Below are 56,658 nucleotides of genomic sequence, written 5' to 3' on the forward strand. Positions count from 1 at the left end.
AGTCTGTTTTTCACCACCGCGCTGTTATACATCCCGCTGGCCGAGGCCACGGCGGTCAACTTTCTCGCGCCGGTGCTGGTGACGGCGCTGTCGGTGCCGTTGCTCAAGGAACGGGTGACGCGCGGGCAGTGGATTGCGGTGATCTGTGGATTCATCGGCGTGCTGATCATCGTTCACCCGGGCGGTGAATTGTTCACCCCGGCGGTGCTGCTGCCGTTCTGCTCGGCGTTGTTTTTCTGCTTCTATCAACTGCTGACGCGCAAGCTCAGTGAGGTCGACAGTCCGACCACCAGCAATTTTTTCGCCGGTCTGTGCAACACGCTGGTGATGAGTGCGCTGGTGCCGTTCTTCTGGCAAGTGCCGACCTGGTCACACGCCGTGTTGATGCTGGCGCTGGGCAGCTGCGGGATGACCGCGCACCTGTTTCTGACCCAGGCGTTCCGCCACGCAGCACCAGCGTTGCTGGCGCCATTCGGCTACTGCCAGATCGTGTTTGCCGGGCTGTTGGGGTGGGTGGTGTTCAATCACACGCCGAGTCTGTTGACGGTGATCGGCATTGCGGTGATCTGTTGCAGCGGCCTGGCGGCGGCGTGGCAGCAAAGCCGCAGATGATAGAGATAAATAACCCTGTGGGAGCGGGCTTGCTCGCGAAGGCGGTGTTTCAGTCGACAGCTTCAGTGACTGACTGGACGCTTTCGCGAGCAAGCCTGCTCCCACAGGGGGGAGGGGGTGCAGGCCGGTTATTCGGTGACGTCTGGAATCTTGCGCGGGGCCATGAAGTACATCCAGGTCAGCGCCAGGAAGTACATCGCCGGAATCAGCGTGAACAGCACCGTGTAGTTGTTATTGGTGACGGTCAGGATGTGGCCGACGATCTGGGTCATGAACATCCCGCCGATCGCGGCGCACATACCGCCGAAGCCGAACACAGTACTCATCATGTGCTTGGGCGTGTAGTCCATCACCAGGCTCCAGATGTTCGCGGTCCAGGCCTGATGCGCGCCGATCGCCAGGGAGATCGCCGCGACAGCGACCCACAGATTGCTTGAGCCGGCGGCCATGATCACGCCGATGATGCAGCAGGCGAACAGGAACATCGACAGCAGCCGCGCCTTGATCGGGTTCATGCCGCGACCGATCAGGAACGAAGACAGAATGCCGCCGCCGACACTGCCGAAGTCGGCCGTCACGTAGATGATGATCAGCGGAATACCCATCTGGGTGACGTTGATGCCCAGGTTGTATTGCTGATTGAGAAACGGCGGCAGCCAATACAGGTAGAACCAGAACACCGGCGCGGTCAGCGAATAGGCGAGGGCGAACGCCCAGGTGCCGCGCATGCGCAGGATGCGTGAAAACGGTACGCGGGCCTGTTCCGGTTCGACTTCCTGCTGGATGTAGTCGAGTTCGGATTTTTTCACCCGTGGATGGTCTTCCGGGTTGAAGTATTTCAGGCCCCAGAACAGCAGCCAGATCCCGCCCAGTGCGGACATGCACAGGAACGCCGCCTGCCAGCCCCACACGTGGAGAATCAGCGGCAGCAGCATCGGCGTGAACATGGCGCCGACGTTGGTCCCGGCGTTGAAGATGCCGGTGGCCACTGCGCGTTCACCGGCGGGGAACCACAGGCGCGTGGTTTTCACGCAGGCCGGGTAGTTGGCCGCTTCGGTCAGGCCGAGGATGAACCGGCAGACCATGAAGCCGACGGCCGACGTCGCCAGACCGTGAGCGCCGGTGGCCAGGCTCCAGAGCAGCACTGCGCAGAAGAACACGCGCTTGACGCCGACGCGGTCGATCAAGCGTCCCTGCAGGACGAAACCGATCGCATAGCCGACCTGAAACCAGAAGTTGATGTTGGCGTAATCCATCGCCGTCCAGCTCATTTCCTTGGCGAGGATCGGCTGCATGACGCCGAGGGCTGCGCGGTCGATGTAGTTCAGGGTCGTGGCGAAAAACACCAGCGCCAGCATGCCCCAACGGGTCTTGCCGACAGCCATGGCGCCGCGGATCTTGTCGCCGATGCCACCCGTGGCAGTGCTCATGGCCGGGGCCATGCGGGAAGTCTGTGAAGGAATCATTGTTCCACCCGTTTTTGAATTTGTTATGTGGTGTTGTTTGCACGCACTGCGACCGAAGGTTCATTTCCGGACTCAATGTGACGTCGATGGTGGGCAGTGGACGAAAAATCGTCAATTCGCCGAAACGCCATAGTGTTCGATAATCGCACGCAAAACTAACCGGCTGGTACACTTTAAATTGCTGCTGAAGACGATGCAGCCAATAATTTCCTCACGATAAAAAACGTACCTCTGTAGGAGCTGCCGAAGGCTGCGATCTTTGTTTGTGAAGATCAAAAGATCGCAGCCTTCGGCAGCTCCTACAGGGACGCGTGACAAGACGATCCCCATCGGGAGTAGAAACATGCAGCGTTCCATTGCCACCGTTTCCCTGAGCGGCACCCTGCCGGAAAAGCTTGAAGCCATTGCCGCCGCCGGGTTCGACGGCGTCGAGATCTTCGAGAACGATCTTCTGTATTACGACGGCAGTCCGCGGGAAATCAGGCAGATGTGCGCTGACCTGGGGATCGCCATCACCCTGTTCCAGCCGTTCCGCGATTTTGAAGGCTGCCGCCGAGATCGGCTGGCGCGCAATCTGGAGCGGGCCGAGCGCAAGTTCGACCTGATGCAGGAGCTGGGCACCGATCTGGTGCTGGTCTGCAGCAACGCTTCGGCGGACAGCGTCGGCGACCGGCAGATTCTCGTCGATGACCTGCGGCTGCTGGCCGAACGTGCCGGCGCTCGCGGGTTGCGTATCGGCTATGAAGCGCTGGCCTGGGGCCGTCACGTCAATACTTATCAACAGGTCTGGGACATCGTGCGCCAGGCCGATCACCCGGCGCTCGGCGTGCTGCTCGACAGCTTTCACACCTTGTCGTTGAAAGGCGATCCAAGCGCGATTGCCGACATTCCCGGCGACAAGATCTTCTTTGTGCAAATGGCCGACGCGCCGATACTCGCCATGGACGTCTTGGAGTGGAGCCGGCATTTCCGCTGTTTCCCGGGGCAGGGCGAATTCGATCTGCCGGGGTTCCTCGCGCCGATCATCCAGAGCGGTTACACCGGGCCGTTGTCGCTGGAGATCTTCAACGATGGTTTCCGCGCCGCGCCGCCACGGGCGAATGCCGCCGATGGTCTGCGTTCGCTGCTGTATCTGGAAGAGAAAACCCGTCAGCGTCTGGAACAGCAAACAACGCCGGTGGCCAGCCGCGACATCCTCTTCGAAACGCCGCAGGCCAGCGAGTACAACGGCATCGAGTTTCTTGAGTTCGCCGTCGACGAAAGCCTCGGCGCCAAACTGAGCAACTGGCTGGAACGCTTGGGTTTCGTCAAGGCCGGACAGCATCGCTCCAAGAGTGTGAGTCTGTTGCGCCAGGGCGATATCAACCTGATCCTCAACGCCGAACCGTATTCGTTCGGCCACAGTTTTTTCGAGGCCCACGGCCCGTCGCTGTGCGCCACCGCCGTGCGGGTCAAGGACAGCGCCAGCGCCCTGGCCCGTGCCGTTGCCTACAAGGGCCAGCCCTATCGCGGCCTGGTCGGCCCCAACGAACTGGAACTGGCCGCGGTGCGTGCGCCGGACGGCAGCCTGATTTATCTGGTGGATGAGGCGGCGGACGTCTATGGCACCGATTTCAATCTGCTGCCGAACGCACAGGCCCGTGGTGGCCTCAAGCGCATCGATCACATGGCCATGGCGTTGCCGGCCGACAGCCTCGACAGTTGGGTGCTGTTCTACAAGAGCCTGCTGGATTTCGAGGCCGACGATGAAGTGGTGTTGCCTGATCCTTACGGTCTGGTGAAAAGCCGGGCGCTGAGAAGTCGCGACAGTTCGATCCGCCTGCCGCTGAATATCTCGGAGAACCGCAACACCGCGATTTCTCACGCGCTGTCGAGTTATCGCGGTTCCGGTGTGCATCACATCGCCTTCGATTGTGAGGACATCTTCGCCGAAGTCAGCCGCGCCAAAGAAGCTGGGGTGCCGCTGCTGGATATCCCGCTCAACTATTACGACGACCTCGCTGCGCGCTTCGATTTCGATGACGAATTCCTCAGCGAGCTGGCGTACTACAACGTGCTCTACGATCGTGACGCGCAGGGCGGTGAGCTGTTCCACGTGTACACCGAGCCGTTCGAGGGACGCTTTTTCTTCGAGATCATCCAGCGTAAAAACGGCTATGCCGGTTATGGTGCAGCGAACGTCGCGGTACGTCTGGCGGCGATGGCCAAATCACGCAGCGGTGCCGTGCGTCAGGCCAAGTTGTAGGAATTTCGTAAACGCGGGATTAAACACGAGCCGCGTGGCTTCCTTCACTGTGCAGCGCGGCCCATAATCGCCAACCTGTGCAGTGATGGCCGTGAGCCCGCAATGACAATGACTTCAGAACTCCCCGCCGCTCCCGTCGCATCTGGCATCGAGCCGCGCAAGAGTCGCAAGAACAACCCGGAAAAGACCCGCGAGAATATCCTGCAGGAGGCGATCGTCGAGTTCGTCCAGCAGGGTTTGTCGGGTGCTCGCGTCGATGCGATCGCCGAGCGTATCCATACCTCCAAACGCATGATCTATTACTACTTCGGCAGTAAGGAACAGCTGTACGTCGAAGTGCTGGAGAAGCTTTACGGCGACATCCGCACCACCGAAAACCGCCTGCACCTTGCCGAGCTGCCGCCGATGGTGGCGATCCGTCGACTGGTGGAGTTCACCTTTGATCACCACGACCGCAACGTCGATTTCGTGCGCATTGTCTGTATCGAAAATATCCACAACGCCGAGTTCGTGAAGCGTTCGGACACGATCAAGGCGATGAACAATACGATCCTCGATTCACTGGGCGAGATTTTGCGTCGCGGTGCCGAGGAGGGTGTGTTCCGCGCCGGGCTGGACGCGCTGGATGTGCACTTGCTGATCAGCTCGTTCTGTTTCTACCGCGTCTCGAATCGCCATACGTTCGGTGAGATTTTTCAGATCGACCTGCCGGATGAAAGCATCAAGCAGCGTCATCGCGAGATGATCTGCGAATCGGTGTTGCGCTACTTGCAGCCGTGACACCTACCCATTGTGGGAGCGGGCTTGCTCGCGAAGGCGGCGTGTCAGCCTATACATCTGGCGCCTGACAGCGCTTTCGCGAGCAAGCCCGCTCCCACAGGTTCCTTTTGAGCTTCAGCCATTCATGCTTTGAAAATGCGCGAGCATGCGCTGCGCATCCGGCACCACGCCGCTGAACAATTCAAACGCCTTCACCGCTTGAAACACTGCCATGTTGCCGCCGTCCAGCGTGCGGCAACCGAGGGCGCGGGCGTTGCGCAGCAGTTCGGTTTCCAGCGGGAAGTAAACGATCTCTGCGACCCACAATTCCTTGCGCAGCAGTTCCACTGGCACCGGCATGCCCGGCAGTTTGGCCATGCCCATCGGCGTGGTGTTCACCAGACCATCGGCCTGGTTCAGCGAGCCCGGCAGATCGCGCCCGGCGACCGCTCGGCCTGAGCCGAAATGCTGGTTGAGGTTGTTCGCCAGACTCTCGGCGCGCTCGCGGTCGACATCGAAAATACTCAGCTGCTGTACGCCTTCGCTCAACAACGCGTGGGCCACTGCCGCTCCCGCACCGCCGGCCCCCATTTGGACTACTCGCTCACGGGCGACATCCTGCAAGCCGCGACGAAAACCTTCGGCAAAACCCAGGCAATCGGTGTTGTGGCCGACGCGCTTGCCGTCCTTGAGCACCACGGTGTTGACCGCGCCGATGCCTCGGGCTTCCGGCGACAGCTCATCGAGCAGCGGGATGATAGCCTGCTTGCACGGGAAAGTGATGTTCAGGCCGGTGTAGTTCATCCGCTCGGCCGCCTGCAGCAAGTCGGGCAGGGCGTTGCTGTCCAGATGCAACTGATCGAGGTCGATCAGCCGATACAGGTAACGCAGGCCTTGGGCATCGCCTTCGTGTTCATGCAGTGCCGGCGTGCGCGAGGCCTGAATGCCGGCGCCGATCAGGCCAGCCAGTATTACCGGTTTACGGGTCATGCTGCGCGCCCCTTCAGTCGCTGACTGAAATGTTCCAGGGCCAGGCGATAGCCATGACTGCCGAAGCCGCACATCACTGCCGTGGCGATGGCCGAGACGAACGAGTGATGGCGGAACGGCTCACGCGCATGCACGTTGGACAGGTGCACTTCGATCACCGGCAATTCACTGGCCACCAGCGCGTCGCGGATCGCCACCGAGGTGTGCGTCCACGCCGCCGGGTTGATCACGATCCCGGCGCAACGACCGCGTGCCGCGTGAATCCAGTCGAGCAATTCGCCTTCGTGATTGGTCTGGCGAAACTCCACGGCCAGGCCGAATTCTTCGGCGGCGCGGCCGCACAGAGCAGAAATATCAGCCAAGGTTTCGTGACCGTAGGTTGCCGGTTCACGGGTGCCGAGCAGGTTCAGGTTCGGGCCGTTGAGCACCAGAACGATAGGGGGCATGGGGGCAAACTCCACTTATTGTTTTTGGCTTGGGCCGAGGGTTTCAGCCTGTGGAGGTAAAATGTACCAGATGGTTACCATGGTCAATTGAACTGTCTGGACCTTTGGCTTTTATGTTCGGTGATCGCACACAAGCCATTTTCATTTCAGATTTATTCGAATTGTATCGACAGCTTTGCTTACGTTTTTTCTCGAAGATTCAACGCCTCCTCACCCATGCCGACGCTAGCCTCAAAGTTGGTGAAAACCATCGGGTGCTGTGCAGCACCGGCGGTCGGATTTGAAAGGAAAATCGAATCCTGAAACTTATGAACCTAACGGATGGGTTAGCATGAAAGTATGTAAATACAAGGGATTGTCGATAAGCATCATGTTGCGAGATGAGCATTGCCCACCCCACGCACATGTTGACGCGGGCGCCTGGAATGCCCGATTCCAGTTCAGCTTCTGGCACAACGACATTGATCTGTGGGACGTCGTGCCGCTTTCTCGCCGACCGCCGCTGGCGGTGCTGGAAGGATTGTGTCGATCACTGGGGCAACCTGCTCATTTGCGTCGCGCACGAGGGGTCTGGTGGTCAGGTTTGCAAACAGTCTGTCTCGACAATCAGGTGTGGGACTGCGAGTCCAATGAAGTACCTGTTATGAAAACGGTTACTGCTACGACATACAGGATCAGTTCGGCGCGCTATGAGCCAGAAGCAGACAAAACCCTTCTGACATTACTCGGCAAACTGGAAGGAGTTGAAATCGATTTATGAAAGTCATCAAGGCAAAGCCGTCCGTACATCGTCCACTGACGGAAGAAATGCTCGATGCCGCGATAAAACGTGGCGAAGCGCGCCAAGCTAGCAGCTTGCAGGCTGTTTCTGTGACCTTTGAAAGCCCGTCTCTGGTCATTCGTTTTGAAGACGGCAGCGGTGTGTTGCTACCGGTGAGCCAGTACTCGGAGTTCGACGGGTTTGATTCAGACGATTATGCGAACCTGACAGTCGGTTTTGCAGGCACCGCGCTTTGCCACAAGGGCAAAGACCTCGACGTTTCCATCTCCGGAATGATTTCGGCGAGCCCGTCTCTCATGAGGATGGCGGCCTCGGTGGTTGCGTCGCGCAACGGTCGTCAAAGCAGTGCGGCAAAATCCGAAGCCGCACGAGCGAATGGCAAGAAGGGCGGGCGTCCACGTAAAACCGACACCGCACAGTAAGCAGGAACAAAAAAGCCGTCATCAACGACGGCTTTTTTGTATTCGGCATTCGCCATCAACGCCGGGTCAGCAACACCCCGGACTCCATGTGATGCGTCCACGGGAACTGGTCGAACATCGCGCAGCGGGTGATGCGGTGCGTGTCGTGCAGTTGGGCGATGTTGGCCGCGAGGGTTTCCGGGTTGCAGGAGATGTACAGGATATTGTCGAAGCGCCGCGTCAGCTCGCAGGTGTCCGGGTCCATGCCGGCGCGCGGCGGGTCGACGAATACGCTACCGAACTCGTAGCTCTTCAGGTCGATGCCTTGCAGGCGACGGAACGGGCGCACTTCGTTAAGCGCTTCGGTCAGCTCTTCGGCGGACAGACGCACCAGCGTGACGTTATCCACAGCGTTTTCGCTGAGGTTGCTCAGTGCGGCGTTGACCGAGGTCTTGCTGATCTCGGTGGCCAGCACTTTGCGCACGCGGGTGGCGAGCGGCAGGGTGAAGTTGCCGTTGCCGCAGTACAGCTCCAGCAGGTCGTCAGTGCGATCACCCAATGCTTCATATGCCCAGTTGAGCATTTTCTGGTTCACCGTGCCGTTGGGCTGGGTGAACGCGCCTTCCGGCTGACGGTAGCTGAAGGTGCGACCGCCGACGTCGAGTTTCTCCACCACGTAATCGTGGCCGATGACTTCGCGCTTGCCCTTGGAACGTCCGATGACGCTGACGTTGAGATCAGCCGCCAACTTCGACGCGGCCGCATGCCAGTGCTCGTCCAGCGGACGGTGATAGCACAGGGTGATCATCGCATCGCCGGCCAGGGTGGTGAGAAATTCCACCTGGAACAGCTTGTGGCTCAGCGCCGAGCTGGCCTGCCATGCCGCCTTGAGCTGCGGCATCAACTGGTTGATGCGCAGGCTGGCAATCGGAAACTCTTCGATCAGGATCGGCGTGCGTTTGTCGTCCTGGGAGAACATCGCGTAGTGCCGCTCACCGGCCTCGCGCCACAGGCGAAATTCCGCGCGCAGGCGGAAGTTCTGCAGCGGCGAGTCGAACACGGTCGGCTCTGGTGCATCGAACGGGGCCAGCAGGTCACGCAAACGCGTGACCTTGTCTTCGAGCTGAGTGGCGTAGGCCTGGGAATCAAAAGTCATGCGTTGAACCAACCCAACTTGATCACGAACAGAATCGACAGGATCACCAGCGCCGGGTTCAGCTCACGGGCGCGGCCCGACAGCAGCTTGATCACGGTCCAGGAGATGAAACCGAAAGCGATGCCGTTGGCGATCGAGTAAGTGAACGGCATCGCCAGCGCGGTGACCACGACCGGTGCGGCAACGGTGATGTCTTCCCAGTCTATTTCCGCCAGGCCCGACGTCATCAGCACGGCGACGAACAGCAGCGCCGGAGCGGTGGCGAACGCCGGGACGCTGGCCGCCAGTGGCGAGAAGAACAGCGCCAGCAGGAACAGGATCGCCACGACGATCGCCGTCAGACCGGTACGGCCGCCAGCGCTCACGCCGGCCGCGGATTCGATGTAGCTGGTGGTGGTCGAAGTACCCAGCAGCGAGCCGGCCATCGCCGCGGTGCTGTCGGCGATCAGTGCCCGACCCATTTTCGGCATGTGGCCGTCCTTGCCCATCAGGCCGGCGCGCTTGGCGACGCCGATCAGGGTGCCGGAGTTGTCGAACAAGTCGACGAACAGGAAGGCGAAGATCACGCTGACCAGACCGATGTCCAGCGCGCCCTTGATGTCCAGTTGCATGAAGGTCGGGGCCAGCGACGGTGGCATCGAGGTCACGCCGCCGAACGGGGTGAAGCCCATGGCGATGGAAATGATGGTCACTGCCAGAATGCCGATCAGCACTGCGCCGCGCACTTTCAGCGCTTCGAGGGCGACGATCAGGGCGAAGCCGAGGGTGGCGAGAATCGGCGCCGGGGCTTTCAGGTCACCGAGGCCGACCATGGTCGCCGGGTTGCTGACCACGATGCCCGCGTTGTGCAGGGCGATCAGCGCCAGGAACAGGCCGATACCGGCGGCAATCGCCGAGCGCAGCGGCAGCGGGATGCTGTTGATGATCCATTCGCGGATGCGGAAGATCGACAGCAGGAAGAAGCACACCGCCGAGATGAACACCGCGCCCAGCGCCACTTGCCAGGTGTGGCCCATGTGCAAGACCACGGTGTAAGTGAAGAAGGCGTTCAGGCCCATGCCCGGGGCGAGGGCAATCGGGTAGTTGGCGATCAGGCCCATGATGGTCGAGCCGATGGCGGCTGCCAGACAGGTGGCGACGAACACCGCGCCCTTGTCCATGCCGGTCTCGCCGAGAATGCTCGGGTTGACGAACAGAATGTAGGCCATGGCCAGGAAGGTCGTGACGCCCGCCAGAATCTCGGTACGCACGTTGGTGTTGTGTGCCTTGAGTTGAAACAGCCTTTCCAGCATGTCTGCTCCCCGTGGCGCGCGCGGCGCCGTGAATGTATCGACCTCAACAGCAAAGCACAGACCGTCGCAAGCGCCTGGGAATTTGTGGTGGGCCGGAAAAAGCCGCGCATCATACCAGCAGCGTGAGGAATATGGCGGTTGTTGGTGCCGAACGTCGTCGAAGTTTTGCCACAAGGCCAACTGCGCCATACTGCGCGCTGAATTTTTCGGGGAAACGCGATCACATGGGCAAGCGCTGGATGAAGGCTTTCTGGGGAATGGCAGGGCTGATGGCCGGGTCGACGGCGGCGCTGGCAGCCTCCGCACCACCGTTGACGCAGGTGAAAGTGATCAAGGTTCAGTCGCCCGCCTGCGGGCTGGAAGACATCGGTGACGGACAGACCCAGACTCAATGCAATCACGCCGGGCCTAGCATCAAGGTGTACGTACTGGAAGTCGGCTATGGGCAGAACCAGCCGCACGCCACGCTGGACGGCTTTGAAGTCAACGGCACCCGGGCGCCGGTGTGCGCTTTTGATAACGGCAATCTGACTGAGTGCAAGCCCGGCAGCAACACCGTCGGCTCGCTGTATACCTTCGATCTGGCGGGCAAGCAGGAAGGCACCTTCACCTTCAGTAACACCTCGATCAACGCGCCACGCAACACGATGTCGACCCAGCTTTACATCAAGTAACGGCTGTCACCGAACGGGGCAGGGCAAAGCTGACTACGCTTGAAAGATCACTTAGCGGATGGCGCCCATGACCTTTAGAGCCCTGATTACCCTCGCCGAGGGCATCGATGATCTGCAAAGCGTGACCCTGGTCGATGTGCTGCGCCGCGCCGGCGTCGAAGTCGTGGCGGCCAGCATCGAAGGCCGGCGCATGCTGACCTGCGCCCGCGGCACACGCCTGACGGCGGACGGCATGTTGATTGATGTGCTGGCGCAGACCTTCGATCTGATTGTCCTGCCCGGTGGTGCCATCGGCGCCCAGCACCTCGCGGCGCATCAGCCGTTGCAACAATTGCTCAAGGACCAGGCCAGCGCCGGTCGCCTGTTCGCCGCCATCGCCGAAGCCCCAGCCATCGCCCTGCAAGCCTCCGGCGTATTACGCCAACGGCGCATGACCTGCCTGCCGAGTGCCAGCCATCAACTGTCAGGCTGTACGTTTGTTGATCAACCGGTGGTGGTCGACGGCAACTGCATCACCGCCCAAGGCTCCGGTGGCGCACTGGCGTTTGCCCTGACGCTGGTGGAGCAGCTTGGTGGCAAGGCGTTGCGGGCGAAAGTGGCGGGGGAGATGTTGGTGTGATGGCTTCAGGCGTGGGCAGCGATAGGCGTAATGGCTGGTTGCTCCCGATGCTCTGCTTGCCACAGATCGTAATCGGTTTGAACGCCTAGCCACACACGCGCCTTGCCAATGCCTGCTCGCTCCAGCCGTACTGCCAGATCCGGGCTGATCGGTGCATGGCCGTGCAATACGCGGGAAAGGTGAGGGCGGGCGAAGCCCAGATGTCTGGCCAATTCACTCACACTGATGCCTAACTCTGGCAAGACATCCGTGAGCAGGGTTTCACCGGGGTGCGGCGGGTTGTGCATGGTCATGAGCCTGCCTCCTGTCAGTGGTAGTCCAGATAATCGACCAATTCGATGTCCGAACCGACAAAACGAAAGATAACCCGCCAGTTGCCTGAAACACTGAGCGACCAATATTCGGACAGTTCACCCTTCAGTGGATGCAGGCGCCAACCCGGCAGATCAAGATCTGCGGGAAGTGCTGCGCGATCCATGAACTGCAGCATACGCGCCAGACGTTTTGCGTGATCGGCGCGAATTCCGCGGGTCGAACCTGTTTCATAGAAGCCACGAAGGCCTTTGTGCTGAAAGGATTTGATCATGGCGGCGAGTGTAAGGCGATACGTTACACTCTGTGCGGTATCTATGTACCGCACCTTTTCAATCAATTTGTGCCTGGCCTGTTGATTTCACTGATGTGACCTAGACCTTCGCCTCTTCCACCGGCACATGCATCCGGTCGCGGTTGGCCAGGGTCGGGAACAGTTTGATCCAGGTCCCGGTGACCACCAGCGTGCCGATTCCGCCCATCACCACCGCCGGGACGGTGCCGAACCAGTGCGCGGTGAGGCCGGATTCGAATTCGCCCAACTGGTTCGAGGCGCCGATGAACAGGCCGTTCACCGCGCTGACCCGGCCACGCATTTCGTCCGGGGTTTCCAGTTGCACGAAGGACGCGCGGATCACCATGCTGATCATGTCCGCCGCGCCGAGCACCACCAGCACCGCCAGCGAGAACCAGAACGAGGTCGACAGGCCGAAGGCGATGGTTGCCACGCCGAATACGCCGACCGCCGTGAACATCACCCGGCCAACATTGCGCTCGACGGCAAATCGCGCGAGGAACAGCGACATCCCCAGTGCGCCGACCGCCGGTGCCGAACGCAGTAGGCCCAGGCCCCACGGCCCGGTGAGCAGGATGTCCTTGGCGAACACCGGCAGCAACGCGGTGGCGCCACCGAGCAACACCGCGAACAGATCCAGCGAGATCGCTCCGAGAATGTCCGGCCGGCTGCGAATGAAGCGGATGCCTGCCAGCAACGAGTCCAGCGTGGCTTTGCCTTTGTTCAGCGGCGTTTGTCGGGCGGGCAGGTTGAGCATCAAGGTGCAGGCGATGACGTAGAGCAGGACCGTCGGGCCATAGACCCAGACGCTGCCGAACGCGTAAAGCAAGCCACCGAGGGCCGGGGCGACAATGGTGGCTGACTGTTGAGCCGATTGCGCTGCAGCGACCGCCCGTGGAAACAGGGCGCTGGGCACGATGCTCGGCAGCAGCGCCTGGGTCGTTGGCATTTCGAAGGAGCGCGCCGCGCCGAGCAGGAAGGCGAGGATAAAGATCATTTCCCGGGTGACGTGGTCGGTCGCACTGCCGATGGCCAGCGCCAGGGCGATCAACGCCTGCAACGACTGACAGATCGCGGCGACACGGCGCCGGTCATAACGGTCGGCGACATGCCCGGTGTGCAGCATGAACAGCACCCGTGGCGCGAACTCGACCAGCCCGACCAGGCCCAGATCGAGCACGTTGCCGGTCAACTGGTACAGATTCCAGCCGATCGCCACCGTGAGCATCTGAAAGCCGCTGGCGGTGAAGATCCGGGCGAACCAGAACGCGAGAAACGGACGATGGTGACGTAACAGCAGGGGCTCTTGGCTGGGCATCTGAAGGCAGGTCTGGCTCGAAGGGGAACGGCGAGATTATCACCAGTCTGTAACAGGAAGTTGCTATGACAGAAAATTTAGTTAGCCAGACATCTATCGCTCCCCGGCACACCTCATCCCAATGTGGTGAGGGGATTTATCCCCGATCGGCTGCGCAGCAGTCGTAAAAAATTGACGACGCTACGAAACATATGGGGCTGCTTCGCCGCCCATCGGGGATGAATCCCCTCACAACAGGACGTGCAGCGCGGGGAGCGTGTTTCAGAGCATTGCCCAGGCAATGAGGCAACTTGTCACGCGGCAAACGACCACGCCGTTCTTCGTCGGAAATGGGACTACTCTTTTAACGTTGCTTGATCCAGATCAAGACCCTCCCGGGCCATGCTCTGGTGGCCCGTTGGCCAGACTCCCTGCGTTGCGATGGCTGTTAAAAAAGAACGAATCAGAATTCGCCGCACTCCATATCCGTGGGGGCAGTAGGCAGGGGCCACAAGCCCCGATGCCGGTATTACCTGACAGAGGAAGACTTATGTTCGGTTTAGAGGCACTCGATCTCGCCCGAATTCAGTTCGCGTTCACCATCTCGTTCCACATCCTGTTCCCGGCCATCACCATTGGTCTGGCGAGTTACCTGGCGGTGCTTGAAGGGTTGTGGTTGAAAACCCATAACGACACTTACCGGGATCTTTACCACTTCTGGTCGAAGATCTTTGCCGTCAACTTCGGCATGGGTGTGGTCTCCGGCCTGGTCATGGCCTACCAGTTCGGCACCAACTGGAGCCGTTTCTCGGACTTCGCCGGTTCCGTCACCGGGCCGTTGCTGACCTACGAGGTGCTCACGGCATTCTTCCTCGAAGCCGGTTTCCTCGGAGTGATGCTGTTCGGCTGGAACAAGGTCGGACGCAAACTGCACTTCTTCTCTACGGTGATGGTGGCGATCGGCACGCTGATCTCGACATTCTGGATTCTCGCTTCAAACAGCTGGATGCAGACGCCGCAAGGCTTCGAGATCGTCAACGGTCAAGTGATCCCGACCGACTGGCTGGCGATCATCTTCAACCCGTCGTTCCCGTATCGCCTGATGCACATGGCGACCGCTGCGTTCGTCGCCACGGCCTTCTTCGTCGGTTCGTCGGCGGCCTGGCACCTGCTGCGCGGCAGGGACAACCCGGCGATTCGCACCATGTTGTCGATGGCGATGTGGATGGCGCTGATCGTGGCGCCGATCCAGGCGGTCATTGGCGACTTCCATGGCCTCAATACGCTTGAGCACCAGCCAGCGAAAATCGCTGCGATCGAAGGTCACTGGGAAAACAAAGGCAACGAAGCGACGCCGTTGATCCTGTTCGGCTGGCCGGACATGAAGGAAGAGAAAACCAAGTTCGCCGTGGAGATCCCGTACCTCGGCAGCCTGATCCTGACCCACTCGCTGGACAAGCAAGTGCCGGCGCTCAAGGAGTTCCCGCCTGAAGACCGGCCGAACTCGACCATCGTGTTCTGGTCGTTCCGGATCATGGTCGGTCTCGGCTTCCTGATGATCTTCACCGGTCTGTGGAGCCTGTGGCTGCGCAAGCGCGATTCGCTCTACACCTCGCGGCCGTTCCTGTATCTGGCGTTGTGGATGGGGCCGTCCGGCCTGATCGCGATCCTCGCTGGCTGGTTCACCACTGAAATCGGTCGGCAGCCGTGGGTGGTCTACGGGCTGATGCGCACGGCGGACGCTTCGTCCAATCACAGCTTCATGCAGATGAGCATCACCCTGATCATGTTCGTCGTGGTGTATTTCGCGCTGTTCGGTGCGGGCCTTGGTTACATGATGCGCCTGGTGCGTAAAGGGCCGAAGATCAGCGAGGGCACAGAAACGCCAGACGGCGGTCCAGGCAAGAAACGCACACCGGCCCGTCCGTTGTCCGCTGCCGACGATTCGGCCGATGCCGATCACAGCGACGACGTTCGCCTGACCAAGGAGATTTGAATCATGGGTATTGATCTTCCGCTGATCTGGGCCGTGATTATCATCTTCGGCATCATGATGTACGTGGTCATGGACGGCTTCGACCTGGGGATCGGGATTCTCTTCCCGTTCATTCCCGGCAAGACCGACCGTGATGTGATGATGAACACCGTCGCCCCGGTATGGGACGGCAATGAAACCTGGCTGGTACTGGGCGGCGCGGCGTTGTTCGGCGCGTTCCCGCTGGCCTATTCGGTGGTGCTGTCGGCGCTGTACCTGCCTTTGATCTTCATGCTGATCGGCCTGATTTTCCGCGGGGTGGCGTTCGAGTTCCGCTTCAAGGCCAAGGACGACAAGCGTCACCTGTGGGACAAGGCGTTCATCGGCGGCTCGGTGGCGGCGACGTTCTTCCAGGGCGTGGCACTCGGGGCCTTCATCGACGGTTTGCCAGTGGTCAATCGGCAATACGCCGGCGGTTCACTGGACTGGCTGACACCGTTCACCCTGTTCTGCGGTGCCGCGCTGGTGGTGGCCTATGCCTTGCTCGGCTGCACCTGGCTGATCATGAAGACCGAAGGCAAGTTGCAGGAACAGATGCACAACCTGGCGCGGCCGCTGGCGTTTGTGCTGCTGGCAGTGATTGGCATCGTCAGTCTGTGGACGCCGCTGTCTCACCCCGAGATCGCGACACGCTGGTTCAGCATGCCGAATCTGTTCTGGTTCATGCCGGTGCCGATTCTGGTGCTGGTGACACTGTACGGGCTGATCCGCGCGGTGGCGCGCAACGCCAACTACATGCCGTTTTTGCTGACCCTGGTGCTGATTTTCCTCGGCTACAGCGGTCTGGGCATCAGCCTGTGGCCGAATATCGTGCCGCCGTCGATCTCGATCTGGGACGCCGCCGCACCGCCGCAGAGCCAGGGCTTCATGCTGGTCGGTACGCTGTTCATCATCCCGTTCATCCTGGGTTACACCTTCTGGAGCTACTACGTGTTCCGCGGCAAGGTCACCCATGAAGACGGTTACCACTGATCTGCGGCTCTGCTCACCCTGAGGGAGCAAACCTGTTCGCGGTGGCGTCCTCAGCGACGTCACCGCCTAAGAGGAACGATGCAATGAACGGCAAACATTCCCTGCGCGAAATTGAAGAAGCCGAAAAAAAGCCGCTGTGGCAGCGGCTCGGCTGGTTGGCCCTGATCTGGATCGGTAGCGTCGGCGCGCTGTTCATTGCCGCCAGCCTGATGCGCCTGTTCATGAACGCGGCCGGCCTGACCACGCACTGAAACATCCCGTCCCGTTGCCCTTGGCACGGTTTTATGACCCTCTGTACCGCGGAGGGTTTTTTTTGCCTGATGCTTTACTTGCGGGCTTTGAGAATCACGAATTTCGGTGTGGCCGCCACTTGCTCGACGCCGCGGAACAGCCGCGCCAGCTTGCTGTGATAGCCCAGGTGCCGGTTGCCGACGATGTACAACGCACCGCCGACCACCAGCGCCTCGCGGGCCTGCTGGAACATGCGCCAGGCGAGGAAATCGCCGACCACCTGTTGTTGATGGAATGGTGGATTGCACAGCACCACGTCTAGCGATTGCGGCTCCTGTCCGGCCAGACCATCGCCGGCGCGCACGAGCACTTCACGCTCGCCCAGCGCGGCGCGCCAGTTCTCGGCGGCCGATTGCACGGCCATGAACGATTCGTCGACCAGCGTGTAGTGCGCGTCAGGGTTGTGCAGGGCGCTGACGATGGCCAGTACGCCGTTACCGCAACCAAGGTCGGCGACCCGGGCGCTGCCGAGGTTCCTGGGCAGATGCGGGAGAAAGGCCCGGGTGCCGATGTCCAGGCCCTCGCGGCAGAACACGTTGGCGTGGTTGAGCAATTCGATGGCCGGCTCGTCGAGCTGATAACGCGAAGGGTAGGGCGAGGTCGCCGGGGCTTTGGCCTCAGGCGTTGCGATCAACAGGCGAGCTTTCTTCACCGCCAGTGATGCCTGTACCGGGCCAATGTAACGCTCCAGCAGATCGCCGGCAGCGCGCGGCAGGTGCTTGACCATGGCCGCAGCTACCACTTCAGCGCCGGGTGCCAGTTGCCCTTGCAGGCGGATCAGTTGTTCTTCCAGCAGCGCGAGTGTCTTGGGGACGCGGATCAGCACCTTGTCGAACGGCCCGACCAACGGCTCACTCGCCGCAATGCCGCGCACTGCATCGAATGGCAGGCCGTTGCGCACCAGGTTCTTTTCCAGTCCCTGGAATGCCAGAAACGAGTCGCCACTGCTGCTGACCTGAACCTTGCCCGCCAGACTCGCCGCCAAAGCCCCGAAGCTGTCGTTAAGTACCAGTACCCGGGTGTCTGCCGTCGGTTGCTGCGCAGCCAGGTGATTGAGCAGGTATTCGTCGGCTGCATCGAACGCTTGCAGAGGTTCATTCTGCTGCTCGGGCTGGCGGATCAGGTCGAGTTGGGCAAAGGGCGTTTCGAGCAAGGGCATGGTACGGGAACTCTGGTTAATCAACGGGTGGCCCGCAGCCCAGGGTGTCGCGCAGCGGAACCGTCCGAGTGAAATACAACGTCAAGGTTCACGTCATCACTCAGGAAGGTCGCAAATGGTACGTTTTTTTCCGTTGAAATACTCGCAGCTTTTAGCGGGCAGGCATGTCGAGAAGGCCGCAACTCTTGGCGGCAATGACCGCAGAAATCTTGTTGCAGACGTTCAGTTTGAGAATCACGTTTTGCACGTGGTAATTCACGGTCCGCTCGCTCAGGCAGAGGATCCTGGCAATCTCATAGGCCGTCTTGCCGAGCGCCGAGAGCTTGAGCACTTCCAGTTCTCGCGGTGAAAGGCGCGGGGGCGCGGGCTTTTTGGCCGGTTTGGGCAAGGTTTTGGCGAACAGGTCACTGAGGTGGCTGGTCGCGTAAAACATATAGCCAAAATGCTCGTACAACTCGAGCGGACTTAATGGACCGTTTTTCCTCGCAAGGCTCAGGGTGCTGCACAGCCCGCTCTCTTCATGGTGGAACGACTGTGACCAACCGTGTCGCAATCCATGTTTCTGTTGCGCGTCCCACAGCGACAAGGTTCGCGAAAACACGTCTTCGGTCCAGACAATCGGCAGCATTGAATGACTGCAGTGTGCTATTACCGGATCGACTTTTTGGTAGTTTTGTCTTTCATAAAGTTGATTCCACTCCTTCGGGTAGTTATTGATTTGCAAGGTTTTGAAGTCAGCGTTCCGATTGTTTGATGTCATTGAGATGGCACAAAAATTGAAGCCGATATTTTGAGCGAATCGCAGCAAGATCGGATAAGCGGTCTCTATTTCTCTTGCGAAAGTCAGTTGCTTTAGTTGCGACTCCTTCCACATTTCCATCACTCACTCTCCATGAGTCGTCCGTAGGGTGCTTGTCTGGATCCAATGGGATCCTGCACGCAACCGAGTGTAGGACAGGTCTTACAGATAACGTTGAATTTTTTTGCTCTTGGAGGGGACGGTTAGTTGCTGGAAAGGTTATTAGTCATCAGTAAAGCGTTGTATTTAACCTGTCATTCAATGGGGCTTTGAAAAACGCTGTATTAACGGCATTTGCATTTATTTCTCATTTTTTTGCGCTGCCTGAATGGTAAAACACTACAAAAACAGTGGTGTTTATGCGCCGGGTTTGCGCGAGACTGGCAGGGTCTTATCTGTGGAGTGCCCCCATGACAGTCAGCGCAGAGAAATTTACTGCCCAGACCTTGCTCGACGTGCAGCCCTTGACCCCCAGCCTGTTTACCCTGCGCACCACGCGCGATACGGGTTTCAGGTTTCGCGCAGGACAATTCGCGCGCCTGGGGGTGACCAAGGCTGATGGCAGCACGGTCTGGCGTGCCTACTCGATGGTCTCTTCACCCTTCGATGAGTTTCTCGAGTTCTTCTCCATCGTGGTGCCGGGTGGCGAATTCACCAGTGAACTGAGCCGGTTACAGGTCGGCGATACCCTGCTGGTGGAGCGCCAGGCCTTTGGTTACCTGACGCTGGATCGGTTTGTCGACGGCCGGGATTTGTGGCTGTTATCCACCGGGACCGGGGTTGCGCCGTTTCTGTCGATTCTGCAGGACTTCGAAGTGTGGGAGCGTTTTGAGCGGATCATTCTGGTGTACAGCGTGCGTGAAGCGCGGGAACTGGCCTATCAGCCTTTGATTGCAGAACTGTCCAGGCGTGATTACCTGGCTGAACATGCGCATAAACTGCGGTTTATCCCCACGGTTACCCGCGAACAATTGCCGGGCGCCTTGCACGGTCGCATCACCACGCTGATTGAAAACGGCGAGTTGGAACGTGAAGCTGGCGTTGAACTGACCCCCGAGCACTCGCGCGTCATGCTGTGCGGCAATCCGCAGATGATTGATGACACCCGGGCACTGCTCAAGCAACGCCATATGAGCCTGAGTCTGACGCGGCGGCCGGGGCAGGTGGCGGTGGAAAACTACTGGTAAAAAAACGGCGCCGTCAGGCGCCGTTTTCAGTCATGAAGCAGTCAAGGCTGGTTGTTCTGGGCCTTGAGCAGATCGCGGATCTCGCCGAGCAACTCTTCTTCCTTGGTCGGAACCGGTGGCAGGGAAGGGGCCACGGCTTCTTCGCGTTTCAGGCGGTTGATGGCTTTGACACCCATGAAAATCGCGAAAGCAACGATCATGAAATCCAGAACGCTCTGGATGAATTTACCGTAAGCCAGTACCACGGCAGGGGCGTTGCCCTCGGCGGCTTTTAGCGTGATGGCCAGATCACTGAAGTCCACCCCTCCGATCAACAGGCCGATTGGCGGCATGATCACATCGCCGACAAACGACGAAACAATTTTGCCGAAGGCGGCACCGATGATGATACCGACGGCCATGTCGACCACATTGCCTTTGACCGCGAAGGCCTTGAACTCACTTAGCACGCCCATAGGTTATTTCCTTGTTACAGATGAGGTTGGTGTACGCAGTGTAAATCAGCAAACGCGTCTTGCGCGAAACACCTTCTTACAATGCCCGTTTTTATCGACCGATAAATCCGCGTTTAGTTTGCAAAGTGCCACTAATCGCGCGCGAAATACGCCGTAACACGCTGATCGGGAAGCCAAAATTTTCAATCGTCGGGTTACGAACTTTCTATTTATGTTCGCGGACTTAGCCCTCTAGCCTCTGGTTGGCGCACCTGGATGCGCCCAAAAGAACCAGAGGAACCTGATATGAATTCCACTCTTGGACTGGGGGCTTTTCCCCATCGCAGTACGCTCGGCGTACTCACCGCCAGCCTGTTGACCTTCTCCGTGCACGCCGCGCCCCTGACCCGGGATAACGGTGCAGCGGTGGGCGACAATCAGAACTCGCAAACCGCCGGCGCCAACGGCCCGGTGCTGCTGCAAGACGTGCAACTGATCCAGAAACTCCAGCGTTTCGACCGTGAACGCATTCCCGAGCGCGTGGTGCATGCCCGCGGTACCGGTGCCCATGGCACGTTCACCGTGACCAACGACCTCAGCGACCTGAGTAAGGCCAAGGTATTCGCTGCCGGTCAGGTGACGCCAGTGTTCGTGCGCTTCTCCGCGGTGGTACACGGTAACCACTCCCCTGAAACCCTGCGCGATCCACGGGGTTTTGCCACCAAGTTCTATACCGCTGATGGCAACTGGGACCTGGTCGGCAACAACTTCCCGACCTTTTTCATTCGCGACGCGATCAAGTTTCCGGACATGGTCCATGCGTTCAAACCCGATCCACGCACCAACCTTGACGATGACTCGCGTCGTTTCGACTTCTTCTCTCACGTACCGGAAGCCACTCGCACACTGACCGAGCTCTACTCGAACTCGGGAACGCCGGCCAGTTATCGGGAGATGGATGGTAATGGTGTGCATGCCTACAAGTTGGTTAACGCCAAAGGTGAAGTGCACTATGTGAAGTTTCACTGGAAGAGTTTGCAGGGCATCAAAAACCTGACACCTGAACAAGTCGAAAAAGTTCAGGGCAAGGATTACAGTCATATGACTAATGATCTCGTCAGTCATATCAATAAGGGTGATTTCCCGAAATGGGACTTGTACATCCAAGTACTAAATCCGCAAGATTTGTCCAAGTTTGATTTCGATCCATTGGACGCCACCAAGATCTGGCCGAATGTTCCTGAGCGAAAAGTTGGACAAATGGTGTTGAACCGTAATCCAGCCAATGTGTTCCAGGAAACCGAACAAGTTGCGATGGCCCCGGCCAATGTTGTTCCGGGAATCGAGCCTTCGGAAGATCGTCTGTTGCAAGGTCGAGTGTTTTCTTATGCCGATACGCAGATGTACCGCTTGGGTGCCAATGCCCTGCAACTGCCGATCAATGCGCCAAAAGTTGCCATCAATAATGGCAATCAGGACGGTGCGATGAACTTCGGTGCCACGGCGTCAGGCGTGAACTATCAGCCGAGCCGCCTGCAACCGCGTGACGAGCCGCAAAGCGCGCGTTACAGCCAGCTGGCACTGTCGGGCAGCACCCAGCAGGCGAAGATTCAGCGTGAGCAGAACTTCAAACAGGCCGGTGATCTGTATCGCTCGTTCAGTCAGCAGGAGCGTCAGGACCTGATCGCCAGCTTCGGCGGTTCGCTGGCGACCACCGATGACGAGAGCAAGCACATCATCCTGTCCTTCCTTTATAAGGCCGATCCGGAGTACGGCACTGGTGTGACCAAAGTGGCCAAGGGTGACCTGAGCCGGGTCAAGGCGCTGGCAGCGAAACTGGTCGACTGATCTCGACGCCATGCAACGCGGGGCCTGACTCAGGCCCCGCTCTGCCCAAGGAGAGCGTTTATGCGTGCCTTTCTTTTACTGCTGCTCGGTTGCCTTTCCTTTACAGCGCAGGCCGGGCAAAGCCCTGAAGCGATCAAGGAGCAGTTGCAGGATTACTATTTCGATGCCGCCCGGCGTGGCGATGTGCCGATGCTCGAGACCTTTATCGAATCCGGTTACTCCCTCGATACTCGCGACAGCAAGGGCTACACCGCTTTGATTCTGGCGGCGTATCACGGCCAGGACGCGGCAGTTGACCGGTTACTGGCGGCGGGCGCTGATGCCTGCGCGCAGGACCAGCGCGGCAACACGGCGCTGATGGGCGCGATTTTCAAAGGCGAAATCCAGATCGCCCGCCGGCTGATGGCCACCGATTGCAGCCCCGATCAGCGTAACGGCGCAGGCCAGACAGCGGCGATGTACGCCGGGTTGTTCAAGCGCGTTGAACTGCTCGACGCACTCAAGGCCAAGGGCGCCGACCTCAATGCCGAGGATCCGCTGGGCAACAGCGCCGCGCGTCTGGCCAACGGCGAAATCCGCACCGCCGTGCCGCGCTGAGCGGTGGCTGCGTTATCATCGCGGTTTTTGCCGGGGGATCCAGATGGCCAAGGCCAAGCGCATGTACGGCTGCACCGAGTGCGGCGCAACCTTTCCCAAATGGGCAGGCCAGTGCGGCGAGTGCGGCGCCTGGAACACCCTGACCGAAACCATGATCGAGAGCGGTGGCGCCACGGCGCCCACCGGACGTACCGGCTGGGCCGGGCAGCAAGCGCAGATCAAGACCCTGGCCGAAGTCAGCATCGAGGAGATTCCGCGCTTCTCCACCGCATCCGGTGAGCTGGATCGGGTTTTGGGCGGCGGTCTGGTCGACGGTTCGGTGGTGCTGATCGGTGGTGACCCGGGCATCGGCAAGTCGACGATTCTGTTACAGACCCTATGCAACCTCGCCAAGAGCATGCCCGCGCTGTACGTCACCGGCGAAGAATCCCAGCAACAAGTGGCCATGCGTGCCCGCCGTCTGGGGTTGCCCCAGGATCAACTGCGGGTGATGACCGAAACCTGCATCGAAACCATCATCGCCACCGCTCGCCAGGAAAAGCCCAAGGTGATGGTGATCGACTCGATCCAGACGATTTTCACCGAACAATTGCAGTCGGCCCCCGGCGGCGTGTCGCAGGTACGCGAGAGCGCGGCGCTGCTGGTGCGTTATGCCAAGCAGAGCGGCACGGCGATTTTCCTCGTTGGTCACGTTACCAAGGAAGGCGCGCTCGCCGGTCCGCGAGTGCTGGAGCACATGGTCGATACCGTGCTGTATTTCGAAGGCGAGTCCGATGGCCGTTTGCGTTTGCTGCGGGCGGTGAAAAATCGTTTCGGTGCGGTCAACGAACTCGGCGTGTTCGGTATGACCGACAAGGGCTTGAAAGAAGTCTCCAACCCGTCGGCGATTTTTCTCACCCGAGCTCAGGAAGAAGTCCCGGGCAGTGTGGTGATGGCCACCTGGGAAGGCACCCGGCCGATGCTGGTGGAAGTGCAGGCGCTGGTCGATGACAGTCATCTGGCCAATCCACGGCGGGTGACGTTGGGGCTGGATCAGAACCGTCTGGCGATGCTGCTGGCGGTTTTGCATCGCCATGGCGGCATTCCGACCCACGATCAGGACGTGTTCCTCAACGTGGTCGGCGGGGTGAAGGTGTTGGAGACAGCATCGGATCTGGCGTTGATGGCGGCGGTGATGTCGAGCCTGCGCAACCGGCCATTGCCGCATGACCTGCTGGTGTTTGGTGAAGTGGGCTTGTCCGGCGAAGTGCGTCCGGTGCCGAGTGGGCAGGAGCGCTTGAAGGAAGCGGCCAAGCATGGCTTCAAACGGGCGATCGTGCCCAAGGGCAATGCGCCGAAGGAGGCGCCGCCGGGCCTGCAGATCATTGCCGTGACCCGTTTGGAGCAGGCGCTCGACGCACTGTTCGAATAATCTTTCAGATACGCCGCATACCCTGTGGGAGCGGGCTTGCCCGCGAAAGCGGTGTGTCAGTCGAAATCAATGTTGACTGACACGACCTCTTCGCGGGCAAGCCCGCTCCCACAGGGATTTGTGGTGGTTTCTAGATTTCGATCAGGGCGCCCAGTTCGCGCTCCAACTCCTGCGGATCGCCCAGGTTGAACTCGATCAATCGCCGCAAGCGCTCGATCGACTCCAGACCGATATGCCGGCAGACAAACCCCAACTGGCCATTTTCTTCATGGGTCAGACGCACATCCATCTCGATATCGACATCGTCGCTCAGATGAATGTCGACGAAAAAATCCTTTTCCCGATCGCCCAGCCAAGGCTCCGGCCGTTCGACCAACAGCCCCTTCAGCGACAGGTCGATCAGTTTCACCGGCCAGATATATTCACCTTGGCGCAGCTCGGTTCTGGCATCGAACGCAATACGTTTGAAGCGACGGCGATTGGCTGGGTGTTCGCTCATGGCGCAATCCTCGGAAGAGTTCGCTGACTATAGACCCGACCGTTGGGTGGCTGCCAATCGACAAGCCGTCTAGACCAACGTCGGGGTATGGCCTTTGGCGCCGTAAGCGCTAAACTCGGGGTGGCTGTCTTTCTTGTCCACCCTGGCTGGAATAATAAAATGAAAAATAATAATAGCCTGCTACGCCACTTACCCTGGCTAGTGCTGGCAATCGTAGGAGCGTGCGCCCTGGGCGTAGTGGCATTGCGCCGCGGCGAGGCGATCAACGCCTTGTGGATCGTGGTCGCAGCCGTGGCCATTTATCTGGTTGCGTACCGTTACTACAGCCTGTTCATCGCCAACAATGTGATGCAACTGGATCCGCGTCGGGCCACCCCCGCCGTGCTCAACAACGACGGTCTGGACTATGTGCCGACCAACAAACACATTCTTTTCGGTCACCACTTCGCCGCGATCGCGGGCGCCGGACCTCTGGTCGGCCCGGTATTGGCGGCGCAGATGGGCTACTTGCCCGGCACACTCTGGCTGATTGCCGGTGTGGTGCTGGCGGGCGCGGTGCAGGACTTCATGGTTCTGTTCATGTCGACCCGGCGCAACGGCCGCTCCCTGGGCGACATGGTGCGTGAAGAAATGGGCCGTATCCCCGGCACCATCGCACTGTTCGGCTGCTTCCTGATCATGATCATCATCCTTGCGGTGCTGGCGCTGATCGTCGTGAAAGCCCTGGCCGAGAGCCCGTGGGGTATTTTCACGGTGATGGCGACCATCCCGATCGCGATGTTCATGGGCATCTACATGCGCTACATCCGCCCGGGCCGCATCGGTGAGATCTCGGTGGTCGGCGTATTGCTGCTGCTGGGTTCGATCTGGCTCGGTGGGCAGATAGCCGCCGATCCGGTGTGGGCCAAGGCGTTCACCTTCACCGGCGTGCAGATTACCTGGATGCTGGTCGGTTACGGTTTCGTCGCTGCGTCGCTGCCGGTGTGGCTGATTCTGGCGCCGCGTGATTACCTCTCCACTTTCCTCAAGATCGGTACTATCGTCGCCCTGGCGATCGGCATTCTGGTGACCATGCCCGAGCTGAAAATGCCCGCGCTGACCCAGTTCGTCGACGGCACCGGCCCGGTGTGGAAGGGCGGTCTGTTCCCGTTCCTGTTCATCACCATCGCTTGCGGTGCGGTATCGGGTTTCCACGCGCTGATCTCGTCGGGCACCACGCCGAAGCTGCTGGATAACGAAACCAACGCGCGTTACATCGGTTATGGCGGCATGCTGATGGAATCGTTTGTAGCGATCATGGCGATGGTTGCTGCTTCGGTGATCGAGCCTGGCGTGTACTTCGCCATGAACAGCCCGGCGGCCGTGGTCGGCAGTGATGTGGCCTCCGTTGCGCAAGTGGTCACCAGTTGGGGCTTCGCCATTACGCCTGAGGCGTTGCAAGCCGTGGCGCATGATATTGGTGAAACAACCATTCTGGCTCGTGCTGGCGGTGCGCCGACCCTGGCGGTCGGTATCGCGCAGATCCTGCACAGTGTCCTGCCGGGTGAAAACACCATGGCGTTCTGGTACCACTTCGCGATTCTGTTCGAAGCGCTGTTCATCCTGACCGCGGTAGACGCCGGCACCCGTGCCGGACGTTTCATGCTGCAGGACCTGCTCGGCTCCTTCGTTCCGGCGCTCAAGCGCACCGAGTCGTGGACCGCCAACCTGATCGCGACCGCCGGTTGCGTGGCGATGTGGGGCTGGCTGCTGTACCAGGGCGTGGTCGATCCGCTGGGCGGCATCAACACCCTGTGGCCGCTGTTCGGTATCTCCAACCAGATGCTGGCCGGTATCGCGCTGATGCTCGGCACCGTGGTCCTGATCAAGATGAAGCGCCAGCGCTATATCTGGGTCACCCTGTTGCCGGCCACCTGGCTGTTGATCTGCACCACCACCGCGGGCTTCATCAAGCTGTTCGACGCCAACCCGGCGATCGGCTTCCTGTCGCTGGCCAAGAAATACAGCGATGCGCTGGCCAATGGTCAGGTGCTGGCACCGGCAAAAAGCGTCGAGCAGATGCAGCACGTGATCTTCAACGCCTACACCAACGCAACGCTCACCGCGCTGTTCCTGTTCGTGGTCTTCAGCATCCTGTTCTATGCGCTCAAGGTCGGCATCGCCGCTTGGGGCAAAAAAGAGCGTACGGATAAAGAATCGCCATTCCAGGCCCTGCCGGATGCGTAACCAGAGGATTGCAGCATGTTCAATGACCTGAGTCGCCTCGGTAAATACCTCGGTCAGGCCGCGCGCCTGATGGTCGGCATGCCCGACTACGACACCTACGTCGAGCATATGCAAACCAAGCACCCGGACAAACCGGTGATGAGCTACGAGATGTTCTTCCGCGAACGTCAGGAAGCGCGTTACGGTGGCAAGGGTGGGCCGAAGTGCTGTTGAGCTGACAGCCTGCGGGTGAGGTAATCCCCCTGTGGGAGCGAGCTTGCTCGCGAAAGCGGTGTGTCATCGAGCAATGATGTCGACTGACACGACCCCTTCGCGAGCAAGCTCGCTCCCACAGTTGTTTTTGTGTTGTTCATTCATTTTGTGAAGGGGATCTGTTTTGTCTTCTCCCATACCCGTAACGGTACTCAGCGGTTTCCTCGGTGTCGGCAAGACCACTTTGCTGCGCCATCTATTGAAAGCCGAGCACGGCCTGAAAATCGCCGTGATCGAAAACGAGTTCAGCGACGCCGGCATCGATAGCCAATTGCTGGGCGAGGAGCCGGTGCAAGTCATGACCCTGGCCAACGGCTGCGTCTGCTGCACCATCCACACTGACCTGACCAAGGCCTTGTACCTGCTGCTCGAACGCCTGGACAACGGCGAAATCGCCTTCGATCGCTTGGTGATCGAGTGCACCGGTCTGGCCGACCCGGCCCCGGTGGCGCAGACCTTTTTCATCGATGAGGAACTGCGCGAGCGTTATCTGCTCGACGGCATCATCACCCTGGTGGATGCCGCCCATGCCGACCAGCACCTGACCCAGACCATCGCCCAGGCGCAGATCGGTTTCGCCGATCGCTTGCTGGTGAGCAAGACCGATCTGGTCGATGAGACCACGTTCAACGCACTGAGCGAACGCCTGACGCGAATCAACCGTCGTGCGCCAATCCGCGTGGTCGAGCACGGCAACATCGATCTGGCGGAACTGCTCGACGTGCGCGGCTTCAACCTCAACGCCGACCTGGGCGGCGGGGTGAGCCTGCGTCCGGTAAGCAAGGCGCCCTCCATCGACCGCATTTCCAGCCTGGTGCTGCGCACAGACCAGCCGCTGGATATCGATCAGCTCAGCGAGTTCATGAATGAGCTGCTGGAAGAGCACGGCAAGCAGTTACTGCGTTACAAGGGCGTACTGAACATTGCTGGCGAGGATCGGCGGCTGGTGTTTCAGGGTGTTTTGAAACTTTACGGTTTTGACTGGGACACCGAGTGGGCCGAGGGTGAGGCCCGGGAAAGTGTCATCGTGTTTATTGCCGATGATCTGCCGGAAGATAAAATTCGAGAAGGTTTTGCCCGGCTGACTATCAATTGAGCGTTTGAGGTTCATGGCAAACGACACTCGTTGTTTTTTCAGCGAGTGTTGGTTCTTTTTGGGGTGTTGCTTTGTAGTTTGACTTCTAGAAAGTTGCAGTATATTGCTAGTACAAGTTTGTGCATGGTTTTAATGGTGTTGGACACATCCGGTTGGTTTTTTAAAGTAGGCATTTTATGCTCCTGTGTTAATTTTGAAATGTGCCACTCAAAGGCATATATCAATTTAATAACAGGAGAAATATATGAAAGATAAAGTTCTGGAAATGTCGGGTGATTTTGCCGGCGATTTTGAAGCCTATGTAAAAGCAGGCGTCAACAAGATGGCCGGTGTTGAAGTAATGGCAACGACTGCTATCACCTGCGAGAGCCTGGGTTGCACGTTCGGCTGTTAAGGCCTTCTGTAACATATGGCGGATGGATAATCCGCCATACTGCTCAAGGTGGAGAAAATGCTTGCTGACATTCTGACGTTTCAAGAGCGCAAATCATCGGGTTCTGGAGGTGGCGTCGATGTCGACATCCTGCGTAGTACCCTGGAGATGTTGCATAAAGACGATCATGCCCTGTTGCGTTATTTTGGTATGGGCAAAAACGACCTGATTGAATGGTTTGAAAATAACACCAGACAACCTGTGCTGGAAAAGCGATGTACGTCTCTGCAGAAGCTTGAGGCGAAAGTTCGACTGATTATGTCCATGTCTGAAAAAGACTGGATACGCAAAGCAGGGGATGAACCATTTTCAGGCTTTTATGATTGCATGTTTGGTTACTTTGAATATGCGTTTCAGAGCGACAGTAGATACAGACCCATTCATGAGTGGTGTCATCTGGGATCATTGATTTCAGGTGTCAGGCATTATGTGCTGGCCTGTGTAAAAAAAGTTTCTGAAAAATCCCTGGTGCACTTCCTTAATACTCGACTGGTCGAGGGCATTGATTCCGATCTGGAATCGTTCGAACAATATTTAAGCGCGGGTGGATCAGGCCAGTTTCTTTTGGACTATCCGGTGGTTGCCGACTTACTGTTCAAACAGTTGGAAGGGATCGCAGGTTATCTCTACAACATCATTTTTCACTTTGCTGATGATGTGTGCATGCTTGCCAGCGTGTTTGGTTTGTCTGGCCGACGAATCGACTCGATCGAACTTGGAATGGGAGATCCCCACGCCAATGGTGAAACGGTTTGCGCAGTACGGGTCGGGAGCCAAGCGCTGGTTTACAAACCACGAACAAACAGAGAAGCGCAGCTCTATGGCTCGCTGCTGGCGTTGCTGTACGAAAAAAGCGCTGATGAAGGCTTTTCCGCTCGTGCGCCGCTATTGGTATGTATGGAAGATCATAGCTGGATTGAGTACATCGATAATCGCGCCTGCGGGAGCGAGGCCGATCTGGCTCTGTTCTACAGGCGCGCAGGTGCGCAGGTAGCCCTTGTCCACGCCTTGAACGGCATCGACTTTCATTACGAAAACATCATTGCGTGCGGGAGCAGTCCCGTCTTGATCGATCTCGAGTGTCTATTCACTGCCTCCATGATCGATCTGCAAGATGATCTTCCCGGCAACGGCGCTTTGTTCAAAACCCTCAAGCTCAATAGCCGCTCAGTCTTTAGCAGTGGTTTTGTTCCCTATTCGCCGAATTCGGACAACGATTTCAGTGGCCTGACGTCTCAAAAACAATTCAGCACGACGGCCAGGCAATTGGTCCGCGAGCAAGGCTTGTACCATCTGCGGCGCATACAGGTCAGCAAAACCCCGATTATCAAACATTTGCCGGTTTTCAACGGGGTGACGTATTCGGTAGAGCTTTTTCAGGAGGCTTTTCTGAAGGGCTTTGAATGTGCCTACGATGAGGTGGTGAAACATCAGGCAGCGGTGCTTGACTGTATCCGGCACCAGGCTCCCCAGTTGAAAACACGCGTGCTGCTCAAAAATACCCAGCGTTATATAGACTTTCTTGAACTGACACTGCACCCACGCTTCACGCAATGCATGCTCCAGAGGCAGCTGTTGCTGGCGACCCTGTGGTCGGAGTCGAATGCATCGCTCATTGCAAAAAATGTGGCCGCCTACGAGTTGGGGGATCTGCAGAGTGGCAACATTCCAAGTTTCACCATGCCTATCGCCTCGAACTGGATACACGATTCCCACGGGACGTTTGTGGCCGCGCTCGACATCGAAAGTCCTCTGGAAAGCTGCCGACGAAAACTGAGCGCGTTGTGCCCTGCGGACAGAACGTTCCAGACCTCTATTCTGAAGGAGTGCCTGTTCCCTTCGGGCAATGGGGCGATGCCGATGCACCGGCGGCACATCGCCAAAGGCGTACCGAGCCTGCAGCCGGCGGATTATCTGGAAGGCGCTCTCAAGGTCGCGGCGGCCATAGAGCGGTTGCGTATTGAAGGTGCCGAAGGGGACGTGGCGTGGGGGTTCCTGAACGAGCACCCGACAACCCGGCGTAAATACCTGTCACCCATGACCAACAGTCTCTACAGCGGCATGGGCGGACTCGCGGTTTTTTACATGAGTCTGTTCCGTGTCAGTGGCCGCGCAGAGCACTTGGCCAAGGCTGATCAAATCGTCGATTCCATGGGCAGAACCCACGAACATTTTGACAGTGACATGGCCGCCAGTGCCTATTTTGGTCTGGCTTCGTACCTCTATGTGCTGGTCAATCATGAGCGGGTGACAGGCCGGGACATCCACCGTGCGACGATCGATGAGTTACTGCACAGGCTTGATGATTATCCACGGCAGGGGGATGACTTCGATTTCCTTAACGGTTGGTGCGGGACCGTCACGCTGCTGGCGAATCTCTATCTGCTGCGGCCGCAAAAGCGCTTGATTCCCTTGATCGAAAGGCTCTCGACCGCCATCCGGGCAGAACTGGCAATTGACGGTGGGCGATTTGTGCGCAAGGCCTGTTCCACCCCGTTGCTGACGGGATTCTCCCATGGGATTTCGGGAATACTCCATGCGCTCTCCAAGGTCTATGAAGTCACAGCAGACGCGACGTTGATTGCGCTGATAAAGGACCTGCTGGAGGACGAAAATCGTCAGATGAACCATGGGTTCTGGCTGGATTTACGTGAACCGTCGCAACCCGCTCACATGAGCAAATGGTGCCACGGCGATGCCGGAATTCTGATCGCCAGGCTGCAGCTCAGGCATTCGCTCAAAGACGTGATGGAGGCCGAACACCTGGAGACGGTCGAGCGCGATATCCGCCGATGTGAAAGCAACCTCTGGTGCCATGGCCTAGGCTCCGGTTACAGCCAGTGTCACGGTGATTTCGGCAATCTGATGTGTCTGTTGTCACTGTACCGCCGCACTGAAAATCATCAGGGTATCGCGAGAACCTTGCAGGCATTTTCCGAGACTGCCGACAACTTTTTCAGTGAGGATCTGATTTCGCAAGACAGTGTGCCTGTGCTGGGGATGATGTTGGGCATCGCCGGCGTCGGTCAGGCATTGTTGAGTGCGATTGATTCGACGTTGCCCGATGCGCTGGCACTGACCTTCTTCACGGCGCCAGACCCAGCAGTTGCTGTTCAAGATCGCTCAGATGTCGATTCATCAGACGAACCGCGGCATTGACGTCATTGCGCTCCACTGCATCGACAATGGTGGTATGTGTTTGCACCGTCGTGTCCCGGTTGGTCTGCTGTCGACATTGGGCCAGCGCCAGAGACGTCATGGGCACCAGGCTGCCAAGAAAGTGCGCCAGGGGAGCATTGCCTGCGAGTTTGGCCAGTTGCAGGTGGAACTCGCCGGACAACCGAATGGCGGCTCCGTGCTGGTCAAGGGCGCGGGATCGCCGCTGTTTTTCAATCAGTTCGCGCAGTGCTTCAAGACCGGCAGGTTGCTGCTGGCAGGTAAGCTCAAGCAGCATGATTTCGGTCAGGCGCCGTGCGTGGAGTATCTGGCGGGTCTGTTCGGGGGCAGCTATGGCAATTTTCGGGCGCTGATGCGTGCGCAGGATGACGACCTGCTCATGGGACAGCTGGGTCAGCGTCCGACGTATCTGGCTGCGGCTCGCACCGAACATCTGCACCAGACTCTCTTCTGTGAAGCGACTGGCCGCGGTGAGGCGCTGATCCAGGATTGCTTCGAATACCTGCGGGTAGGGGTCGTCCTCCGGTGCTTCGAGGCGAAGTTCCCGGGCAAACGGCGGGGCGGCAGGGATCTCGCGATCATATTGCAGTGAAGCGAAGCTGTTCATGGCCGGTCTCCAGTTCGAGTGCATCAACGGCTGAGGTTGTCATCCGGAATGTTCAATTCAATGCCCATCCGCTGACCTTCGCGCAGAATGTGCCGACGCATTTCGGCGCTGGCCTGGGCGCTGTTCTTGCTGCGGATTGCGCGCACTACCGCTTCGTTTTCTTCCAGACGTTCAGCCAGGTGCTCGGGCGAATTGCGCAGCACTTCGGCGCTTTGCTTGAGGGCATTGCTGGTTTGCTGCACCACACTCTGGAAGATCGGGTTCGAGGTCAGGGTGAACAGCTCCTCGTGGAAGGCGATGTAGGCGCTGACCCCGGCTTCGCTGTCGCCCGCTTCGAGGGCTTCGCGCATGTCCATCAGGGTCAGGCGCAACTGGCCGACTTCCTTGCTGCTGATCGACTGCGCGACCAGGCCGACGATGAATGGCTCAAGGGTGTAGCGCAGTTGCAGCACGTCTTCGAGGCTGGCGCCGGCCACCGCGCTGTCGTGGCTCTGGCTGTCACTGAGCTGGGCGTCGAGCACCACCACGCCTTTGCCCGGCATCGAGCGCACCAGGCCAAGGGTTTCCAGGACGATCACCGCTTCGCGCAGGCTCGGACGACTGATGCCCAGTTGTTCGGCCAGTTCGCGCTGGCCCGGCAGCATGTCGCCGGAGCGCCACTGACCACGGGCGAGGGCGGCGCGCAGTTTTTCTACGACTGAGTTGACGACGGTTGATGTGGTTATCACGGGTCTTGCTCCGTAAGCCCGTTGGGGATGCCGCAAACAAGATCAAAAGATCGCAGCCTGCGGCAGCTCCTGCGGGGTTGAAAATCAGAACTCTTGCTGGTGCGCCGGAGTTCCGGTTTTACGCGGTTGAAAGGTGTAGCCCTGCTGACCGCTAAGTACTTTGTTTGCGCGTTGCACATCGATGTCCTTTTCCCAGCGGGCGATGGCCACGGTGGCGACGCAGTTGCCGATCAGATTGGTCAGCGCCCGGCCGATGCCCATGAACCAGTCCACTGCCAGTACCAGCACCAGACCGACCACTGGAATCGCCGGAATCGCCGTCAGCGTCGCCGCCAGAATCACCAGCGCCGAGCCGGGAATGCCGTGGGCGCCCTTGGAGGTGATCAGTGACACCAGAAGAATCGTCAACAGGTCGGTCATCGCCAACGGCGTACCGGTGGCGTTGGCAATGAACACGATGGCCAGGGTCAGGTAGATCGAGAAACCGTCGAGGTTGAACGAATAGCCGGTGGGAATCACCAGGCCTACCGTCGAGCTGCCAATCCCCAGGTGTTCAAGTTTGCGCATGATCTGTGGCAGCACGGCGTCGGAAGAAGCGGTGCCCATGACGATCAGCAACTCTTCGCGCAGGTACTTGAGCAGTGGCCACAGGCGCAGGCCCGAGGCACGCATCACCACGCCGAGGATCACGCTGACGAATGCCATGCAGGTCAGGTAGAACAGGCCGACCAGACTGCCCAGGTGTTGCAGCGAATCGAGGCCGTATTTGCTGGTGGTGAAGGCGATGGCGCCGAACACGCCGATCGGCGCCAGGCGCACGATCATGCCCATGATCCGGAAAATCACATGGCTCAGTTCGTTGATCAGCCGCGAGATTCCGGAGGCCGCTTCACCGACCAGATTCAACGCACTGCCGAACAGTACCGAGAACAGCAGCACTTGCAGAATGTTGTTGTCGGCGAAAGCTCCGAGCACCGAGGTCGGGATCAGGTCCATCAGGAACTGCGTGGTGGTGTGCATGTGCTGGCCGCGTTCGGCGATATCGCCCATGTCGGCGGCGGACAGTTGCTCCAGATGGATATTCGCACCGCTGCCGATTCCGGTGCTGAAGGCGAATACCAGACCGATCACCAGCGCGAGGGTGGTCAGCACTTCAAAGTAGATCACCGACTTGAGGCCGATGCGCCCGACCTTCTTCAGGTCGCCCGCGCCGCTGATGCCGCTGACCACCACGCAGAATACGATCAGGCCGATGAGCATCTTGATCAGTTTGATGAAGCCGTCGCCCAGCGGTTTGAGCTGAGCGGAATATTCGGGAAGGGTCAGCCCGCAGACGATGCCGAGCACCAGTCCGAGAACCACTTGGAGGAAGATTGAACGCGAGCACCATCTGAGCATGGGAGGAATCCTGGTCGGTGTCCTGGCTGCCGTGCGCGTGGCGCATCAGATTCAGGACTTAATTATTGTGGTCTTACCGGTATGTCCAGTGCGGGTGCAGTCTAGGCTCGGTTTTTTCGGGATGACAAGTGAAAATATGAAAATTGGCATGACCGGTCTGACCGGCGGCCATAGTCGCGTAGGAGCTGCCGAAGGCTGCGATCTTTTGATCTTGTTTTTAAGATCCAGATCAAAAGATCGCAGCCTGCGGCAGCTCCTACACGGGAAATCAGGGGCATAAAAAAACCGGCCAATCACTTGGCCGGTTTTTCATGCTGCGGATTTGACGTCGCGATTACGCGCCGTACACCGGCAGTTTCTTGCAGATGGCTTTGACTTTCTCACGAACGGCGTCGATCACCGCTTCGTTGTTCAGGTCAGCCAGGATGTCGCAGATCCAGCCGGCCAGCTCTTTGCACTCTGCTTCTTTGAAGCCGCGAGTGGTCACGGCCGGAGTACCGAAGCGCAGGCCGGAAGTGACGAACGGCGAGCGTGGATCGTTTGGCACGGAGTTCTTGTTCACGGTGATGAACGCTTTGCCCAGCGCGGCGTCGGCGTCTTTACCGGAGATGTCCTGCTTGATCAGCGACAGCAGGAACAGGTGGTTCTTGGTACCGCCGGAGACCACGTCGAAACCGCGCTCGATGAACACTTCGGCCATGGCCTGAGCGTTCTTCACCACTTGTTCCTGGTAAGCCTTGAACTCAGGCTGCAGTGCTTCCTTGAAGCAGATCGCTTTAGCGGCGATCACGTGCTCCAGCGGGCCACCCTGGGCGCCCGGGAATACCGCGGAGTTCAGCTTCTTCTCGATTTCGGCGTTGGCGCGCGCCAGGATCAGACCGCCACGTGGACCGCGCAGGGTCTTGTGCGTGGTGGTGGTGACCACGTCAGCGAATGGCACCGGGTTCGGGTAGACGCCAGCGGCGACCAGACCGGCCACGTGAGCCATGTCGACGAACAGGTAGGCGCCGACCTTGTCAGCGATGGCGCGGAAGCGCGGGAAGTCGAGAATCTGCGAGTAGGCAGAGAAACCGGCCACGATCATTTTCGGCTTGTGTTCTACAGCCAGACGCTCGACTTCGTCGTAGTCGATCAGGCCGTTGGCGTCGATGCCGTACTGCACCGCGTTGTACAGCTTGCCGGAGGAGGAAACGCTGGCGCCGTGGGTCAGGTGACCACCGTGGGCCAGGCTCATGCCCAGGATGGTGTCGCCACCTTGCAGCAGGGCCAGGTAGACAGCGGCGTTGGCTTGGGAACCGGCGTGCGGCTGAACGTTGGCGTAGTCGGCGCCGAACAGCTCTTTGGCGCGGTCGATGGCCAGTTGCTCAACAACGTCGACGTACTCGCAACCACCGTAGTAGCGCTTGCCCGGGTAGCCTTCGGCGTATTTGTTGGTCAGTACCGAGCCTTGAGCTTCCATCACCGCAGGGCTGGTGTAGTTTTCCGAAGCGATCAGCTCAATGTGCTCTTCCTGGCGCTGAGCTTCTTGCTCCATGGCGGCAAAGAGATCGGCGTCGTACTTGGCAATAGTCAAATCACGGCTGAACATGGCGGTCCTCAAGGATCGGGGGCAGAAAAGGGGGGCATTCTAACCCAATGGGTTTTGGATGGCATATGAAACGACATCATGTCGCAGACAAGTGGCGTTCATGCCAGATGTGCGGTGCTTTCGCTGGCCCCACAATGGCCGCGTTTCAACCGGAGAATACTGATCCACGGCAAGTCCCTGTGGCAGCCAGCCTGCTGGGGATGACTGCACCGCAGATTTTTCCGGCGTCTGTACCGACCCTTTCGCGAGCAAGCCCGCTCCCACAATGGACCGCATTTATCCTGAAGAAACCGGGTCAAATGTGGGAGCGGGCTTGCTCGCGAAGGCGTCATTGGCGGTGCCGCAAAAAATCAGTCGAACATGAACAGCGCATCATTGCTGAACTGCGCTTCAAACCGGCTCGCCGGCATTGGCCGTCCGAACAGATAGCCCTGCACTTCATCGCAACCGTGCTCGCGCAGGAAGTCCAGTTGCTCATGGGTTTCCACGCCCTCGGCGATTACCGCCAGATTCAGGCTGTGGGCCATGGCGATGATCGCGCGGGCGATCTGCGCGTCCTGTTCGCCGGACGGCAGGCCGTCGACGAAGGTGCGGTCGATCTTCAGCACGTCGATCGGGAATTGCTTGAGGTAATTCAGCGACGAGTAACCGGTGCCGAAATCGTCGACCGCAATGCTCAGTCCGAGGTTTTTCAGCCCGGCGAGGATCTGCATCGCCTCGCTGACTTCGCGCATCAGGATACTTTCGGTCAGCTCCAGCTCCAGGCACGCCGGCGGCAGCCCGGTTTCCCGCAGAATGGTGGCGATACGCGTACCGAGCTGGCCATCGGAGAACTGCCGCGCCGAAATGTTCACCGAGACTTTCGGCACGCGCACCCGATTCTGGTGCCAGGTCTTGAGCTGGCGGCAGGCTTCGCTGATGACCCAGTCGCCAACGTCGACCACCAGACCCAGTTCTTCCAGCACCGGAATGAAATCCCCCGGCGGCACCAGCCCGCGACGCGGATGACGCCAGCGCAGCAGCGCTTCGGCGCCGGTCAGACGCTTGCCATCGCCGCTGAATTGCGGCTGGTAGTACAGGACGAATTCGTTCTGCTCCAGCGCATGACGCAGGTCGCTTTCCAGCTCCAGACGTTCCAGCGCACTGGCGTTCATGTCGGCCTGATAGAACTGGAAGTTGTTCTTGCCGCGCTCCTTGGCGTGGTACATCGCGGTGTCGGCGTTCTTCATCAACTGGCTGAGTTCGTTGCCGTCCTGCGGGCTCAGGGCGATACCGATACTGGCGGTGACGAAGAACTCGCGGCCTTCCAGCACGAATGGGCGCACCAGACTGGCGAGGATCTGCTCGGCCACATGAATCGCCCGGTTCAGCGCCATTTCGCGGCTGGAACGATGTTGCAGGAGCAAGGTGAACTCGTCGCCGCCCATGCGTGCCACGGTGTCGTCATCGTCGACGCAGGCCAGCAGCCGCGTGGCCATGTCTTTCAACATGCGGTCGCCCGCAGCATGACCGAGGGAGTCATTGATCGGCTTGAAGCGGTCGAGGTCGAGGAACATCAGCACCACCCACGACTTCTGCCGTTCGGCCGATTGCAGCGCGGTGTGCAGGCGATCCTGGAACAGCGTGCGGTTCGGCAGGTGGGTCAGGGCGTCGTAGTAGGCGAGGCGATGAATCCGCTGCTCACTGGCCTTGCGCTCGCTGATGTCGCTGAAGAAGCACACGTAACTGGCCAGATCGCCTTCATCGTCGAGTACCGCAGTGATGCCGACCCACGCCGGGTAATGCTCGCCATTACGCCGCTTGAGCCAGACTTCGCCTTCCCAGGTGCTGTGCTGGTGCAATTGCTTGAGCACGTAGCGCAGGTGCGCGTCCTGTTGCTCGTCGACGGTGAGCATGTTCGGCAACTGGTCGAGCACTTCCGACACTGCGTAACCGCTGACCCGGCTGAAGGCTTCGTTGGCCTGCACGATGTAACCGGCCGGGTCGGTGATCAGGATCGCCGAGGTCGAGTGCTCGAATACCGTGGCGGCCATGCGCAAGTCTTTCTCGGCGCGGCGCTGCTGGCTGATGTCGCGGCCGACGCCGAGCACGCCTTCGAACGCGCCGTGTTCGTCCCACACCAGCACCAGGCGCAGCTCGATCGGAATCTTGCGACCGTCGGCGCGCAGGCAGTCGAACAGGAACATTTGCGTCTGCACCTGGCTTCGCAGTTGCGCGAGTTGCTCAGGCTTGTCGAGCGCTTTGCTGACCCGATCCATCAAGGTGTAGATGCCGGATAGCTGTTGCGGGTTGGCGATGGTCGATTGCCAGCCGTTCTGGAAAATCCACTCGGCGTCGTAACCCAGTACCGCTTGCACCGACGGACTGACGTAGTTCAGCGACAGCTTGCTGTCGGTGGAGAAAATCACGTCACTGATGCTTTCGGCGAGCATGCGGTAGCGCTGCTCGCTGTCACGCAGGGATTCACTGGCTTCGATCTGCTCGGTGATGTCCTTGGCCACGCCGATGATCCGCGTGACCTGATCATGTTTGTCACGGGCCAGGGCCTGCTCGCGAATGTCGAAGCGCCGCCACTTGCCGTCGCGATGGCGGAAGCGCAACTGGCACTGCAACAACTGGCTGTAACCGGCGTGCCGCTGCATCTGCCGCGAGCGGTGGTAATAGTCGGCGTCTTCCGGGTGCAGGAGGATTTCCCAGAAGTACTCGCCCATCTGGTGCAACTCGGAGCGGTTGTAACCGAGGGTCTGGCCGAGGTGGTGGTTGCTGAAAATCATCCTCTGGCTGATGACGTCCTGCACATACAGATGATCCGGCACGGTGCGTACCACGTCCGACCAGAAGCCTTCGCGCTCCAGCAGCGACAGTTCGATCAGCTTGCGGCTGGTGATGTCGTTGATGCTCAGAATCACCGCTTTGTAGTCGTGCTGTTCCTGTGGCAGGCGCAGAACCATCCATAGATGCTGATCGCGGCCGTTGATGTCCGGCAGTCTGATTTCCAGTTCCAGTTGATTCTGTTGCTGCAGAACCGCGTCGAGCACCTGGTGGCCGATGGCGCACTGGTTGTGCGGCTGACCGTCGATCAGCAACTGCCAGGCGTGCTCGCAGGAATTGACGTTGAGCAGTTGCAGCGCCACCTGATTGACCTCGGTGACGCGCAGTTCCTGCAGCAATTGCTGGCGCTGGACCGGTTGGTCGAGCCAGGCCTTGAGCTGGTCGCTGGTCTGGATCTGCGCCTTGTCGAACAACTGCTTGAGGCCCGACAGGTCGAGTACGCACAGGGCGACGCCGGTGCCTTCGAAGATGTCCTGATAACGCCGGCGGCCTTCATGTAACTGGCGCTGGCGCCGGCGCATGTTGAGCAGAGCGATCACCGGCAGCATCGAGAACGCCAGACCCAACAGGCATTTGCCGATAAACGCCGGCAGCAGTTCTTCGAGCACGCGCTGGCGGTCGAACAGCCCGCGCAATTGCCAGTCGCTGCTGCTCAACGGCACGGTCAGCACGGTGTTGGCCATGTCGTCCGGGCTCAAGACGCCAGGCCTGGCCGAAGGCCGTGCCTCGTCGCGGCTGATGATCTGATGGTTGAGGCGGTTTTCCACCAGCCACAACGGACGGATGCCGGTTTCGCCCTGCTGGGTCAGCGAATCGAAGAACGTCGGGGTCAGGCGCAATGCCCAATAACCGCGCGTGCTGCCGCTGGCCTGATGCAATAACAGGTGTACCACCGAACCGTCGTCGGCGTTGCTGAAGTAATGCGCCTGAGCGCGGCTGCGGCGCACCAGTTCACCAAGGTAATCGGCGTCGTGGCTGTCGCTGGCGCTGTCGTTGAGGATTTTCCCGGACGGGCTGAGCAGGGCCAGGCTGCGCAGTTCCGGCAGCGATTGCTGGAGCTTGCGCAGCAGCGCCTGTTGTTCGTCGGACGACTGCGGCTGTTCGACGATCGGTAGCAGGTTGAGGGCGATTTGCGCATTCAGCGACATGTTCAGGCTGACCTGCGAGGCGAGGTCGGCGGTGTAGTCGATGGTGTACTGGCGCTGGTTTTTCTGGGTCTCGCGCAATTGATCGAGCAGTTGCCAGAACAGCAGGGCCAGCAGCAAAAGTACCAGCGTCGCCAATGCACCCTTCAATGTTCCGCGCAGGGGCGAGCCGGTCCCCGGATTGGACGCGCTCACAGAAGCTGGCGGGGTAACGTTGGACAAGCTGAAATCCTGCGGTTTGGCTGGACTGGCGCGACGTGCACTATAAGCCGGACGCCCGAAGGGCGGCTAGCATGCCTTGAGTTGTGGCGAAGTGCCAGCCCCACTCGGCTGGACTGCCTTCCGTCATTAAGGTAGCTTTGCCGGTTACGCGGGAGCGTTCCAGCTCCTAGACTCAGACTTTTTCAGCGCGCACGCATTGATGACCATCAAGTGAACGACGCGCATCGGTCTGGCCGGGCATCGCCTGCGCTCCAATCATTCATCTGTCACTGACCCAAGGTTCTCCATGGCTCAATACGTCTTCACCATGCATCGGCTGGGCAAAGTTGTTCCGCCGAAGCGGGAAATCCTGAAAAACATTTCGCTGTCTTTCTTCCCCGGCGCCAAGATCGGCGTGCTCGGCCTCAACGGTTCGGGTAAATCCACGTTGCTGAAAATCATGGCCGGCGTCGACACCGAGTTCGAGGGCGAAGCCCGTCCGATGCCGGACCTGAACATCGGTTATCTGCCGCAAGAGCCACAACTTGATCCGACCAAGACCGTGCGTGAAGTGGTCGAGGAAGCCGTCAGCGTGATCAAGGATGCGCAAGCGCGCCTGGACGAGGTTTACGCCGCTTACGCCGACCCGGATGCCGACTTTGACAAGCTGGCTGCCGAACAGGCCAAGCTCGAAGCGATCCTGCAGGCCAGCGATGGTCACAACCTGGAGCGTCAACTGGAAGTCGCTGCCGACGCCCTGCGTCTGCCGGCGTGGGACGCCAAGGTCGAACACTTGTCCGGTGGTGAAAAACGTCGTGTGGCCCTGTGCCGTCTGCTGCTGTCCGCTCCGGACATGCTGCTGCTCGACGAACCGACCAACCACTTGGACGCTGATTCGGTGGCGTGGCTGGAGCACTTCCTGCACGACTTCCCGGGCACTGTGGTCGCGATCACGCACGACCGTTACTTCCTGGATAACGTTGCTGGCTGGATTCTGGAACTCGACCGCGGCGCGGGCATTCCTTACGAGGGCAACTACTCGGGTTGGCTCGAAGCCAAGTCCGATCGTCTGGCGCAGGAATCCAAGCAGCAGTCGGCTCACGAAAAAGCCATGAAGGAAGAACTGGAGTGGGTGCGCAAAGGCGCGAAAGCCCGCCAGTCGAAATCCAAGGCACGTCTGCAACGCTTCGAAGAAATGCAGTCGCAGGAATTCCAGAAGCGTTCGGAAACCAACGAGATCTACATCCCGGCCGGTCCGCGTCTGGGCGACAAGGTCATCGAGTTCAAGAACGTCACCAAGGGCTACGGCGATCGCGTGCTGATCGACAACCTGTCGTTCTCCATGCCGAAGGGCGCCATTGTTGGCGTGATCGGTGGTAACGGTGCCGGTAAATCGACCCTGTTCCGCATGCTCATGGGCAAGGAAACTCCGGATTCGGGCAGCATCGAAATCGGCGAAACCGTGCAACTGGCCTGCGTTGACCAGAGCCGCGAAGACCTCGATGGCAGCAAAACGGTGTTCCAGCAGATCTCCGACGGTTCCGACCAGATCCGCATCGGCAACTACGAGATTCCGTCGCGTACTTACGTCGGGCGCTTCAACTTCAAGGGCGGCGACCAGCAGAAGTTCGTCAAGGACCTGTCCGGTGGTGAGCGTGGTCGCTTGCACCTGGCCCTGACCCTGAAAGAGGGCGGCAACGTCCTGCTGCTCGACGAACCGTCCAACGACCTCGACGTTGAAACTCTGCGTTCCCTGGAAGAAGCCCTGCTGGACTTCCCGGGCGCCGCCATTGTGATCTCTCACGATCGCTGGTTCCTGGATCGCGTCGCGACCCACATCCTGGCGTACGAAGACGACTCGCAAGCGGTGTTCTTCGAAGGCAACTACACCGAGTACGAAGCCGACCGCAAAAAGCGCCTCGGCGAAGCGGCTGCCCAGCCACACCGGGTACGCCACAAAAAACTGGCCTGATTCGGGTTGGTTGCATGAAAAAGCGGAGCCTTCGGGCTCCGTTTTTTTTGCCTGGGTTTTTCAGATGCAACCGAGTCGAACCCTTCGCGAGCAAGCTCGCTCCCACAGGGGAGCGCATTTCAAGTGTGGGAGCGAGCTTGCTCGCGAAGGCGGTATAACTGTTGGTGCATCACTTCAATTTGACCTCCCCATTCCGGTGCAGAATCAGCTCAAAAAACCGCCTGATTTATATCCTGTGCACCATTTAATTTCATAACTGCGACATTTTGCGCTGTTCCTGTGCGCAATTCGTTTGCTACAGTCCGGCTCAATCGCTTCCAACGACAATAAATTTGCCGAGACTTTTCCCATGATCGAATCCGTCGAATCCTTCCTCGCCCGCCTGAAAAAACGCGACCCGGATCAGCCCGAATTCCACCAGGCCGTCGAAGAAGTCCTGCGCAGTCTGTGGCCGTTTCTCGAAGCCAATCCGCGTTACCTGACCTCGGGCATTCTGGAGCGCATCTGCGAGCCGGAACGGGCGGTGGTGTTTCGCGTGTCGTGGGTCGACGATCAGGGCAAGGTTCAGGTCAATCGCGGTTTCCGCATCCAGATGAACAGCGCGATCGGCCCGTACAAGGGCGGCTTGCGCTTCCATCCTTCGGTGAACCTGGGCGTGCTGAAGTTTCTCGCCTTCGAGCAGACCTTCAAGAACTCCCTGACTTCGTTGCCCATGGGCGGCGGCAAGGGCGGTTCGGACTTCGATCCGAAGGGCAAGAGCGACGCCGAAGTCATGCGTTTCTGCCAGGCGTTCATGAGCGAGCTGTACCGCCACATCGGCGCCGACGTTGACGTGCCGGCCGGTGACATCGGTGTCGGGGCACGGGAGATCGGTTTCCTGTTCGGCCAGTACAAACGCCTGAGCAACCAGTTCACCAGCGTGTTGACCGGCAAGGGCATGACCTACGGCGGCAGCCTGATTCGTCCGGAAGCCACTGGTTTCGGTTGCGTGTACTTCGCCGAGGAGATGCTCAAGCGCCGCGGGCAGACCGTCGAAGGCAAACGTGTGGCGATTTCCGGTTCTGGCAACGTCGCGCAGTACGCGGCGCGCAAGGTCATGGACCTGGGCGGCAAGGTGATTTCGCTGTCCGACTCTGAAGGCACGTTGTACTGCGAATCGGGCCTGAGCGAAGAACAGTGGCAGGCACTGCTGGAACTGAAAAACGTCAAACGCGGACGCATCAACGAACTGGCCACCGCGTTCGGTCTGGAGTTCCGCGCCGGTCAGTTGCCGTGGTCGCTGCCGTGCGACATCGCGCTGCCCTGCGCCACGCAGAACGAACTCGACGCCGACGCGGCGCAATGGCTGCTGCGCAATGGCTGCGTGTGCGTGGCCGAAGGCGCGAACATGCCGACCACGCTGGCGGCTGTGGATATCTTCATCGAGGCCGGCATTCTGTTCGCGCCGGGCAAGGCGTCGAACGCCGGCGGGGTCGCGGTCAGTGGGCTGGAGATGTCGCAGAACGCCATGCGCCTGCTGTGGACGGCGGGTGAGGTGGACAGCAAGCTGCACGCGATCATGCAGTCGATCCACCACGCCTGCGTGCATTACGGCGAAGAGAACGGGCGGATCAACTACGTCAAAGGCGCGAACATCGCCGGCTTCGTCAAAGTCGCCGATGCGATGCTCGCGCAGGGTGTGGTTTAAGCCGGTTCGATGCGAATCACTTCAATCATCTGATCGCCGGCGGGGCGTTGCCACAGGACTTCGTCATTGAGCCGGGCGCCGAGCAGCGCCCGGCCCAGCGGCGAAGCCCAGTTGATCAGGCCCTGACTGGCGTCGGCCTGATCTTCGCCGACCAGTTGCACCCGACTCTCGGTGTCGTCTTCGTCGGCGAACGTTACCCAACTGCCAATCTGCACCTTGTCGGTAGAAGTCGCGGGGGCAGCGACCTGCGCGCTGGCGAGGCGTTGGTTGAAGTAACGCAGATCCCGTTGCAGATCGGCCAGACGTTGCTTGTCGGCCTGTTCGCCCTTGACCGATTGCTCGGCGTGCAGGGCTTGCAGTTCGGCGACTTTGGCCTGTAACTGCGCCAATCCCTGCGGTGTAACGTAATTGGGCTGCGCGCTGACCTGCCGTTCGACGGGCTGATCGGCTTGCGCGGCGGCGTTGTCCTCGTTGACGAAAGCGCGGCTCATGCTGTCCTCCTCTGCATAGAGTTTGGGCCATGGTCGCCGGCATTTGGTTTCATTGGATGTCTGGAAGCGACCTATTGCGCGCGATAAGCCCGCCCGGCGTCCTGATCTTTTTGCTGCTGCCAGGCGCGCTCGCGCTCGTCCCAGTGCTCGTTGCGATACTCCTCGCGTTCCTTGTTTTCCAGCATCGCCTGGCACTGGCGGAAGCCGTCGGTCCAGCCTTCGGCGTATTGCTTGTCTTTGAGATAGCGCGGCACGTTCTTGCGAAACTCGCCGCTGATCGAACCGGCGGCTTGCCGGCCACTGACACAGCCATCGTCAAAGCCGTCGGCGAAGGCTGGCGGATAACCTTTGGCGATCAAGTCTTCATGGGTGGTCTGGCAACCCCCGATCAACAGCAAAACACCGATCAGCCCCGCACACCGCCACATCGCACTCTCCCACGCCGATTCTCGGCTGATAGGGAAAGTCTAGAAGCGGATTCGTCGGGCGTTGGTGAAAGACATGTGAGTAATTCGTTGAACACTGGAGATCCCTGTGGGAGTGGGCTTGCTCGCGAAAGCGGTGGATCAGCCGAGATTTGAATCGCCTGACACGACGCTTTCGCGAGCAAGCCCGCTCCCACAGGGGTTATTGATTGGGCTTCAGGTCAGTAGTGATACCACTTCACTTCAAGCATGACCTCGGTTTCCGGAGTGGCGAGGTGGCTGAACTCACGCTGTGCCGTCAGGCGCAAACCGAGGTTGCGCGACAGCTCCCATTGCTGATTCAGGCTCAAGCTACGGCGCACTTCACCATTGAAGAAGTAATCGCCCTTGGCTTCCAGGCTGAGATTGCCCAGCGGGTTTTTCCACAACACACCGGTATTGAAACCGCCGGCCGGGGAGACGAATTCGGCGAAGTCATTGTTGTGTTCAACGCGCACGGTGCCGAGAGCAAAACCCAATACGTCATCACCTAGCGCCCAGGTGCCGCCGCCGCCACCGTTGACGTGGCTGACCAGCGTCTCGTCATCATGCTTGCCCGGCACCCGCTCAAGGCCGCCGGTGACTTGCCACGACAGTGGCTGCAGCAGCTCATTGCGCGGGGTCAGCGAGCGGATGGTCGCCAGGTCCAGTTGCTGGAATTGCCACTGGTTGCCTTCGTACTGACGCAACTTCATCTGCAGGATTTCGATCTGCGCGCCGAGCGGGAAGCTTTCGGCGTTGTCGTTGAGATCGTGATAGGCCATGCGCAATCCGTACTCGCCGAATGCACGATCGCCCCGCGTGCCGATGCCGGCCTGCCAGGTGCGTGATTCATGGCCGTCTTCCGGCAGGCCCGGTTGCGGGATCTGCAGCTCCGGTGCCGGATTCTTGTTGATCGCCCGCAGCAGTTCAAAGCTGCGCTGCGCTCGTTGCGCATCACGTTCCTGACCGTTGGCGCGGTAGCGTTCCAGACGATACGCCGCATCGACGATCAGCGCCTGACGATCCCGGGGCAGGGTCTTGAAGGTCGGCTCCTGCAACACCTGTTGATCGGCGCTGACCTTCAGCACCCATTGCTGTTCATCGCTGTTCAACGGTTCGGCGCGGCTGAGCAATTCACGCTCGCGGGACGGACGATATTCGATGCTTTCCACCAGCCCGGCCTCTTTCACCGCTTTGACCGTATCGGTAGGGATAGCGGTCAGCGGGAATTGCTCGGTCAGGCGCAGGCTCGGACGTGCCACTTGCAGCAGTTCGAGCAGGCGATAGGAGCAGTTTTCATCGAAGAAGAAATAGTCGAACTGGATCTGCTTCAGCTCCCACACATGCTCGACCATGCGCGCGGTTTCTGCTTGAGTCAGGTTCAGCCGGTACTCCCACAGGTCGCGGTTTTCCAGGCTGCGGTACTCGGAAAGTTTCTCCTGATACGGCACCAGCGCGAATAGCCCCGGGTAGCCGCCCATCAAGCCTTTCCAGGCGTAGAGGATGCTGTTGTCGGAGCCTTCGATGTAGGCGCCGAAGTTGATTGCGTAGCTGAGCAGCGAGGTCTTGTCGGCCTGCACGTCAGCCTGGTCGATGCGCAGCAGGGTGTGGCCGAACATCGACGACGGGCTGTTGAGGTAGGCCGCCGGGAAGATCATCACTGCGCTGTGCGGCGAGACGTCCTTGAACCACTTCTTGTACTCGGCGCATGCAGGTGTCGGCAGATCGCTGAGATTGAGCTGTGCTTTCAGCCAACGGGTGCGGGCCGGATAAACACATTGCGCATGTTGCTCGCCGAGACTGGTCGGGGCGTACAGCGCCTGTACCGTGGCGGCCAGTTCATTGTCGGGGTGTTCGTTGCCATCGGGCGCAAGAAAGAATTTCTTGTCGCTGACATAACTGCGCCAGCCGCCGAGCTTGGCGGTTTCGTAGTGACCGAGGGAAATCCAGAAGCGGTCGTTGGCCAGTTGCTGCAAACGTTGAGGGTCGATGTGAGGCGCGGCGGACAGCGGGGCGCAGACACACAGCGCCAGCCAGGCAAGGCGTTTGAGCATAAATGGCAACTTAAGTCGAAAGAAAAACAAAGACCCCGGGCGTTAATACAGACAAGTCAAACAGCACCGAACCTGTGGCGAGGGAGCTTGCTCCCGCTGGGGCGCGCAGCGGCCCCGTTTAAAAGAACCGGGAGCGCTGCGCACTCCAGCGGGAGCAAGCTCCCTCGCCACAGGGTTCAGCGCATGTCACAACTGACCTGCATCGCTCAAAAAGGGCGGGCCATAAAAAACAAAACCCGCTTCCCGAAAGAAGCGGGTGGGGTCGAGCTTAAGCCTGAGTTGCGTACTTGGCCAGACGTGGGTCCGACTTCAGCACGGCCAGGGTGTTGGTATGCACGTCCTCTGCGGTCACGTCAGCCTTGCTGAAGATCTGCTGGAAGTGCTCGTGAGTGACAGCAGCGAAGTGCGCACGGTCTTCCGGCGCCACGCCCAGTACCACGGCATAGGTCGTCAGCGCTTCGCCGTTGCCCTTGGCCATGTCTTCGGACAGCTCGTTCATCATGCCATTCATGGCGAACCAGGATTTACCGCCGTAGGTCAGCGACGCGTTGGTCGAGCAACCGTTGGTGCCGGAAGTCATACCGAACGTAGCGTTACCGGAGGTGCCGTTAGTGGTGGATGCCAGGAAGTGTGCCGGGGTGCCACGCTGACCTTCGAACAGCATGTTGCCCCAACCGCAATCCGGGCCACCCGGGGCTTGCGCCATGGCGTTGATGGATACAGCGGTGAAGAGAGTACCGAGAAGAATCCGTTTCATAGCTTTGTTCTCTTTATGTGCATACCAATGGACAGGGTTCTGACACCTGACGGTGCCAGTGGGCCAGTATTAGTTCCAGCCGCGCAGTTTGGAGTTTAGGCACGTTCCTGGGGTTCCGTGAGTTTTTACAAAAGATTTGGCGATAACCCCGATTTGCCGGGGGACGGGGCAGGGTCACCCGGTTGTCTATGCTTTGTCGTGTGGCGCGCCTTGCCAGTGGGGCACGGGCAGCGCCAGAATGCCGCTATCTGCCCCGCCTGATTGTTAAGGAAGCCCGATGCCTGATCCTGTTGCTGCCAGCCTGCGTATAGCGCCCGAAGCGCTGACTCGTCCGTTTTCCGCTGAACAGTTCAGCTTCACTACCACCAATGATCTGGAGCCCTTTCGCGGTGTGCTTGGCCAGGAACGTGCGGTCGAAGCCTTGCAGTTCGGTGTGGCAATGCCACGCCCCGGTTACAACGTCTTCGTCATGGGCGAGCCCGGCACCGGTCGCTTCTCGTTCGTCAAACGCTACCTGAAGGCTGAAGGCAAGCGTCTGCAGACCCCGGCGGACTGGGTCTACGTGAACAATTTCGATGAGCCGCGCGAGCCCCGCGCGCTGGAATTGCCTTCTGGCACGGCGGCCTCGTTCATCGGTGACATCAACGGCCTGATCGATAACCTGCTGGCAACCTTTCCGGCCGTGTTCGAACACCCGTCCTACCAGCAGAAGAAAAGCGCCATCGACCGCGCTTTCAACCAGCGCTACGACAAGGCCCTCGATATCATCGAGCGGCTGGCGCTGGAGAAGGACGTCGCCCTGTACCGCGACAGCAGCAATATCGCTTTCACGCCGATGCTTGAAGGCAAGGCGCTGGATGAAGCGGAATTCGCCCAATTGCCGGAAGCCGAGCGCGAACGGTTTCACGAAGACATCTCCGGCCTCGAAGAGCGTCTGAACGAAGAACTCGCCAGTCTGCCGCAGTGGAAGCGCGAGTCGAACAATCAACTGCGTCAGCTCAACGAAGAAACCATCACCCTGGCCTTGCAGCCACTGCTCTCGCCGTTGTCCGAGAAGTACGCGGAGAACGCTGCGGTCTGCGGTTACCTGCAAGCGATGCAGGTGTACTTGCTGAAAACCGTGGTCGAGCAACTGGTCGACGACAGCAAGACCGACGCCGTGGCGCGCAAGCTGCTGGAAGAGCAATACGCGCCGAGCCTGGTGGTCGGTCATCCGGCCAGCGGCGGGGCGCCGGTAGTATTCGAGCCGCACCCGACTTACGAAAACCTGTTCGGGCGCATCGAGTACACCACCGATCAGGGCGCGCTCTACACCACTTATCGGCAGTTGCGCCCAGGTGCCTTGCATCGGGCCAATGGCGGTTTTCTGATTCTTGAAGCGGAAAAAATGCTCAGCGAGCCGTTCGTGTGGGACGCGCTGAAGCGCGCCCTGCAATCGCGCAAGCTGAAAATGGAGTCGCCGCTGGGCGAGATGGGCCGTTTCGCCACCGTGACCCTCAACCCGCAACATATTCCGCTGCAGGTCAAAGTCATCATCATCGGTGCGCGACAGTTGTACTACACGCTGCAGGACCTGGATCCGGACTTCCAGGAGATGTTCCGCGTGCTGGTCGACTTCGACGAAGACATCCCGATGGTCGACGAAAGCCTGGAGCAATTTGCCCAGTTGCTGAAAACCCGCACTTCGGAAGAAGGCATGGCACCGCTGACCGCCGATGCGGTGGCGCGTCTGGCGACCTACAGCGCGCGGCTGGCCGAGCATCAGGGACGTTTGTCGGCGCGGATCGGCGATCTGTTCCAACTGGTCAGCGAGGCGGACTTCATTCGTCATCTGGCCGGTGATGAAATGACTGATGCCGGGCATATCGAGCGCGCATTGAAAGCCAAGGCCACTCGCACCGGTCGGGTTTCGGCGCGGATTCTCGACGACATGCTCGCCGGGATCATCCTGATCGACACCGACGGCGCCGCGGTCGGCAAGTGCAACGGGCTGACCGTGCTCGAGGTCGGTGATTCGGCGTTCGGTGTGCCGGCGCGGATTTCCGCCACGGTGTATCCGGGCGGCAGCGGCATCGTCGACATCGAGCGTGAGGTCAACCTCGGCCAGCCAATCCACTCCAAGGGCGTGATGATTCTCACCGGGTATCTGGGCAGCCGTTACGCTCAGGAATTTCCGCTGGCGATTTCCGCGAGCATCGCGCTGGAGCAATCCTACGGTTACGTTGATGGCGACAGTGCGTCGCTGGGCGAGGCTTGCACGCTGATTTCGGCGCTGTCGAAAACCCCGCTGAAGCAGTGCTTTGCGATCACCGGCTCGATCAACCAGTTCGGCGAAGTGCAGGCGGTCGGCGGGGTCAACGAGAAGATCGAAGGCTTCTTCCGTCTCTGCGAAGCACGCGGGCTGACCGGTGAGCAGGGCGCGATCATTCCGCAGGCCAACGTCGCCACGCTGATGCTCGACGAGAAGGTGCTGGCGGCGGTGCGCGCCGGGCAGTTCCACGTGTACGCGGTGCGGCAGGCTGACGAAGCGCTGAGCCTGCTGGTCGGCGAGCCGGCCGGTGAGCCGGATGCTGACGGTCAGTTCCCCGAGGGCAGCGTCAACGCGCGCGTGGTCGAGCGTCTGCGGGTGATTGCCGAGATGATCAGCGAAGACGATCTGAAAGAGGCCGAGAAGGAGTTGGCGCAGGAGGCGTTGGTAGAAGCCAAACCTGCGTAAGCCTCAACGCGGTCAAACTGTAGGAGTGAGCCTGCTCGCGATAGCGGAGTGTCAGTCAACGAATGATTGCTCTGACATACCGCTATCGCGAGCAGGCTCACTCCTACATTTGTTTTTTGGTGTAACTCAGGGAAAAGTGCCACTACTCTGGCGTCAGAATTCACACAATGACCATTCGGCGCCTTCTGGTTCTATCCGGCTTGCGTGGCGGACTTTTCTTCTATTCTCAGCTCAAGGACATCGACAGTATCACTGGATCGAAACAGCCTTCGCGTGAAGGCTGAATACAGGCTTTACCGAGGGTCGCCGCCATGTCGCGCAACCTCTGCCTCACCCGTCAGTGCCTGGGTCTTGTGACCCGCATCGAATGCGCCGTCAAACCGCTGGCCGGCGATAACGGCATGTGGACCTTGCTCTTCGCCGCCGGCATGGCCGGTGAACAACCTTCCGCCATCAAGGCCCAAGGCCCGTTTCACGGGCCGGTCGCCGCCGAGTCTATTCTCGACACCATTGTTGAAAGCCTGACGATGCACGGTTACGAGCTGGCCGACGATCCACAGATATGGAGCCTGCACCTGCAGGCACAGCTGCGCCAGATCAACGGCGGACGCGGGCGTACGGTTGGCTTGTTCGACCACTAGGCGCAATCACGGCGCAGTGTCGGGCACCTGCGCCTTGTCGAGCTTGACCTCAAAGCCGTATTGCACGGTATTGAGTTCGGTTCGCTGATAGGTCTCCACCTGCGTTGGACGGCCATAGAAGTAATGCACGCCGAATAGCGCCGGGCCTTCTGCACTCGCGTCATGACTGACTGAGAGAATCTGTTTCAGGTAGTTGCCGCTGTCGTCCTTGACGAAGAACCGCCAGGCGTTGGCCGGAAACCGTTTCAGATCCACCACCAGCATGTTGTTCTTGATCTCCAGGCCTTTGGGCAGCGACTTGGCGTCGTAGGTTTGCTTGTCGATGGTCGCGAGAAACAGCGGCATCGAGCCCACGGCAATCGCCGGGGTTTCCGGGAACAGGTTCAAATCGTACGTGATGGTCGCTTGCAGCGGATCGACCTGATAGGCCTCGGGTGGCAGTTCGATCGGCTCATCGAGTTTACCGCTGCGTTTCTCGGTGAAGAACGTCACCGGGCTTTCTCCCGGGTTGAAGTCATCACCGAGCAGCTCATCGTTGAAAGTTCGCCGGTGGGAGAACTCGATGCGTGCGGCGCTGGGCTCTTCCACGGACTGATGGATGCGAATGCCGGCCTTCAGCTCCTCCTCGGTCAGGCTCGCGCCTTTGAGCCAGTTTGGCGCCAGATCGTCATACACCACCACCGCCGGGTCCAGCGGCTGGATGGTTTTGTCTGTGGTGTGCTGACTGAAGGTACGCACCGGCAGATCCAGCGCCTTGCGGGTTACGGTTGCCGATGAGAAATCCAGTACGCTGACTTCCAGGGTGTCGATTGGGCCGTTGAAGTAGACCTTGTTGTAGCGGCGTGGATGTTGCTGTTCGAAGGCGTGCTGTTCGTCCTCCAGTTGTTTTTCCAGCGCCTCGCTCCAGGTTTTCTGCTGTTGCAGATGCGCCAGTTGTTTCTCGTAGAACGTCACTTGTGCCGGGCTCTCATTGATCGAACCTGCGCGCACCAGATAGTGCCCGGTGGTGTCGCGGGCCTGAACGATCAACGGATTGAGCTGCGCGCCTTCGACCTCGGGGGCCAGTGGCAGGCTGTTGCTGAACTCGACTTCGGCGTAGTTCTTTTCCAGCTTCAGCAGAGTGACGCTGAGGTTGTCATCGGTGCGGGTCTGGCCGACGTCCTTCTGGCTCAGGTTGAAGCTGAACAAGCGGCGCGGGGTAATGACTTCGACTTTGCCCTGCAGGCTCACCGGTTGCGGCTGAGTCTTCTTGTCCACGTTCAGGCCTTCGATGAACGGGTAGGTCACGGTCAGGTCATCGGGGTTGGTGACATTGGAGCTGGACGGGCTCAACTGAATGCCGGGATCGGTTTCCGACCACTCCGGCTGATAGGCGATCACGCGCTTGTTGCTCAGGGTCACTGACTGCCATTCCACGCCATGCGGGAACAGAAAACCGCCGGGAATGTTCAGGTTGAACGGGAACACCGGTTGCAGGTCCGTGAGGTAGTCGGAGCTGGCGTCCTTGTGCAGCACGAACAGGCCGTTGATGAAAGTGTCGACCAGCGCCTGCGGCGAAGGGTAGTGCTTGAGGATGCCGAGGGCGTCTTCACCGTAGACGGTTTTCAGCGGGGTGCTGTCGAGCTTGAGCTGCGCGCGTTCAAGCAGTAGCAACGAACCACCGAGTTCGGTCACGGCGTCCTTGAGTTTCGGGTCGGTGATGGCGTCCAGTGAAGTTTCGAAGGTTGCCGTCTTTGCTTCGAGGCTGACCGAGGGTTTTTTCTCTTCGCCGGGCGAGCAGCCGACCAGCAGCAGAGCGAGGCAAATTCCGGTAGTCGTCAACGGCAATCGCACATGCATTTCCAGTCGTCCTGTCCACTTTCGCTAGGCGGTCAATGGTTTGGACAGTAGCAGAAATAAAATCACCTACACACGCAGGTTGCGGTGATTGGAGGTGCGAGCCGGGCTGTTTCTGGCTGTCACGGGCGGCTGGTATACTCGCCACCGATTTCAATCCTTATTGTGTGAGAGTCAATGGAACGCTTTATCGAAAATGCAATGTACGCCACGCGCTGGCTGCTGGCGCCGATCTATATCGGGCTGTCCCTCGGGCTGCTGGCGCTGGCATTGAAATTCTTCCAGGAAGTGTTTCATGTCATTCCCAACGTGTTCTCCATGGCCGAGTCCGAGCTGATTCTGGTGCTGCTGTCGCTGATCGACATGGCGCTGGTGGGCGGCCTGCTGGTGATGGTGATGATTTCCGGCTACGAGAACTTCGTGTCCGAGCTGAACATCGACGAAGGCAAAGAGAAGCTCAGCTGGCTGGGCACCATGGACTCCTCGTCGCTGAAAATGAAAGTGGCGGCGTCGATCGTGGCGATTTCCTCGATCCACCTGCTGCGGATCTTCATGGATGCCAAGAACGTCGATCCCGAGCACCTGATGTGGTACGTGATCATCCACATGACCTTCGTGATTTCGGCGTTCGCGATGGGTTACCTGGACAAGCTCACCAAGCACTGATCATTGATTGATCGCTGCAAAAACACCGCCCGTCTGTTGCGAAACAGACGGGCGGTGTCGTTTGTGGCTTGTGCTTTGGTGCGCGCGGGCATATCCCTGTAGAGGTCCTGGCTCGCCACTGCACGAGGTGTGTTCATGAACCTGCAAGAGTTGAATGCGTTTGCCATCGCCAGAAAGGTCGATGAGCTGAACCTGATCTCCATGGAGGGCGGGATTTATCTGCTTGAGGCCCGGATGCACGGGGCGGCGTATCCGTTGAGTGATTTCAAGGGCGAGATGCTGCAGCTGCGCTCGGTGGAGCATGCCCGGGATTTGCTGCATAACTTTCCGGTGCTGCCGTTCAACCTTGTGCACACCTCGGTGCACGACGAGATGTGCGGCCTGGGCGGCAGCGTCGATGAAAGCCTGAAAGTGCCGCTGGCCTGGCGTTCGGCCCAGTAGGCGTTGCGCCCCATCGCTGGGCATCTGTGCTAGTCTGCTCGCCCTTTTAGGTTCCGGGCGCGCCGGGACGCGCTGTGCACGCACGGCAAGTCTGATGGCCGTCCGCACAGCGGAGCAGTGTCATGTCCGAAGTAAATCTGTCCACCGACGAAACCCGCGTCAGCTACGGTATCGGCCGTCAGCTGGGTGACCAGCTGCGCGACAACCCGCCACCGGGTGTCAGCCTGGACGCCATCCTGGCCGGTCTGACCGACGCATTCGCCGGCAAGCCAAGCCGTGTCGATCAGGAAGCCATGTCCGCCAGCTTCAAGGTTATCCGCGAGATCATGCAGACCGAAGCCGCCGCCAAAGCTGAAGCGGCTGCCGGTGAAGGCCGTGCTTTCCTGGCTGAAAACGCCAAGAAAGATGGCATCACCACCCTGGCTTCCGGCCTGCAATTCGAAGTGCTGACCCAGGGCAAAGGCGCCAAGCCATCCCGTGAAGACACTGTGCGTACTCACTACCACGGCACGCTGATCGACGGCACTGTGTTCGACAGCTCCTACGAGCGTGGCCAGCCAGCAGAATTCCCGGTGGGCGGCGTAATCGCCGGCTGGACCGAAGCCCTGCAACTGATGAACGCCGGCAGCAAGTGGCGCCTGTACGTGCCGAGCGAACTGGCTTACGGCGCTCAAGGCGTTGGCAGCATTCCGCCGCACAGCGTTCTGGTATTCGACGTCGAGCTGCTGGACGTTCTGTAATTCCAGGCCTGCCCTAGTGGCAGGTCAATAATGTGGGAGCGGGCTTGCTCGCGAAGGCGTCCTTTCAGGCAATCATTCGTTGCCTGACACAGCGCTTTCGCCAGCAGGCTGGCTCCCACAGTTTTTACCGCGCTACTCATATTTCGATCTTGTGATGCAGCTCATTGGTCGGGCGCAAGGCCCGGGCATAGCAGAACAGGAATAGATTGCGCACCAGTTCCTTGAGCACCAGCGGTTCGCTGGAATTCAGGCTGCTGACGTCCAGATCACCCTGATCCTGCAGCTCATGCAGGGCTTCTTCTTCCAGTACTGCACAGACTTCGCCGGTTTCCCGATGCAGGATCCTGAGGTACGGGTGTGGGCGATCCAGCCAGGCATCGATCAAATAAGTCATGGGTCTCATCTCCTTGAAAGGTTTCAATGAGAATAATTCTTATTCGTCAAATAGCAAGTGTCTATTGGCGGAATGCGATTTTTTCCGGGTAAAGATTGCGTAAGGTCAAAACGACTGGCGTCTGGCTATTACGCGAGAATGCGCGAGGGGAAAGCGGGGAGGGCGTAGCACCATCCCGCGTCGGGCGCGGGATGGCTGACAGCAGGATCAGACCTTTCTGACGAACTCGGACTTGAGTTTCATCGGGCCGATGCCGTCGATCTTGCAGTCGATGTCGTGGTCGCCGTCGCACAGACGGATATTCTTGACCTTGGTGCCGACCTTGACCACCAGCGAGGTGCCCTTGACCTTCAAGTCCTTGATCACGGTGATGGTGTCGCCGTCCTGCAGCACGTTGCCGACCGAGTCTTTCTTCACGGCATCATCGGATGCCACTTCAGCTTCGCCGCTGGCCGACCACTCGTGGGCGCACTCAGGGCAGATCAGTTGGGCACCGTCTTCGTAGGTGTATTCGGAATTGCATTTCGGGCAGGGTGGCAACGTGCTCACTAAGGCTCCTTGATAGGGGATCGCTAAAAGTCGCACATTGTATAGGGTTTTACGCGCAGGAGGGCATAGCGCAGAAACAACTGTGGGAGCGGGCTTGCTCGCGAATGCGGTGTGTCATTAAACATTAATGTTGAATGACAGGTTGCTTTCGCGAGCAAGCCCGCTCCCACAGAAGGCAGATCAGTGCGTGCGGGCGACCGCAAACTCGCTCAGTTCCACCAGTGCATCGCGGTATTCGCTGGCCGGCAGCGCGTCGAGGCACTTGATCGCACGGGCCACATAGTCGCGGGCCAGTTGTGCGGTGTATTCCAGCGAACCCGAAGCTTCCACGGCGATGCGGATGCTTTCGAGGTCTTCGATCCCGCCTTTCTGGATCGCCTGGCGCACCAGCGCAGCTTGCTCCGGCGTGCCTTCGCGCATGGTGTAGATCAGCGGCAGGGTTGGCTTGCCTTCGGCCAGATCGTCACCGACGTTCTTGCCCAGGGTCTCGGCGTCGCCCTTGTAGTCCAGCAGGTCGTCGACCAGCTGGAACGCCACGCCCAGGTGATCACCGAAGGTGCGCAGGGCTTCGCTCTGCTCGGCGGTGGCACCGGCCAGTGCGGCGGCGCTGTGGGTCGAGGCTTCGAAGAGCATCGCGGTCTTGCCGCGGATGACTTCCATGTAGGTTTCTTCGGTGGTGCTGGCGTCACGTACCTTGGACAGCTGCAACACTTCGCCTTCGGCGATGATGCGCGTGGCCTGGGACAGAATCTTCATTACCGGCATCGAACCCAGCTCGACCATCATTTCGAACGAGCGCGAGTACAGGAAATCACCGACCAGCACGCTCGGGGCGTTGCCCCACATGGCGTTGGCGGTCGAGCGGCCACGGCGCATGCCGGACATGTCGACTACGTCGTCATGCAGCAGGGTCGCGGTGTGCAGGAATTCGATGGTGGCGGCCAGCAGGCGCATGTCGTCGCCTTCGCGACCCAGGGCCTTGCCGCACAGCAGCACCAATAAAGGACG

At 59.5% G+C, this 56,658-nt stretch carries 51 protein-coding genes (2 of these 51 running past the window's edge); 26 read left to right on the forward strand and 25 right to left on the reverse strand.

Features of this window, described 5'->3' with window-relative positions; genetic code table 11:
- On the forward strand, positions 1–612 hold the 3' portion of the coding sequence (locus tag CKW11_RS21095; RefSeq protein WP_095139263.1) for a DMT family transporter. 267 nt of this gene lie to the left of the window's left edge; the window shows 612 of its 879 coding nt (coding positions 268–879); the start codon falls outside the window, past its left edge; the stop codon is at positions 610–612.
- A 128-nt stretch (positions 613–740) separates the two neighbouring features.
- On the opposite strand, the gene CKW11_RS21100 is transcribed toward CKW11_RS21095, so the two are convergent.
- On the reverse strand, positions 741–2,078 hold the full coding sequence (locus CKW11_RS21100; RefSeq protein WP_095139264.1) for an MFS transporter: 1,338 nt from the start codon (positions 2,076–2,078) through the stop codon (positions 741–743).
- A gap of 343 nt (positions 2,079–2,421) precedes the next feature.
- On the opposite strand from CKW11_RS21100, the gene quiC reads away from it, so the two are divergent.
- Positions 2,422–4,323 carry a 3-dehydroshikimate dehydratase QuiC gene (gene quiC, locus CKW11_RS21110; RefSeq protein WP_095139266.1) on the forward strand — a complete coding sequence of 634 codons (1,902 nt, stop codon included), beginning with the start codon at positions 2,422–2,424 and terminating at the stop codon, positions 4,321–4,323.
- A gap of 102 nt (positions 4,324–4,425) precedes the next feature.
- Complete coding sequence (locus tag CKW11_RS21115; RefSeq protein ID WP_095139267.1) at positions 4,426–5,103, forward strand: TetR family transcriptional regulator; 678 nt, start codon at positions 4,426–4,428, stop codon at positions 5,101–5,103.
- Between the two features lie 114 nt (positions 5,104–5,217).
- Here CKW11_RS21115 and CKW11_RS21120 read toward each other — a convergent pair whose 3' ends face one another.
- Together CKW11_RS21120 and aroQ are read right to left on the reverse strand one after the other, a co-directional pair.
- Positions 5,218–6,072: a shikimate dehydrogenase gene (locus CKW11_RS21120; protein WP_095139268.1), complete on the reverse strand. Its 855-nt coding sequence runs from the start codon at positions 6,070–6,072 to the stop codon at positions 5,218–5,220.
- Complete coding sequence (aroQ, locus tag CKW11_RS21125) at positions 6,069–6,518, reverse strand: type II 3-dehydroquinate dehydratase (protein ID WP_025108744.1); 450 nt, start codon at positions 6,516–6,518, stop codon at positions 6,069–6,071. Before aroQ ends, CKW11_RS21120 begins: the two co-directional genes overlap by 4 nt.
- Positions 6,519–6,849: 331 nt before the next feature.
- Between aroQ and CKW11_RS21130 the strand changes: the two genes are divergently transcribed.
- Together CKW11_RS21130 and CKW11_RS21135 are read left to right on the forward strand one after the other, a co-directional pair.
- A complete protein-coding gene (locus CKW11_RS21130) occupies positions 6,850–7,278 on the forward strand; it encodes a DUF4160 domain-containing protein (RefSeq protein ID WP_095139269.1) in 429 nt (142 codons plus the stop codon).
- Complete coding sequence (locus CKW11_RS21135) at positions 7,275–7,721, forward strand: DUF2442 domain-containing protein (RefSeq protein ID WP_095139270.1); 447 nt, start codon at positions 7,275–7,277, stop codon at positions 7,719–7,721. The genes CKW11_RS21130 and CKW11_RS21135 overlap by 4 nt, the downstream gene beginning before the upstream one ends.
- Before the next feature lie 55 nt (positions 7,722–7,776).
- On the opposite strand, the gene trmA is transcribed toward CKW11_RS21135, so the two are convergent.
- Together trmA and CKW11_RS21145 are read right to left on the reverse strand one after the other, a co-directional pair.
- Positions 7,777–8,856, reverse strand: coding sequence for a tRNA (uridine(54)-C5)-methyltransferase TrmA (gene trmA, locus CKW11_RS21140; RefSeq protein ID WP_095139271.1), 1,080 nt, complete (start codon positions 8,854–8,856; stop codon positions 7,777–7,779).
- Entirely contained in the window at positions 8,853–10,148 is a 1,296-nt protein-coding gene (locus tag CKW11_RS21145; RefSeq protein WP_007963748.1) for an NCS2 family permease, read from the reverse strand. Before CKW11_RS21145 ends, trmA begins: the two co-directional genes overlap by 4 nt.
- A gap of 224 nt (positions 10,149–10,372) precedes the next feature.
- On the opposite strand from CKW11_RS21145, the gene CKW11_RS21150 reads away from it, so the two are divergent.
- Both CKW11_RS21150 and CKW11_RS21155 read left to right on the forward strand, forming a co-directional pair.
- Positions 10,373–10,822: a DUF4879 domain-containing protein gene (locus CKW11_RS21150; RefSeq protein ID WP_095139272.1), complete on the forward strand. Its 450-nt coding sequence runs from the start codon at positions 10,373–10,375 to the stop codon at positions 10,820–10,822.
- 67 nt (positions 10,823–10,889) lie between these two features.
- Complete coding sequence (locus CKW11_RS21155) at positions 10,890–11,441, forward strand: DJ-1 family glyoxalase III (protein WP_095139315.1); 552 nt, start codon at positions 10,890–10,892, stop codon at positions 11,439–11,441.
- A gap of 5 nt (positions 11,442–11,446) precedes the next feature.
- Here the strand turns inward: CKW11_RS21155 and CKW11_RS21160 are convergent, their stop codons facing one another.
- The 3 genes from CKW11_RS21160 to CKW11_RS21170 form a co-directional block, all read right to left on the reverse strand.
- The gene (locus CKW11_RS21160; RefSeq protein ID WP_027612848.1) at positions 11,447–11,734 is read right to left on the reverse strand and encodes a HigA family addiction module antitoxin; all 288 of its coding nucleotides are present in this window, start codon (positions 11,732–11,734) and stop codon (positions 11,447–11,449) included.
- A gap of 14 nt (positions 11,735–11,748) precedes the next feature.
- The gene (locus CKW11_RS21165; RefSeq protein ID WP_027612847.1) at positions 11,749–12,027 is read right to left on the reverse strand and encodes a type II toxin-antitoxin system RelE/ParE family toxin; all 279 of its coding nucleotides are present in this window, start codon (positions 12,025–12,027) and stop codon (positions 11,749–11,751) included.
- Between the two features lie 100 nt (positions 12,028–12,127).
- A complete protein-coding gene (locus CKW11_RS21170; RefSeq protein ID WP_007963751.1) occupies positions 12,128–13,366 on the reverse strand; it encodes an MFS transporter in 1,239 nt (412 codons plus the stop codon).
- Between the two features lie 529 nt (positions 13,367–13,895).
- Here CKW11_RS21170 and CKW11_RS21175 point away from each other — a divergent pair.
- From CKW11_RS21175 to CKW11_RS21185, 3 genes are all read left to right on the forward strand, one after another.
- Complete coding sequence (locus tag CKW11_RS21175) at positions 13,896–15,341, forward strand: cytochrome ubiquinol oxidase subunit I (RefSeq protein WP_095139273.1); 1,446 nt, start codon at positions 13,896–13,898, stop codon at positions 15,339–15,341.
- Between the two features lie 3 nt (positions 15,342–15,344).
- Complete coding sequence (gene cydB / locus CKW11_RS21180) at positions 15,345–16,352, forward strand: cytochrome d ubiquinol oxidase subunit II (RefSeq protein WP_047602597.1); 1,008 nt, start codon at positions 15,345–15,347, stop codon at positions 16,350–16,352.
- Positions 16,353–16,435: 83 nt separating this feature from the next.
- On the forward strand, positions 16,436–16,603 hold the full coding sequence (locus CKW11_RS21185; protein WP_095139274.1) for a DUF2474 domain-containing protein: 168 nt from the start codon (positions 16,436–16,438) through the stop codon (positions 16,601–16,603).
- Between the two features lie 74 nt (positions 16,604–16,677).
- Here CKW11_RS21185 and CKW11_RS21190 read toward each other — a convergent pair whose 3' ends face one another.
- A complete protein-coding gene (locus tag CKW11_RS21190; RefSeq protein WP_095139275.1) occupies positions 16,678–17,802 on the reverse strand; it encodes a class I SAM-dependent methyltransferase in 1,125 nt (374 codons plus the stop codon).
- A 151-nt stretch (positions 17,803–17,953) separates the two neighbouring features.
- Positions 17,954–18,682 carry an autoinducer binding domain-containing protein gene (locus CKW11_RS21195; RefSeq protein ID WP_095139276.1) on the reverse strand — a complete coding sequence of 243 codons (729 nt, stop codon included), beginning with the start codon at positions 18,680–18,682 and terminating at the stop codon, positions 17,954–17,956.
- Positions 18,683–19,011: 329 nt separating this feature from the next.
- Here CKW11_RS21195 and CKW11_RS21200 point away from each other — a divergent pair, with 329 nt between their 5' ends.
- Entirely contained in the window at positions 19,012–19,788 is a 777-nt protein-coding gene (locus CKW11_RS21200) for a ferredoxin--NADP reductase (RefSeq protein WP_095139277.1), read from the forward strand.
- A 41-nt stretch (positions 19,789–19,829) separates the two neighbouring features.
- Here the strand turns inward: CKW11_RS21200 and mscL are convergent, their stop codons facing one another.
- The gene (gene mscL, locus CKW11_RS21205) at positions 19,830–20,243 is read right to left on the reverse strand and encodes a large-conductance mechanosensitive channel protein MscL (protein WP_095139278.1); all 414 of its coding nucleotides are present in this window, start codon (positions 20,241–20,243) and stop codon (positions 19,830–19,832) included.
- A 285-nt stretch (positions 20,244–20,528) separates the two neighbouring features.
- Between mscL and katB the strand changes: the two genes are divergently transcribed.
- The 3 genes from katB to radA are packed head-to-tail and all read left to right on the forward strand — an operon-like array spanning position 20,529 to position 24,078.
- Positions 20,529–22,070, forward strand: a complete 1,542-nt coding sequence (gene katB / locus CKW11_RS21210) for a catalase KatB (protein ID WP_095139279.1) — start codon at positions 20,529–20,531, stop codon at positions 22,068–22,070.
- 60 nt (positions 22,071–22,130) lie between these two features.
- Positions 22,131–22,667, forward strand: coding sequence for an ankyrin repeat domain-containing protein (locus CKW11_RS21215; protein WP_095139280.1), 537 nt, complete (start codon positions 22,131–22,133; stop codon positions 22,665–22,667).
- Positions 22,668–22,710: 43 nt separating this feature from the next.
- Positions 22,711–24,078 carry a DNA repair protein RadA gene (gene radA / locus CKW11_RS21220; RefSeq protein ID WP_007963764.1) on the forward strand — a complete coding sequence of 456 codons (1,368 nt, stop codon included), beginning with the start codon at positions 22,711–22,713 and terminating at the stop codon, positions 24,076–24,078.
- A 130-nt stretch (positions 24,079–24,208) separates the two neighbouring features.
- Here radA and CKW11_RS21225 read toward each other — a convergent pair whose 3' ends face one another.
- Positions 24,209–24,577 carry a PilZ domain-containing protein gene (locus tag CKW11_RS21225; protein ID WP_095139281.1) on the reverse strand — a complete coding sequence of 123 codons (369 nt, stop codon included), beginning with the start codon at positions 24,575–24,577 and terminating at the stop codon, positions 24,209–24,211.
- A gap of 159 nt (positions 24,578–24,736) precedes the next feature.
- Between CKW11_RS21225 and CKW11_RS21230 the strand changes: the two genes are divergently transcribed.
- The 5 genes from CKW11_RS21230 (at position 24,737) to lanM (ending at position 31,743) form a co-directional block, all read left to right on the forward strand.
- Entirely contained in the window at positions 24,737–26,803 is a 2,067-nt protein-coding gene (locus CKW11_RS21230; protein ID WP_095139282.1) for a carbon starvation CstA family protein, read from the forward strand.
- Positions 26,804–26,818: 15 nt separating this feature from the next.
- Positions 26,819–27,016 (forward strand): YbdD/YjiX family protein, encoded by a 198-nt coding sequence (locus CKW11_RS21235; RefSeq protein ID WP_003228401.1) that lies wholly within the window; start codon positions 26,819–26,821, stop codon positions 27,014–27,016.
- A gap of 163 nt (positions 27,017–27,179) precedes the next feature.
- Positions 27,180–28,151, forward strand: coding sequence for a GTPase (yjiA, locus tag CKW11_RS21240; RefSeq protein ID WP_095139283.1), 972 nt, complete (start codon positions 27,180–27,182; stop codon positions 28,149–28,151).
- Positions 28,152–28,395: 244 nt separating this feature from the next.
- The gene (locus CKW11_RS28580) at positions 28,396–28,545 is read left to right on the forward strand and encodes a hypothetical protein (protein ID WP_158558385.1); all 150 of its coding nucleotides are present in this window, start codon (positions 28,396–28,398) and stop codon (positions 28,543–28,545) included.
- 57 nt (positions 28,546–28,602) lie between these two features.
- Entirely contained in the window at positions 28,603–31,743 is a 3,141-nt protein-coding gene (gene lanM / locus CKW11_RS21245) for a type 2 lanthipeptide synthetase LanM (RefSeq protein WP_095139284.1), read from the forward strand.
- Here the strand turns inward: lanM and CKW11_RS21250 are convergent.
- The 5 genes from CKW11_RS21250 to morA all read right to left on the reverse strand — a co-directional run bounded on the left by CKW11_RS21250 (position 31,670) and on the right by morA (position 40,281).
- Positions 31,670–32,368, reverse strand: coding sequence for a GntR family transcriptional regulator (locus CKW11_RS21250; protein ID WP_095139285.1), 699 nt, complete (start codon positions 32,366–32,368; stop codon positions 31,670–31,672). The genes lanM and CKW11_RS21250 overlap by 74 nt on opposite strands.
- A gap of 23 nt (positions 32,369–32,391) precedes the next feature.
- A complete protein-coding gene (locus CKW11_RS21255) occupies positions 32,392–33,096 on the reverse strand; it encodes a FadR/GntR family transcriptional regulator (protein ID WP_095139286.1) in 705 nt (234 codons plus the stop codon).
- Positions 33,097–33,180: 84 nt separating this feature from the next.
- On the reverse strand, positions 33,181–34,494 hold the full coding sequence (locus CKW11_RS21260) for a C4-dicarboxylate transporter DctA (RefSeq protein ID WP_095139287.1): 1,314 nt from the start codon (positions 34,492–34,494) through the stop codon (positions 33,181–33,183).
- Between the two features lie 334 nt (positions 34,495–34,828).
- Positions 34,829–36,082: a serine hydroxymethyltransferase gene (glyA, locus tag CKW11_RS21270; RefSeq protein WP_003228394.1), complete on the reverse strand. Its 1,254-nt coding sequence runs from the start codon at positions 36,080–36,082 to the stop codon at positions 34,829–34,831.
- A gap of 350 nt (positions 36,083–36,432) precedes the next feature.
- A complete protein-coding gene (gene morA, locus CKW11_RS21275; protein WP_095139289.1) occupies positions 36,433–40,281 on the reverse strand; it encodes a cyclic di-GMP receptor MorA in 3,849 nt (1,282 codons plus the stop codon).
- 286 nt (positions 40,282–40,567) lie between these two features.
- On the opposite strand from morA, the gene ettA reads away from it, so the two are divergent.
- The gene (ettA, locus tag CKW11_RS21280; protein ID WP_041065248.1) at positions 40,568–42,232 is read left to right on the forward strand and encodes an energy-dependent translational throttle protein EttA; all 1,665 of its coding nucleotides are present in this window, start codon (positions 40,568–40,570) and stop codon (positions 42,230–42,232) included.
- Positions 42,233–42,581: 349 nt separating this feature from the next.
- Entirely contained in the window at positions 42,582–43,919 is a 1,338-nt protein-coding gene (gene gdhA, locus CKW11_RS21285; RefSeq protein WP_095139290.1) for an NADP-specific glutamate dehydrogenase, read from the forward strand.
- On the opposite strand, the gene CKW11_RS21290 is transcribed toward gdhA, so the two are convergent.
- From CKW11_RS21290 to CKW11_RS21305, 4 genes are all read right to left on the reverse strand, one after another.
- A complete protein-coding gene (locus CKW11_RS21290) occupies positions 43,916–44,410 on the reverse strand; it encodes a GreA/GreB family elongation factor (protein ID WP_095139291.1) in 495 nt (164 codons plus the stop codon). The genes gdhA and CKW11_RS21290 overlap by 4 nt on opposite strands.
- Positions 44,411–44,481: 71 nt before the next feature.
- Complete coding sequence (locus tag CKW11_RS21295; RefSeq protein ID WP_095139292.1) at positions 44,482–44,838, reverse strand: hypothetical protein; 357 nt, start codon at positions 44,836–44,838, stop codon at positions 44,482–44,484.
- A gap of 218 nt (positions 44,839–45,056) precedes the next feature.
- Positions 45,057–46,910: a DUF4105 domain-containing protein gene (locus CKW11_RS21300; protein ID WP_095139293.1), complete on the reverse strand. Its 1,854-nt coding sequence runs from the start codon at positions 46,908–46,910 to the stop codon at positions 45,057–45,059.
- A 268-nt stretch (positions 46,911–47,178) separates the two neighbouring features.
- Entirely contained in the window at positions 47,179–47,667 is a 489-nt protein-coding gene (locus CKW11_RS21305; RefSeq protein ID WP_007909797.1) for a DUF3015 domain-containing protein, read from the reverse strand.
- A 277-nt stretch (positions 47,668–47,944) separates the two neighbouring features.
- On the opposite strand from CKW11_RS21305, the gene CKW11_RS21310 reads away from it, so the two are divergent.
- Positions 47,945–50,383 carry a Lon protease family protein gene (locus CKW11_RS21310; RefSeq protein ID WP_095139294.1) on the forward strand — a complete coding sequence of 813 codons (2,439 nt, stop codon included), beginning with the start codon at positions 47,945–47,947 and terminating at the stop codon, positions 50,381–50,383.
- Between the two features lie 311 nt (positions 50,384–50,694).
- A complete protein-coding gene (locus CKW11_RS21315) occupies positions 50,695–51,024 on the forward strand; it encodes a hypothetical protein (protein WP_095139295.1) in 330 nt (109 codons plus the stop codon).
- A gap of 6 nt (positions 51,025–51,030) precedes the next feature.
- Here the strand turns inward: CKW11_RS21315 and CKW11_RS21320 are convergent, their stop codons facing one another.
- The gene (locus tag CKW11_RS21320) at positions 51,031–52,863 is read right to left on the reverse strand and encodes a hypothetical protein (RefSeq protein ID WP_095139296.1); all 1,833 of its coding nucleotides are present in this window, start codon (positions 52,861–52,863) and stop codon (positions 51,031–51,033) included.
- A 174-nt stretch (positions 52,864–53,037) separates the two neighbouring features.
- Here CKW11_RS21320 and CKW11_RS21325 point away from each other — a divergent pair, with 174 nt between their 5' ends.
- The 3 genes from CKW11_RS21325 to CKW11_RS21335 all read left to right on the forward strand — a co-directional run bounded on the left by CKW11_RS21325 (position 53,038) and on the right by CKW11_RS21335 (position 54,707).
- The gene (locus tag CKW11_RS21325; RefSeq protein WP_007950967.1) at positions 53,038–53,526 is read left to right on the forward strand and encodes a TIGR00645 family protein; all 489 of its coding nucleotides are present in this window, start codon (positions 53,038–53,040) and stop codon (positions 53,524–53,526) included.
- A gap of 135 nt (positions 53,527–53,661) precedes the next feature.
- A complete protein-coding gene (locus tag CKW11_RS21330; protein WP_095139297.1) occupies positions 53,662–53,967 on the forward strand; it encodes a DUF6482 family protein in 306 nt (101 codons plus the stop codon).
- A 122-nt stretch (positions 53,968–54,089) separates the two neighbouring features.
- Positions 54,090–54,707 carry an FKBP-type peptidyl-prolyl cis-trans isomerase gene (locus CKW11_RS21335; RefSeq protein ID WP_095139298.1) on the forward strand — a complete coding sequence of 206 codons (618 nt, stop codon included), beginning with the start codon at positions 54,090–54,092 and terminating at the stop codon, positions 54,705–54,707.
- A gap of 136 nt (positions 54,708–54,843) precedes the next feature.
- Here CKW11_RS21335 and CKW11_RS21340 read toward each other — a convergent pair whose 3' ends face one another.
- The 3 genes from CKW11_RS21340 to CKW11_RS21350 all read right to left on the reverse strand — a co-directional run.
- Complete coding sequence (locus CKW11_RS21340; RefSeq protein ID WP_003228365.1) at positions 54,844–55,101, reverse strand: hypothetical protein; 258 nt, start codon at positions 55,099–55,101, stop codon at positions 54,844–54,846.
- A gap of 207 nt (positions 55,102–55,308) precedes the next feature.
- On the reverse strand, positions 55,309–55,650 hold the full coding sequence (locus tag CKW11_RS21345; RefSeq protein WP_025108781.1) for a zinc ribbon domain-containing protein YjdM: 342 nt from the start codon (positions 55,648–55,650) through the stop codon (positions 55,309–55,311).
- 180 nt (positions 55,651–55,830) lie between these two features.
- Positions 55,831–56,658, reverse strand: the 3' portion of a protein-coding gene (locus tag CKW11_RS21350) for a polyprenyl synthetase family protein (RefSeq protein WP_003228362.1). It continues 141 nt past the right edge of the window; the window shows 828 of its 969 coding nt (coding positions 142–969); the start codon falls outside the window, past its right edge; the stop codon is at positions 55,831–55,833.

This window comes from Pseudomonas sp. Irchel s3a10 (assembly GCF_900187525.1).
Classification (GTDB): Bacteria; Pseudomonadota; Gammaproteobacteria; order Pseudomonadales; family Pseudomonadaceae; genus Aquipseudomonas; species Aquipseudomonas koreensis_G.

Coding starts and splice junctions, on each gene's coding strand:
- CKW11_RS21100 (WP_095139264.1), bottom strand. CDS start 2,078: ATGATTCCTTCACAGACTTCCCGCATGGCCCCGGCCATGAGCACTGCC.
- quiC (WP_095139266.1), top strand. CDS start 2,422: ATGCAGCGTTCCATTGCCACCGTTTCCCTGAGCGGCACCCTGCCGGAA.
- CKW11_RS21115 (WP_095139267.1), top strand. CDS start 4,426: ATGACAATGACTTCAGAACTCCCCGCCGCTCCCGTCGCATCTGGCATC.
- CKW11_RS21120 (WP_095139268.1), bottom strand. CDS start 6,072: ATGACCCGTAAACCGGTAATACTGGCTGGCCTGATCGGCGCCGGCATT.
- aroQ (WP_025108744.1), bottom strand. CDS start 6,518: ATGCCCCCTATCGTTCTGGTGCTCAACGGCCCGAACCTGAACCTGCTC.
- CKW11_RS21130 (WP_095139269.1), top strand. CDS start 6,850: ATGAAAGTATGTAAATACAAGGGATTGTCGATAAGCATCATGTTGCGA.
- CKW11_RS21135 (WP_095139270.1), top strand. CDS start 7,275: ATGAAAGTCATCAAGGCAAAGCCGTCCGTACATCGTCCACTGACGGAA.
- trmA (WP_095139271.1), bottom strand. CDS start 8,856: ATGACTTTTGATTCCCAGGCCTACGCCACTCAGCTCGAAGACAAGGTC.
- CKW11_RS21145 (WP_007963748.1), bottom strand. CDS start 10,148: ATGCTGGAAAGGCTGTTTCAACTCAAGGCACACAACACCAACGTGCGT.
- CKW11_RS21150 (WP_095139272.1), top strand. CDS start 10,373: ATGGGCAAGCGCTGGATGAAGGCTTTCTGGGGAATGGCAGGGCTGATG.
- CKW11_RS21155 (WP_095139315.1), top strand. CDS start 10,890: ATGACCTTTAGAGCCCTGATTACCCTCGCCGAGGGCATCGATGATCTG.
- CKW11_RS21160 (WP_027612848.1), bottom strand. CDS start 11,734: ATGACCATGCACAACCCGCCGCACCCCGGTGAAACCCTGCTCACGGAT.
- CKW11_RS21165 (WP_027612847.1), bottom strand. CDS start 12,027: ATGATCAAATCCTTTCAGCACAAAGGCCTTCGTGGCTTCTATGAAACA.
- CKW11_RS21170 (WP_007963751.1), bottom strand. CDS start 13,366: ATGCCCAGCCAAGAGCCCCTGCTGTTACGTCACCATCGTCCGTTTCTC.
- CKW11_RS21175 (WP_095139273.1), top strand. CDS start 13,896: ATGTTCGGTTTAGAGGCACTCGATCTCGCCCGAATTCAGTTCGCGTTC.
- cydB (WP_047602597.1), top strand. CDS start 15,345: ATGGGTATTGATCTTCCGCTGATCTGGGCCGTGATTATCATCTTCGGC.
- CKW11_RS21185 (WP_095139274.1), top strand. CDS start 16,436: ATGAACGGCAAACATTCCCTGCGCGAAATTGAAGAAGCCGAAAAAAAG.
- CKW11_RS21190 (WP_095139275.1), bottom strand. CDS start 17,802: ATGCCCTTGCTCGAAACGCCCTTTGCCCAACTCGACCTGATCCGCCAG.
- CKW11_RS21195 (WP_095139276.1), bottom strand. CDS start 18,682: ATGGAAATGTGGAAGGAGTCGCAACTAAAGCAACTGACTTTCGCAAGA.
- CKW11_RS21200 (WP_095139277.1), top strand. CDS start 19,012: ATGACAGTCAGCGCAGAGAAATTTACTGCCCAGACCTTGCTCGACGTG.
- mscL (WP_095139278.1), bottom strand. CDS start 20,243: ATGGGCGTGCTAAGTGAGTTCAAGGCCTTCGCGGTCAAAGGCAATGTG.
- katB (WP_095139279.1), top strand. CDS start 20,529: ATGAATTCCACTCTTGGACTGGGGGCTTTTCCCCATCGCAGTACGCTC.
- CKW11_RS21215 (WP_095139280.1), top strand. CDS start 22,131: ATGCGTGCCTTTCTTTTACTGCTGCTCGGTTGCCTTTCCTTTACAGCG.
- radA (WP_007963764.1), top strand. CDS start 22,711: ATGGCCAAGGCCAAGCGCATGTACGGCTGCACCGAGTGCGGCGCAACC.
- CKW11_RS21225 (WP_095139281.1), bottom strand. CDS start 24,577: ATGAGCGAACACCCAGCCAATCGCCGTCGCTTCAAACGTATTGCGTTC.
- CKW11_RS21230 (WP_095139282.1), top strand. CDS start 24,737: ATGAAAAATAATAATAGCCTGCTACGCCACTTACCCTGGCTAGTGCTG.
- CKW11_RS21235 (WP_003228401.1), top strand. CDS start 26,819: ATGTTCAATGACCTGAGTCGCCTCGGTAAATACCTCGGTCAGGCCGCG.
- CKW11_RS28580 (WP_158558385.1), top strand. CDS start 28,396: ATGAAAGATAAAGTTCTGGAAATGTCGGGTGATTTTGCCGGCGATTTT.
- lanM (WP_095139284.1), top strand. CDS start 28,603: ATGCTTGCTGACATTCTGACGTTTCAAGAGCGCAAATCATCGGGTTCT.
- CKW11_RS21250 (WP_095139285.1), bottom strand. CDS start 32,368: ATGAACAGCTTCGCTTCACTGCAATATGATCGCGAGATCCCTGCCGCC.
- CKW11_RS21260 (WP_095139287.1), bottom strand. CDS start 34,494: ATGCTCAGATGGTGCTCGCGTTCAATCTTCCTCCAAGTGGTTCTCGGA.
- glyA (WP_003228394.1), bottom strand. CDS start 36,082: ATGTTCAGCCGTGATTTGACTATTGCCAAGTACGACGCCGATCTCTTT.
- ettA (WP_041065248.1), top strand. CDS start 40,568: ATGGCTCAATACGTCTTCACCATGCATCGGCTGGGCAAAGTTGTTCCG.
- gdhA (WP_095139290.1), top strand. CDS start 42,582: ATGATCGAATCCGTCGAATCCTTCCTCGCCCGCCTGAAAAAACGCGAC.
- CKW11_RS21290 (WP_095139291.1), bottom strand. CDS start 44,410: ATGAGCCGCGCTTTCGTCAACGAGGACAACGCCGCCGCGCAAGCCGAT.
- CKW11_RS21295 (WP_095139292.1), bottom strand. CDS start 44,838: ATGTGGCGGTGTGCGGGGCTGATCGGTGTTTTGCTGTTGATCGGGGGT.
- CKW11_RS21300 (WP_095139293.1), bottom strand. CDS start 46,910: ATGCTCAAACGCCTTGCCTGGCTGGCGCTGTGTGTCTGCGCCCCGCTG.
- CKW11_RS21305 (WP_007909797.1), bottom strand. CDS start 47,667: ATGAAACGGATTCTTCTCGGTACTCTCTTCACCGCTGTATCCATCAAC.
- CKW11_RS21310 (WP_095139294.1), top strand. CDS start 47,945: ATGCCTGATCCTGTTGCTGCCAGCCTGCGTATAGCGCCCGAAGCGCTG.
- CKW11_RS21315 (WP_095139295.1), top strand. CDS start 50,695: ATGTCGCGCAACCTCTGCCTCACCCGTCAGTGCCTGGGTCTTGTGACC.
- CKW11_RS21320 (WP_095139296.1), bottom strand. CDS start 52,863: ATGCATGTGCGATTGCCGTTGACGACTACCGGAATTTGCCTCGCTCTG.
- CKW11_RS21325 (WP_007950967.1), top strand. CDS start 53,038: ATGGAACGCTTTATCGAAAATGCAATGTACGCCACGCGCTGGCTGCTG.
- CKW11_RS21330 (WP_095139297.1), top strand. CDS start 53,662: ATGAACCTGCAAGAGTTGAATGCGTTTGCCATCGCCAGAAAGGTCGAT.
- CKW11_RS21335 (WP_095139298.1), top strand. CDS start 54,090: ATGTCCGAAGTAAATCTGTCCACCGACGAAACCCGCGTCAGCTACGGT.
- CKW11_RS21340 (WP_003228365.1), bottom strand. CDS start 55,101: ATGACTTATTTGATCGATGCCTGGCTGGATCGCCCACACCCGTACCTC.